Origin of the sequence: Halomonas sp. GFAJ-1, assembly GCF_000236625.2 — a bacterium.
In the GTDB taxonomy this organism is placed as follows: Bacteria; Pseudomonadota; Gammaproteobacteria; order Pseudomonadales; family Halomonadaceae; genus Vreelandella.
Genome location: NZ_AHBC01000040.1, coordinates 57,672 through 115,342 on the forward strand (window position 1 = coordinate 57,672; position 57,671 = coordinate 115,342).

Consider the following 57,671-nt stretch of genomic DNA (forward strand, 5'->3'; position numbering starts at 1 on the left):
CGGAGTGCGCGCGTTATGAGCGCGAGCACTCCATTGGAGCACCTTCAGGAGGAATGGGAAGTGCCTGGCATCAGCATGAAATTCGCGCATTTCGAATTCCTGCAGGTGGTCGCGTGGAGGGAATGACCCTTGCCCAGGCTGAGGCGGCAGCCGGCGAGCGGCTATTTATTGAAGGGGTGCGCCAACATAATCAGGTTGTCGAGCCTACCCCCGACCTGGTGTTGAAAGCAGGCGATGTAGTGGCTGTTTCCGGTCGTCGGCAAGCGCTGGTAGCGCTATCAAATATGACCGAAGAAGTTGAAGATCGGGCGCTTATTGATATCCCTGTGGAGGCTGTGGATGTTTTGGTAACCGCTAAATCCGTTGATGGTTGTCAATTGATTGAACTTGCCAAGGAGCCTTTTGCCCGCGGTGTCTACTTAAACAGCGTTCGCCGTGGCTCGGCTGGTGTAGAGGTGCCGATACTGGCGCAAACCAAGCTCCATCGGGGTGATATCGTGCGCATCACGGGTACCGCTACCCATACTGCGAGAGTGGTTGAAGCGCTTGGCTATGCAGATAGGCCAGCCACAATCACTAACATGGTATTAGTGGGGCTTGGGATCTGTGTCGGGGGGCTAATAGGCTCGCTGATTCTACCTCTCCACGGGGTGCCGATTACGCTTGGAACTTCTGGCGGTGCGTTGATAGCGGGTATTATTTTGGGCTGGTATCGCACGGTGAACCCAAGAGTGGGCAATGTGCCAGAGTCAACACTCTGGTTTATGAACTCGGTGGGCCTTAACGTCTTTATTGCGGTGGTGGGCATTAGTGCTGGTCCTACTTTTATTGCAGGCCTTCAGCAGGCGGGGTTCGGTATTTTCTTTGCAGGCCTATTTGCAACGGGTATGCCCATGGTACTTGCGCCTCTAATTGGTAAGTATATTTTCCGCTTTGATCCTGCTATTAATCTTGGCTGCTGTGGTGGTGCTCGAACGTCCACCGCTTCTGGTGCCATGGTGTCAGAGGTGGCCAAAAGCAACGTACCTATGCTTGGTTACACCGTACCTTACGCAGTTTCCAACACGCTGCTAACGCTATGGGGGCTCGCTATTGTCTTGCTTCTCAATATTGGGTCAGGGGGATGAGTAGTGCTGACGCTTAATAGGTTGTTAACTGCTGCGATGATTGTAAGGCACGTTTTTAAGCAACTGACCCTAGGGAGCGTGGCGCTTGTGCTGCTCACTGGCTGCACCATGCAGGCCCATGCGCCATCGATGCCACTGTATGGTTCCTTCTTTCCTGTATGGCTGCTGGCTTCTTTGCTCGGCATTATGGGTGCCGTACTTATCAGAGTGGCCTTTATACGTGTCGGATTAAATGAACATCTTCCGGCCCCGGTGCTGGTGTACTTATGTTTAGCGATCCTATTTAGCGTGATTATTTGGGCGCTATGGACTGGAGAGCTGGCACTATGAGCGAAACAAAACATAAGCCTGCATTGAACCGCATTCCAATTAAGGCGATGTTCGTCCGCATAGTAGGTTTTGCAATAATAGCTGCAGCCGCCATGGCTGTTATATGGGTTATTACGCTCCGAGAAAGCTCGCTCAGTACCGACCACGCTTCCATTAGAGCGACGACCGTGCCCATTGCTAGCCACGTTCCGGGGCGTGTTGTGGATGTCTTCGTCGAGAATAATACGTTTGTCGAGGCGGGAGACTTACTCTTTCGTATCGACCCTGAGTTTTACGAGCTAAGAGTCGAGCAAGCGCAAGCAGTTCTACGTACTGCCGAGGCAGAAGTTGCGACAGGTCGCCGCTTAATTGCCGCCCAAGACACAAATGTGGACATCGCCACTCGCCAGATTGATCGAGCCCGCAATCATGTAGAGCTCACTCGTCAGACGCTAGAGCGCCTGGAAAACCTATTGCCCCGCGGTATGGTTACGGCTCAGCAAGTCGATAACGCACGCTCTTTGTATCAAGATGCTCTGATCTCGCTGGATGAGACGTTGAGTCAGCAGGCCGCCGCTCAAACGTTGGTGGGTTCGCTAGACGCTGCAATGGCGCAGGTTGATCTGGCACGCTCAGCGCTAACGATGGCAGAGCGAGAGCTGCGCGATACCCACGTCTATGCCCCTATTTCTGGTCGTATTACCGGTGCAGATATTGGAGTAGGCACCCATGTCATGGTGGGCGTTCCCCTATTTACGCTGATTGATACTGATGAATGGAGAGTGTCTGCGCTGTTCCGTGAAACAGAGCTGCCAAATATTCATATTGGAGCGCCGGTCGATGTCTTTGTCATGTCGGCACCCAATCAGCGCTTGAGCGGGCGGGTTGAAAGTCTAGGATATGGCGTCAGAACCACGGATGAGATCAATATCATTGGTTTGCCGATTGTGGATAGCTCGGTTGACTGGGTACGTGTGGCGCAGCGCTTTCCAGTGACCATTCGTCTTGATGATCCACCGGAGGAACTGATGCGCATTGGTGCTTCGGCCTCGGTGATCATCCGTTCGGTGCAGTTGCATGAGTAGCGCGCCCCAGCGATCCCCTCGAGGGGTTGGCGGCACGCTGCTTGCAGAGCTGAAGCCGTTTGATGGACGGCTAGTGATGTCTTTGCATATTGCGTTACTGTGCGGCATGACCGCCGTGCTGACCATGACGCTTCAAGTGCCGTTGGCGCTGCTCTCCTGCTATCTCATTTTTCTCATGTACCGAGATAACGCAGGGGAGAATATTGTCATCGGCGTTGGTCTGATTCTGGCCGTAACGATCATTATTGCGCTTAGCGTGGTGCTGATGATGCTGGTGGCAGGCTCACCTGCTTTGCGGCTAGCCATGATGGGGGGCGTTACCTTCGGGAGCATGTGGCTGGCACGTGCGAGTAAATTGGGAGAGCCCGCGGGTCTACTTGGGTTTATTCTCGTCTTCATCCTGTCTGCTTACGACTATATCGGCATGCCAGGGCTGGTGGTGCGCGCATTAACCTGGGTATGGATGGTGGTGTTTGTGCCTATGGTGCTGCTTGCCGCCTTGGGAGTGTGTGCTGGTCGCAGTCCATATCGCTTGGTGCAGAAACGGCTGCGTGAACGGTTGGAAGTATCGGCGCACCTATTGTCAGGCGGAGATCCCGTCGATGCTGAACCGCTGCTGCAAGAAGGTAACACTGCGGGGGAGAAGCACCTTGGGATGGCACGCCTTTTGGGCCAAGTATCGCGGGAATCGCATGAGCGGATGGCGCAACAACTGTCGGCTAGCTTCCAGCTGCTTGCGGTCGCACAGTCAGCGGCAGTGGCAGGAAAGCGTTCACCGGAATGGAGTTCGCTTTTGTCTCAGTTGTCACAGGGTGAGGCTAAAACGCCTTTACCCACAGAGGAAGATCCAGTGGCGCAGGCTATACGTGCTTATGCCGAGCCTCTGGCTACTCAGCCGAACTCGGCACCACACGCTGCAAAAAGCGCATTTTTCCATCAGGATGCGTTTTCTAACCCCACCTATATCAGGTTCGCTCTTAAGGTGTTGTTGGCTGTTTTTTTGACCTACACCTTGTATACCAGTATCGGTCTTTTTGAAATTCACACTGCTATGGTGACCTGCTTTGTGGTGGCGCTTAGCTCCTCCGGTGACACCCTTCAAAAAAGCACCCTGCGCATTATTGGCTGTCTTGTTGGCGTCGCCATGGGCGTTTTTTCTGTGTATTTCGTCGTGCCTCACCTGAGTGATCCAGGGCACCTCTTTTTGTTGATCACGATAGGCAGCTTTATAGCCGGCTGGGTAGCAACGGGATCATATAGAGTGCAGTACGCTGGTTTCCAAATGGCGTTGGCGTTTTTTATCTGTGTGCTGCCCGGTTCACCGCTAAGCTTTGGCCCAAACTATGACCTGGCGGATGCCGGCTACCGTATCCTCGGCATTCTTGTGGGTATCGCCATCATGGGGCTAGTATTTTCATTGATCTGGCCGGAAAAAGCGGGGGATTCTCGAGCGTTGGAGACCGATAAGGCGCTCGCGAGTATGGCCAGAGTTCTGAGGGGTGAGGACGCGCTAGAAACCGTTTATGGCCATCTTGATACCGCTCAGCATGCGAGTGAAGTGATGAAGTTTGAGTGGCCTCGCTTTGAAAGCGCAGCAGACGCCGCAGGTACCCAGCGGCTTGCGGTAGCCTTACAGTTGGCACAGCTGCTACCTCTTATGAGCGCCTCTGCCGCCGCGCCGCTGGCTGCTGCCTTGGAAGCATCTGCGAATCACGAACGCTTTGAAACACTCAACGCTGTGGGAAGCGGTGATGTCGCGCTCGACCGTGCGTTTGCGCTGATCCATCTATTGTCTGAAGAGGGGGAAAAAGCATGAGGAGAGCGCTTCAGCGATTAATGCTCGTCGCAGCGTGTGGGGCAATAACGGGCTGTGTGCAGCAAGGAGGATACTCAAATACATTGGCGTCTATCGACGAGATGCCAATGCATCTCGGTGATAATAGTGCTGCTTTGCCCGCGACCTTACAAACTACCGAAAGCTCCTTGGCTCCTTTTCAGTTTTCTACCCAGTCGTCTCTCGATGTTGATATTGATTCTGAACATCGCTACACCCTCCCAGAGCTGATTGATATTGCACAGCGTAATAGCCCCGCCACCCGCGCTGCATGGCTGCGTGCCCGTGAGGCTGAGCTGGCGATAGACGTGGTGGATTCTACACGGCTCCCTCAGTTATCAGCCAATGTGCTGGCAGGGTATGAAAGGGTTTCTCGTCCTGAGCCGGGCATTCCTGAGCTTGGGATCGGCTCAGGTCGTCTTACTGCGACAGGGTATCAGCTGTTTCCTAACCTAGCCGTAGAGTGGCTGCTGTTTGATTTTGGTGCTCGTGATGCGGCTCGCGAAGTGGCAGAGCAGACTGCTATCGCCAGCAATGTTATTTTTGATGGGGCACACCAAAAGGTAATATTTGATGTTAGCGAGGCCTACTTTCAATTAATGGCAGCTAAGTCTGAGGTGGAAATTGACCAGGAACGCCTAGAAGATGCGCAAACGTTGCGCGAAGTAGCACAAGGTCGGCTTCAAGAGGGAGTGGCTATTAGGGCTGAGGTGGCGCAGGCTCAGCAAATAGAGGCTCGGGCTCAGTTCGATCTTACGTTGGCGAACAATCGGGTAGAGCGTGCTCATGCCGCTCTCATCCATGCCATGGGGCTTCCACCGATGACAGCACTGGAAGTTGCTGATCTGTCGGGGAGAACGTTACCACGCGAGGTGCCCAGGCCGCTTGATGAACTCATAGAGACCTCTTTGGCCCAGCGCCCTGATATTCAGGCGGCTCTGGCACGCGTGCGCGCATCGCAATCAGGCATTGATCTTATAGCCGCAGGCTCTCGCCCCAAAGTAGCCGCCGTCGCTAACATTGGGCAGTTACATGGGCACGTGGAGTTGAGTGACAGCCGCTTTGGCAGCATAGGCTCGATGAATCGTCCATTGGATGAAATTCTGGCGGGCGTAGTGTTTACCATGCCGCTTTTTGATGGAGGGCGGCGTCAAGCCCAGCAGGCACAGGCGAGAATCCAGGCCGAGGCTGCCGAAGAAGATCTGCGAGAAATTCGCAGCGCCGCCGCTTACCAGATAGTTGAAGCGTATAACCTACTACATAGCAGCTTAGCGGCTTACACAGCATCTGGCCCATTGGTAGAAGCCGGACGCGAAACTTATGATACATCGCTTGGCCTTTACGAAAATGGCCTAGCAACGCTGGCAGAAGTTAGCTTAGCTAAGATTGCTTTGAACGATGCGCGTCTGATTCAGACACGTGCTTTTTCCGATACGTTTGCAGCGTCAACAGCGCTCGCCTTTGCCACAGGTCGTCTCAACCACCGCACTGCACCCGCCACCTTTTAATCCTGAATTGAAAGCTCCCTGTGTCTATCTAAACACAGGGAGCTTAAACAGACGTTTAGCCACCAAATTTTTCGTTTTCACCTAAATTTGGGGTTTCATCTTTTTTAATATTTGCTTTAGCGATCTCATAAAGCTGGAATGCTTTGCTCTCTTTTGCCTTCCAGTGCTCGCCCATTTGCACCTTGATTTCCATAAGAGCGACATCGGGGTCATCTTTACCTTCAGGGAACCAGGCAGCGATGAAAGGGTTCCAGTATTTTTCAATCAGCTCGCGGTTATCGGTCAGGCTCGCTTTGCCTGAAAGCGAAACATACACACCCTCTTCTTGGTCAGAAAAGCTGAGGCATACATCGTGATCACTCTTCGCTTCAAACACTTTTTCAGCGCTTCGGCGTGTAAAGAACCATAGCGTACCGTCATATTCATCCTGGACTAGGTGCATCGGGCGTGCGCGGGGCACCTCATTATCCAACGTCACTAACATGCCTACCTTGATATCTTTGATCATTTTCCAGATCTTCTGCTTATGTTCCGGGCTGGACATAGCGCCACACTCCTTATGAATTTGAAAATGAGTAATTGCCAAATAGGGGTGCTACTACACACCACTTGGCTAGAATTTATACCAAAGCTATTTTTTATGATTGCTTTTTGTACAAACCCTGACAACAGCGTAGCTATCATTGTCGATATCAGCAAATCGATTTGAGTTTGCCCTTAGCTCGTTGGCGCGCTGTTAGGTTTTTCAGAAGAATGTTGTGTTTAAAAGCTGCTTTTTTTACCAAACGCGGCATGTGCTCTCGTGGGTAATTCTTAAGATGAGTTAATGTGATTGGTGGGTTGTTAACAATAAAACTAATCAAGGATTCGATCATGAAATATCCACGTACCTTATTAGCTGTGGCCATCACGGCTGCTGTTACTAGCACAAGCTATGCGGCTCCGCTGCTAAGCGATCAGGCTCTGCTTGTTGATAGCCCCGAGCACATTAGTGCCAATGCCTGGGTAGAGGTCTCTCAATCTGCTTTCGAAAGTAACGTTCGTGATGTTCAGGAGTTATTGGGGGAAGAGGCTGAACTCTGCGCCATCATGAAAGCCGATGCTTATGGCCATGGCATTGCTAATTTAATGCCTTCCGTTATTGCGTTAGGTATTCCTTGCATTGGTGTCGCGAGCAATGAAGAGGCTCGTGTGGTTAGGGCCAGTGGTTTCGAAGGGCGTTTAATGCGGGTACGCAGTGCAACACCTGCTGAGATACGTGGCGCATTTGATTACGATATGGAAGAGCTATTCGGCGACATAGCTGCTGCACGTCAGGCTTCTGAGGATGCGGCTGAAGCGGGTGTTACGCTGCGCTACCATTTAGGCTTGAATGCTGGGGGCATGGGGCGTAACGGCATGGCACTTGAAAGCGAATCAGGACGCCAGGAAGCCTTAGAGCTTCAAGAGTTAGCATCGTTGGAGCTGGTGGGCATCATGACTCACTTTGCCTTTGAAGATGAGGACTTTGTTCGCCAGGGGCTAGAGGTTTTTCATGAGCAGAGTGATTGGCTAATCGAGACGGCCAACCTAGATCGTGATGGCTTAATTCTTCATGCAGCTAACTCGTTTGCCACTATGGAAGTGCCTGAAGCACGCCTTGATATGGTGCGTCCTGGCGGTCTGCTATATGGTGATTTGCCCCATTATGAACAGTTCAAGCCTGTGATGTCTTTCCGAACGCGTGTTGCATCGGTGAACGATTATGCTCAGGGCAGCGGAGTGGGGTATGACCATGTAAGGGTGTTAGAGCGTGACAGCCTGCTGGCGAACTTGCCCGTTGGCTACTCTGATGGTTATCGGCGTGTGTTCACGGATGCCGCATTCGTGCTGATCAACGGTGAGCGAGTGCCAGTATTTGGGAAAGTATCAATGAACACGACCATGGTGGACGTTACTGATATAGAAGGTGTGGCACCGGGTGATGAAGTGGTGCTCTACGGTCTCCAGGGCGAAGAGCGTATTACCATTGAAGAGCTTGAGGAGCTCAACGACGCACTATTAGCTGATCTTTATACGGTGTGGGGGAACTCCAACCCAAAAGTACTGAGACCGAGTGACCGCGATAACGAGTGATTCTGTGAATTAGGCTTCGTGCTATGAAACCACCCCGCTTAAATGAGCGGGGTGGTTGTGTTTTGGGGAAAGGTCTGGGGGAGTGTTAGAGCATCATGGCGGCTACCCACCCAAAGGCAATCAGCGGGATGTTGTAGTGCAGGAACGTTGGCACAACGCTGTCCCAGATATGGTCGTGCTGGCCATCAGCATTGAGACCGGCGGTAGGGCCAAGCGTCGAGTCGGAGGCTGGCGAGCCGGCATCGCCCAAGGCGGCTGCAGTACCTACCAGCGCCACCGTGGCGAGTTGTGAAAAGCCAAAGTTAAGCGCGAGTGGTACGTAAAGCGAGGCGATGATGGGTATCGTTGAGAACGAAGAGCCGATGCCCATCGTAATAAAGAGACCGACGAGCAGCATAATCAATGCTGCCAAGCCTTTGTTATCACCAATTATTTCCGTGGAACTACTCACCAACGCTTCAACTTCACCACTGGCCTGCATCACGCTGGCGAAGCCAGCCGCGGTAATCATAATGAACCCGACCAGGGCCATCATGCGCATGCCTTCGGTAAAGATGCCGTCCTGCTCGTGCCAACGGAAGACGCCACTCAGTGATAGCAGGGCAAAACCAAAGATACCCCCCAGCACCATTGAACCGGTGTAGAGCTGAACGGCAACAGTTCCAATGAGTGCAATTGCCAGCACAGCTTTTTGCCAGCCTTTCAGATGTTGGGCCGCTTCTGCTTGCGTCTCGTCGCCTTTGGCGAGGTCACGGTCTTGATAGTGACGGCTTTTGCGGTAGCTAAATAGCACAGCCACTGCAAGGCCAAGCGCCATCCCGCCGATAGGAATCACCATCGCCATGGGTACCATACCTCGGGTGACTTCCAGCCCAAATTCGGCACCGCTTTCGTTCAGGTTGGTCAGCAGGATGTCGTTGAGAAAGATGGCACCAAATCCCACTGGTAGAAGCATGTAGGGGGCAGTAATACCAAAGGTGATCACGCAGGCGACGAGTCGGCGGTCAAGCTCAAGGTGGTTCATCAGCTTGAGTAGTGGCGGAACCAGTACCGGGATGAAGGCAATGTGCACCGGAATCAGGTTCTGAGAGCTGACTGCTGCGGCTAGCAAGGCGGCTAGTAAGGTGTAGGTCACCATACGTCGACTGCCGCCTGAATTATCTACCTGAAAGCGCGCAATGGCGCGGCTTGCCATCACCTCGGTGATACCCGAACGTGAGAGTGCGACGGCGAAGGCACCCAGTACGGCGTAGGCCAGGGCCACGGTGGCACCGTTACCGAGGCCATCGTTAAAGGAATCAAGGATGGCATTGACGGGCATGCCCGCATAAAGCCCGCCGACCAATGTTGCGACGATTAAAGCAAAGACAACGGAAACGCGAGCCAAGCTGAGGCTGACCATCACTAAAATGGCCAAAACGATAGCATTCATGGAAGCTACTCTTGTCGTTGGAATTGAATGCGGTGAAGCCCCGCAGTCGTTCGCTGCGGGGCTGGAAAAGCCGCTTAGTGCTGGCTTGGCAGGGTGCCAGGCCGAAGCAGGTGGCTTAGTGTTCTGGCGGCTAAAAGGTCGCTGGCTGCTTCAATGTCTGGGGCAAAGAAGCGATCCTGGTCGTAATGGGTAACATGCTTACGCAGCAACTGTTTGGCTTGCTCCAGTGGCTCGGTGGTGTTTAAACCGTGGCGCATATCGAGTCCTTGGCAGGCACTGAGCCATTCGATCGCGAGAATGCCACGCACGTTGTCGGCCATTTCCCACAACCGCTTGCCAGCCGCCGGGGCCATAGAAACGTGGTCTTCCTGATTGGCCGAGGTAGGCAGGCTATCCACGCTATGCGGATGCGCTAGCGCTTTGTTTTCACTGGCAAGGGCGGCCGCCGTCACCTGGGCGATCATAAACCCGGAGTTGACGCCGCCTTTTTCGACCAGGAAGGGCGGCAGTTGGGACATGTGCTTGTCCATCATCAAGGAGATGCGTCGTTCCGCCAGCGAACCGATTTCAGCGATGGCAAGCGCCAGGTTATCGGCAGCCATGGCGACCGGCTCAGCATGGAAGTTACCACCGGAGATAATGTCGTCGGTATCTTCAAACACCAATGGGTTGTCGGATACCGCGTTGACTTCAACCGCCAGTACGTCAGCCACATGGCGAATTTGAGTCAGTGCTGCCCCCATTACCTGCGGCTGACAACGCAGGGAGTAAGGGTCCTGCACTCTATCGCAGTTGGCATGGGAGTCGCCGATGTCGCTGGTTTCGCCGAGCAGATGCCGATAAGCCGCCGCTGCGTCGATTTGGCCGCGTTGGCCACGCACTTCATGAATGCGCGCATCGAACGGCGAGCGCGAGCCTAACGTGGCTTCAACCGTCAGAGAGCCGCAGACCGTGGCGGCGGCATATAAGTCTTCGGCATCGAACAGGCCGCGTAGCGCGTAAGCGGTGGATACCTGGGTGCCGTTGAGCAGTGCCAGGCCCTCTTTGGGAGCCAGCGCAATGGGGCTAAGACCGGCGACTTTGAGCGCTTCCTCAGCGGAGAGCCATTCGCCTTTGTGGCGTGCTTTGCCTTCACCAATCAGTACTACACTCATATGTGCTAGCGGCGCTAAGTCACCAGAGGCGCCCACCGAACCCTTAAGCGGAATATGCGGGTATACCTCGGCGTTGATCAAGGCGATCAGCGCATCGAGGACTTCCCGGCGAATGCCAGAAAAGCCCCGCGCCAGACTGTTAACCTTAAGCACCATGATGAGCCGTACAAGGCTATCATCCATCGCAGCGCCAACGCCGGTGGCGTGGGAGAGCACTAGCGAGCGCTGCAGTGCTTCCAGGTCTTCATCGGCGATACGTGTTTGAGCAAGCAGCCCAAACCCAGTGTTAATGCCGTAGACCGTGCGGTTCTCGTCGACCACACGGTTGACGCAATCCACGCTTTTTTGAATGGCTTCGTCAGCACTGCTTGGCAGGCTAACCTTGACCGGTGATTGAAAGACCTGGCGCGCCTGCGCCAGTGTCATTTTGCCGGGCTGAATATCAAGGTGGGGCATGATTCGTACTCCTTGTCGTTGTTAAATTTCTAGCGGTTCAGCATCGGCAAATCGAGGCCGTTTTCACGGGCAGATTCTTTAGCGATTTCGTAGCCTGCATCGGCGTGGCGCATAACGCCGGTACCTGGATCGTTACGCAGCACGCGGCCAAGGCGTGCGTGGGCATCATCGGTGCCGTCGGCGACAATAACCACACCCGAGTGCTGGGAGTAGCCCATGCCGACACCGCCACCGTGGTGTAGCGATACCCAAGTGGCACCCCCGGCGGTGTTAAGTAGGGCATTCAACAGCGGCCAGTCGGAGACGGCGTCAGAGCCATCCATCATCGACTCGGTCTCGCGGTTGGGGCTCGCCACGGAACCGGAATCCAGGTGGTCGCGACCGATAACCACCGGTGCTTTAAGCTCGCCGTTTTTGACCATCTCGTTAAAGGCTTGGCCAAGACGAGCGCGATCTTTCAGGCCGACCCAGCAGATACGTGCCGGAAGGCCTTGGAAGCTGATGCGTTCGCGCGCCATATCTAGCCAGTTGTGCAGGTGTGGGTCGTCGGGGATCAGCTCTTTGACCTTCTGGTCGGTTTTGTAAATATCTTCCGGGTCGCCGGAAAGCGCTGCCCAGCGGAACGGGCCAATTCCCTGGCAGAATAAAGGACGGATATAGGCCGGTACAAAGCCTGGGAAGTCGAAAGCATTCTCAACCCCTTCTTCTTGAGCCATCTGACGAATATTGTTGCCATAATCGAAAGTCGGCACGCCCATTTTCTGGAAGTCGAGCATGGCTTGAACATGTACTGCCATCGACTGCTTGGCGGCTTTAACGGTGGCTTGGGGTTGTGATTTACCACGGGCGACGTACTCTTCCCAGGTCCAGCCTGCTGGCAGGTAGCCATGCAGCGGGTCATGGGCGCTGGTTTGGTCCGTTACCATATCGGGTTTTACGCCACGCTTGACCAGCTCGGGCAGCACATCTGCCGCGTTGGCACACAGGCCAATCGAGATCGCTTTGCCTTCTGCGGTGTAGCGCTCTATGCGCGCCAGTGCATCGTCCAGGTCATCGGCTTGCTCATCCAGGTAGCGTGTGCGCAGGCGGAAATCGATGCTGGTTTGCTGGCACTCGATATTGAGCGAGCAGGCACCGGCGAGGGTGGCGGCGAGAGGTTGAGCGCCGCCCATGCCGCCAAGGCCCGCAGTGAGAATCCAGCGGCCTGTCAGGTTACCATCAAAGTGCTGGCGGCCCGCCTCAACAAAGGTTTCGTAGGTGCCTTGAACAATGCCCTGGGAGCCGATGTAGATCCAAGACCCGGCGGTCATCTGGCCGTACATCATCAGGCCTTTTTTATCCAACTCGTTAAAGTGCTCCCAGTTGGCCCAGGCAGGTACCAGGTTAGAGTTGGCAATCAGCACCCGCGGGGCGTCTTTGTGGGTTTCAAATACGCCTACCGGCTTACCAGACTGAACCAGCAGGGTTTGATGATCTTCCAGGCGTTGCAACGTCTCAACAATTTTGTCGTAGCACTCCCAGTCACGCGCTGCGCGGCCAATACCGCCATATACCACCAGATCCTCTGGGCGCTCGGCCACGTCAGGGTGAAGGTTGTTCATCAGCATGCGCATGGGGGCTTCGGTCAGCCAGCTTTTACAGCTAAGCGTGCTACCGGTGGGGGCGCCAATCTTGCGAGATGCGTCGTGACGTTTGTCGTTAGGTAACATGGCGAAATTCCTCTGGTTAGTCGATTTGTTGTTGATTGCTGTAAGCAGGGCTCGCTAGGTGTCGAGCGCCAACTGAAAAACAAGCCGGGCCGCCGCGCGGGCAGTACGGCTATCGGTGTCGTGAGCTGGGTTTAGCTCGGCTAGGTCGGCTAGGCGTAGCTTGCCGCTGTCGCGGATGGCCTCGATCAGCGGTTCAATCACTGAGAGTGAGACACCTCTGGCGGCAGGAGCACTTACGCCAGGTGCTTCGGATGCAGGTAGAACATCCAGATCGATCGTTAAATAGAGGTGGTCACAGCGCACCATTAAGCGCTCCAGGTCGCGTCGAATGCTCTCCAGTTGGGCGGGCTGAAAGTCTCTATCTTCGCGAACCATCACTCCGAGTTCCGCTGCGCGGCTAAACAGAGCGCGGGTATTGGCAGCGCGGCTTACGCCTAAGCAGGCGTAGCGAAATGGCCAGCCGCGTTGGGCGCATTCATCAGCAATTTGCGCAAAGGGGGTGCCCGAAGAGCGGACGTGGGAGGGGTCCCGAAGATCGAAGTGGGCATCAAAATTGATAATGCCTATGCGCGGTGCTTTCTCACCCTTATCTGTGAGGTGTTGGGCAAGCCCCAACCAGCTGCCATAGGCCACCTCATGACCACCACCCGCGACAATGGGAAAATGATCCGCGTTGAGTAACGCACTTAAATGATCGGCAAGGTGCTGTTGTGCCGTTTCTAGTGCGTCGCCTTCGCAGCGTATATTCCCGGCATCATAAGCTGGCCCAGTACGGTGCCAGGCAAGTGGTGCCAGCGCTTTACGCAAAGCTGTCGGGCCTTTAGCTGCGCCGGTACGTCCTTGGTTGCGGGCAACCCCTGCATCACTTTCAAAACCCACCAGTGCGCAGCCCGGAATTGCCGTTTGGCTGAGTGGCTGGATCTTTTGATGCCAACGCTCGCTGTTGGCTTCAGGGTCTGTTCGGCCTTGCCAGAGTGACATGTCGATCATTGTTGCCGTTGTCTTATTAGCCGCCATGGGTCACTACTCCCTGAAGCAAACGTTGGCGCAAACGCCCCGGCTGCACTGCATAGGCGAGCTCGGCGGGGGCTTCAACATTCCAAACACACAGGTCAGCTGCTGCACCCTCGTAGATTCGCCCTTGTTCCTTCAGCCCCAGCGCGCTAGCGCCATGGGCGGTCATTCCTGCAAGCGCTTCTTGAGGCGTCATACGGAACAGTGTGCAGGCCAGGTTGAGCATTAGTGTGGGCATAAACAGCGGGGAGCTGCCGGGGTTGGCATCGGTTGCCACTGCCATGGGCACACCTGCATTGCGTAGCGCGGCGATAGGTGGTTGTTGCGTTTCACGCAGGGTGTGGAAAGCGCCGGGCAGAATGACGGCTACGCTGCCTGCCTCACGCATGGCGGCGATGCCGGCGTCATCCAGGTATTCGATATGATCAGCGGATAACGCCCCGTGGCGAGCGGCCATGGCCGTGCCACCTAGGTTGGAGAGCTGTTCAGCATGGGCCTTAATGGGGAGGCCGTGGTGCTGTGCCGCTTCGAAGACGCGTTCACACTGTGCTACGGAAAAAGCGATTTTTTCGCAGAAAACATCGACAGCATCAGCCAGACCTTCAGCCACTGCTGCGGGAATCATTTCTTGGCAGACCAGATCGATATAGCCGTCGCTATCGTTTTTGAATTCAGGGGGGAGGGCATGAGCACCCAATAGTGTGGTGACCACCCGTACAGGCAATATCTCGCCAAGCCGCCGTGCGACGCGCAGCATTTTTAGCTCGTCTTTGACGGTTAGCCCATAGCCAGACTTAATCTCCACGGTAGTGACGCCGTCGGCGATCAGGGCTTCAAGGCGCGGTTTAGCGAGCATAAGCAGGGTATCTTCGCTAGCCTCGCGGGTGGCGCGAACGGTGCTGAGAATACCGCCGCCGCGTTTAGCGATCTCTTCATAGCTTGCCCCTTCCAACCGCGCTTCGAACTCCTCTGCTCGGGAGCCCCCAAAGACAAGGTGCGTGTGGCAATCCACAAGCCCTGGGGTCATGACACCGCCGTGGCCCATCTCAATGCAGCTACTGGCGAGTTGCTCATTGAACTCAGCCATGGGCGACAAGGAGATTATGTGCGCTCCCTCGGTGATAACGGCCATGCGGCCGGGCAGTGTCCACACGCCATCGAAGACGCTGATGTCGCGCCAGAGACGACGATTCGTTGCATTCGCCATAGGGAGCTCCTCTCAAGAAATCTTATTTCAAATGCATAATGTATATACAATTAAGGTCAATTGAAGTGAATTCGTCAAGGTGCCTAAAAATAAGAAAATGGAGAGCGGTCAAGCGAAAGATCAGGAGTTTTTGTTCTTTCCAATAAAATCAATTGTTTAATTTATTTATGTGGTTTGGGACTAAATTTTAGCACATAAAGAATTAGACTAATGTCTAGTCTTTATAGGAGGCGGGGGTTCGGTCGTTTCCTTAATGTATATACATTTGTGCGTCGCGCAAGTCGTCAATACCTGCACCGGGGGTTTTATGAGGCTTGGCGATGTACCGAGGAGCGCAGCTTGTACCGGTTGCCTGGGTGCAGTAAGCGGGCATAGCTGATGAGCTGCTCACCGGACCACGTTCGCCGGATCATGCTCAGGCAGGGGGTTGAGGTATCGATAGCGAGCCATTCGGCGGTTTGCTGATCAACGAGCACGGCTTCAACGATGTGCTCTACGTCAGTGATTGGGCAGGCCGCTACCAATATTTCGTTGGGTGTATGTACCGAAAAATCACTCTTTAAATAATTGGGTACCCAGCGGGGGTTAACATAGCGGTTTTCAAGCTGAATGGGCGTGTCGTTTTCCAAGTGCACCAACAGTGTTTGAAACACGCGACTGCCAAGACGCACGCCCAGGCGCAAAGCGATTTCGTCATCAGCTTTAATGGCTTCGCAGAGCAACACGATGCTGCTGTAATGATGCCCTCGGGAGCGTACTTCATCGGCAATGTTGTACACCTCAACCAGAGATGACTCTGCTTTGCGATCTGTTACAAAAGTGCCCAGCCCAGGTTGGCGGGTTAGGTAGCCTTTTTGGACGAGATCACGAATCGCTTTATTGGCCGTCATTCGGCTTACCCCAAAATCTCGGGCAAGCTGCTCTTCGGGTGGGATCTGGTGGTGCGCAGGCCAGGCACCGCCCTGGATTTTCTCTAGCAGGTGCTGCTGTATTTGCAGATAAAGTGGGGGAGCGCTGGTCATGAAGTGCCTTTCAAATGAATCTATTGTCTAACCATATCCAGTGTACCTTGTGCGATAGCTAAGGGCATCAACTCGACACTTACTGGGGCGTTATCTCAGCGAGGAGATAGTAAGACTGGCGTCTAACAACCGCTTGTTATCCTTGCTAGTCTTGAATGAATGTCTCAACAACAACGAGCGAATACGATGCACGTTCATGAGTATCAACAGTACGATGCCACCGGCCTCGCTGAGCTGATTCGTGGTGGTGAGGTTAGCTCAAAAGAGGTGTTCGAAGCGGCGATGAGTGCGATTACAGCGCTAAATCCTACGCTGCATGGGGTGGTGAGAGCGCGTTTTGAGCGAGCCAGCCAGGAGCTGTTGAACGTTACTGAGAAGTCCCCTTTTGCTGGCGTTCCCACGTTAAGCAAAGACCTATTGATGGCGCTTGAAGGGGAGCCGCTCGCTTTTGGCAGCGCCGCCCTAGCCAACTGGCGCCCTAAAGAGGATTCGCTACTGATTAAGCGCGTGCGAGAGGCCGGTTTGGTGGTGATGGGGCAGACCGCAACCCCAGAGCTTGGGCTAATGGGCATCACCGAACCAAAGGCGTTTCCACATCCACAAAACCCGTGGCGGGAGGGGTACTCCCCCGGCGGTTCAAGCGGTGGTGCCGCCGCGGCGGTAGCCAGTGGCATGGTGCCCATTGCGCTAGCGGGGGATGGCGGTGGCTCTATTCGCATTCCCGCCAGTTACTGTGGCCTGTTTGGTTTTAAACCTTCCCGTGGCCGGGTGCCACTCGCGCCTGCCCACGGTGAGGTGTGGCAAGGGGCGGTGGTTGAGCATGCGCTGACGCGTAGCGTGCGGGATAGCGCGGCGCTGTTAGAGCATATTAATGGCATGGCGCCCTCTGGGCCGTACCCCACTCCCCGTGAGACGGGCTATGTGGCTGCGTTATCGTCTTCCAGCAAGCCGCTGCGTATCGCTGTGTCGCTAGGCGGTTTTTTGAGTCGCGGCCTTGGCACCCAGGTAAGTGCGGAGGTGACAGCCGCCGTTGAGAAAGCTGCCCATGCGTTGGCCGCCATGGGGCATGAGGTAGAGTGGTGCGACCCGCCGGTTGAGGGTGATGCCCTGGCGGACAGCTATTTAACGCTCTATTTAGGCCACCTAGCCGCAGACCTGCATTGGGTGAGCCAGCAAACGGGAGTGCCGGTGCATCGGCTAGCCATTGAGCCTTCCACCCGAGCTGTCGGTAGGCTGGGAGCCAAGCTTTCTGCAAGAGATTATGAGCTTGCCAAGCGTTACTGGCATTTGGCTGCTGAGCAGATGAGTCACTTTCACCAGCGCTTTGATGCGTTGGTTATGCCGGTGGCTGCAGATACCGCCCCTAAAATGGGTGAGCTATATCCGACTGCCGCCCGCGAGCGGTTAATGGCGCTGTTAGCCATACCCGGGGTGCCTTCATTGGCACTAAAAGCGGGCATGTTAAAACGCTTAGCGGTGGATGCGCTTCGCCGGACCCCGTTTACACAACTGGCTAACCTTACCGGCCAGCCGGCGATGTCTGTGCCTTTTCATGTGGCAGCTAATGGCTTGCCCGTTGGTGTGCAAGTGGTGGGGCGCCTTGGGGAGGATAAACAGCTGTTTCAGCTAGCGGCCGCCATGGAGCAACATGACGATTGGCAATGCCGTATTAGCCCGCAAGCGTTTGGCGTTTAAGCAGGGTAAACTACGCGGCTTTGAAACAACGCTTGGCGCTCTGCATGAACCCCACAGATACACCTATAAGCTACGAGTTAACGTCGGCGGGAGATCGCTACTTCGATGGCTTAGTCGATAAGTTCTCGCGCTCACTTTATCAAGCACCCCGGGGCGAGCTGCGCTTGGCTATGCTGGATTACTTACTGCCCGATATGCTGACGCTAAACGCGCAGCCTGTGCTTGATGTAGGCGGCGGCTTGGGGCAGCTTTCAGCGTGGTTTGCCGAGCGTGGGCACGCGGTGACCATGGCAGAGCCTTCCCTGGATATGCTAGCTCATGCAAGCGTTTGGCATGCTGAGCGTATTGCCGCAGGCGCCATGCTGCCCGAACAGCTTGATTACCTGTCGGCGCCGCTTCAAGCATTGCCCCAGCAAGCCCCAGGGCCATGGCCGCTGATTACTTGCCACGCAGTGCTTGAGTGGTTGGGAGAGCCTCGGCAGGCCATGCAAACCCTCGCTAGCCTCTTAGCCCCTGGCGGGCAGTTAAGCCTAATGGTGTTTAACCGCGATGCGCTGCGTTTTTCTAACGTGGTGAAGGGCAACCTGCAAAAAGCATTCAGTGACCAGTTGGAAGGTAAGGGCAAGCGGCAGCGCTTAACACCGATTTCCCCGGTTACCCATGATGAAATATGCCAGTGGGGATCGGAGAACGGCTTAATCATGGATAGCGTTGCAGGGGTACGTATCTTTCAAGACTACCTACGCCAGCCCCCTGGCAAAGAGAGTGAGCAGGCATCGCTGCTGGCGCTAGAAAAGCAGTATTGTCGCCAAGACCCTCACTGGCGGCTAGGCCGCTATCTACTTTATACCTTCACCAAACCCGAGGCTGACCAATGAGTGCTCAACTGCCCGCTTGCCAACTCCTTGAACGTTATTATGGGCAGGCAGCCCAGCTTTGGCCGATTGCCCCCCCGGAAGACCCTTGGCTGATCGATCGCTCCAAAGCGATGGTGAGCGATAATGTGGCGCTGCGTGGACAGTGGGAAGGCCGCGATAAAGCCGCCGTTAGCCCGTTCGATGTGCCTTTTATTCAGCAGGCTGGGCAGGTGGTACTATTTTGGCCAAAAGCCCACCAGTTGGGGATCTGGTGGCTTGAGTGGCTGTGCCGCATGCTGCCTGAAAATACACCGATTGACGTGGTGGGTGAACACCAGGGCGGTATCAAGCGCGTGCCAAAAATACTGAGCGGGCTGGGGATGCGCTGCGACAAGCTGGATAACGCTCGGCGTTGCTCTTTGTTTGCTACCCGGACCGTGGCTATTGAAAATCCTGACAGCGCATGGCAACGCTTTGAAGCATTGTCGCTGACGCTGATGAGCCATCCTGGTGTGTTTGGTCATGGCAAAGTGGATGAAGGAACCCAGCTACTGCTGCACGCTGTAGAAACAGCCCTAGAGCCCCTGCCCCCAAAAGCATTAAAGGTGCTGGATATGGGCTGTGGCGATGGCATTTTGAGTGCGTGGCTAGCGGCCCGTGGCCATGAAGTTACCGCCGTGGATGTAAGCGCTTTTGCAGTAGAAGCCTGCCGCCGAACGCTAGCGGCTAACCACCTTAGCGGCCAGGTATTGGAAAGTGATGTTTACTCGGCGCTTGAAGGGCAGCGTTTTGACCTGATTGTGAGTAATCCACCGTTTCACCAAGAGCGCGAGATTAGTTATGGATCCAGTGCGCGGTTGATAGAAGAGGCGCCTAATCATTTAACCGGTAAAGGGCAGCTGGTGTTAGTGGCCAATGCGTTTTTACCTTATCCCGGCCTGCTTGAGCGCACGTTTGGCAGCTTCGAAACGCTGGCGGATAATCGACGCTTTCGGGTTTACCGTGCCAAGCCGGAAGACAGTAGCAAAACCAGCGTTCAGGCGTCCAAAAAACGGCGCTGAACGCAGATTAAGCTTTGCCAGTGTAGCGAATGGCGGTAATGGTGTAGAGCGTTTCGCCGTTGGGCGTAAGCACCGTTACGTCGTCGCCTACCTCTTTGCCTAGCAGCGCTTTGGCCATGGGGGCATCGATACTGATCCAGCGTTTTTTAGTATCGATTTCATCGTGGCCAACAATCCGAATGGAGAGTGCTTCGCCTTCCTCATCTTCCAAATCTACAAAGGCACCAAAAAACACCTTATCGGTGTTGGCCGGTAACCTATCAACGACCTGCAGCTCATCCAAACGATTGGTTAAGTAGCTAATCCGCGCAATAACGCGATTTAACTCTTTTTTGTTGTAGGTGTAATCCGCGTTCTCGCTACGGTCGCCCTGGGCGGCGGCCTCGCCTACCTTGGCCGATATTTCTGGCCGCTTCACCCGGGACAGGTGATCTAAAATGCTGCGCAGGCGGGCAGCGCCTTCGGCGGTAATTAAATTGCTTTTGGGCGCTTGGCGCGGATCTTTAGCTGGGTCGCGCCAGCGCGTCATATTGCGGCCTTTCATCGGTTTTCTTCGCCTTGAACAAAATGACTAGCTTACGCTAAGGGCGCTCACTATCACATAGCCGATGATCTACTGGCGAATCATTCAAACGTTCGTTACATTGTGAGGGGAAGCTATTCCAGTCATCCATGTATAAAAATAATCTAGGAGCTTTTAATGCGTACACACCCTTTTTCTCGCTTACTGATCGCTGCTGCCCTAGGCAGTACCCTGGCCTTAGCGCCGTTAACTGCGTCGGCCTATGACGGTGAACTGTTCTCACTGAAAAATCGTTGGGAAAACACCGTGACTGATATGCCGGCGAATCAGCGCGAAGGCACACTAAGAGCGCTGGCAAGCGAAGCCGAAAACCTTGCGAGCCAGCACCCAAATGAAGCTGAAGTGCTGATTTGGCAGGGTATTGTGCTGGCTTCCTATGCCCGTGAGCGTGGCGGTCTAGGCGCGTTAGGCACCGCTGGCGATGCCCGTGATGTGTTAGAGCGAGCAATTGAGATCGACCCGCAGGGTGGCAATGGCTCGGCGTATGTAACCCTTGGTGCCCTGTATGATCGCGCGCCGGGTCGCCCGCTAGGGTTCGGCAATAGCAATACTGCTGAGCGCATGTTTCAGCGAGCGTTAGAGATCCGCCCTGACGGTATTGACGTTAACTACTACTATGCGGCGTTCTTAAAAGAAGAGGGCAACACACAAGCCGCCCGCGAGCATGCTGAACGCGCTGTCAACGGTACCGCGCGTGATAGCCGCCAAGCATCTGATGAAGCACTGCGCCAAGATGCAGAGGCACTGCTGCAAATGCTATAGTTTTAGAGGTTTTTTTAAGTCAGCTTTTCAAGATGGTTTTTCTAGCCAGTTTTTCTAGCCAGTTATAGCGGCATTGGCATTCCCGGTGGTGAGCATTGATAATAGATCGATTGTTATCATCGGGAGTGCTTCATGGTGAATAGTTCGAACCCCTCGGCACCGCCTCAACTTGGCCGTAGCGACGTTGAGCTTCTTAAGCGCGATACTCTCTATCAAGGTTTCTTCCGCCTGGAAGCACTGGAACTGCGCCATCGTCTGTTTGAAGGGGGCTGGAGCGGCACCATGCGCCGTGAAGTGCATAATCGCCATGATGCGGTAGGCGTTCTGCTGTATGACCCCGTTAAAGATGCTCTGGTGCTGATTGAGCAGTTTCGTGCAGGGGCCATTGATGACCCGCTTTCTCCTTGGAAATTAGAACTGGTGGCCGGGCTTGCGGATAAGGATGAACCGCTTGAAGAGGTCGCCCGCCGAGAAGCGCTGGAAGAAGCGGGATGCCACGTTGGCCAGATCACTAAGCTGCACACCTACTACCCAAGCCCCGGCGCCTGTAACGAGCGGGTGACGCTCTTTTGCGGGCTGATCGATAGCCAAGGGCTGGGCGGTATTCATGGATTGGATGAAGAGCACGAAGATATTCGTGTTCATGTCGTTAATTATCCCACTGTATGGGAACTCCTGGAGCAGGGAAGGCTCGACAACGCCATGTGTTTGATTGCGCTTTACTGGTTAGCAGGGCAGCGCGCGTCGCTGCGCGCGGCCTCTCATCGCGCTGTATTGCCAAACACAGATGCCAAGCGAACCTGATTAAGGAGTGAGCATGGCCAGAGCTGCCTATGTCACCGATTTAAAATCTCTGCAGGGTGAGTGTAGCGCTAATTACCTGCGCTTGATTCGTCTGGTAGGGGATATGGAGTGTGGCCAGCAGCGCGATATTGCGCTGCATGGCGACGACCAGCACTTTGGCGATCTACATCTGACCATTGTGCAGCAGGCCCCCTATACCACCATGATAGAAGTTTCCCAGAGCGGCCCTCTGGATGCGGTGATTGAAGGGCCGCGGATGCGCGTCCACCTCTACCATGACGTGCGTATGGCCGAGGTGACGGACTTTCAGCGCGAGCGTCACTTCAGCGGCCGCTACCGTTACCCCAATGCCAAAATGCACCAACCCGATGAAAAGCTGCAGCTCAACCGTTTTTTGGGCGAGTGGTTAGCCCACGGTTTGGCCCATGGCCACGCCTATGATGTGCCGGAGACACCTTAAATGCGGTTGGTGCAAATTACCGATGCTCACTTACATGCCGATAAAGAAGCACGCTCTAGAGCCGGTGTGCCTTGGCGACAATTTCAGCAGGTGCTTGAGCGCGTCATCGCCGAGCGGCCCGACATCGTCGTGTTCACCGGTGATGTCAGCCAGGATGAAACCTCTGCCTCTTACTCGCTGGCCTGTCAGGCACTGGCTACGCTGCCTTGCCCATGGTTCTGGATTCCTGGCAATCACGATCAGCCTGAGCTGATGCTGGCGGAACATCCGCTGCTTGAAGAAGTGGATCTAGAGCAGTGGCGCCTACTGCTGCTAAACACTCGGGTTGAGGGGCAGCCATACGGTAGGCTAGGCAGCGAGCAGCTCTCCACCCTTGCCGCACAGCTTGAATTCGACGACAGGCCGACGCTAATTGCGATGCATCATCCGCCAGTAGCCGTGGGGGCAGCGTGGATGGACGCCATTGGTTTGCAAGACCGTGATGCCTTTTGGCAAGTGTTAAGTGCCTACCCCCAGGTAAAGATAGTGCTATTTGGTCATGCCCATCAGGCCTATGCACAGAAGCATAGCGTGGCGGGAGCGGACATCGGCGTGTATGGCTGCCCAGCCATGGCGGATCAGTTTATGCCCAGTGCTGAAAGCTTCGCGATTGATGAAGCCTCTCGGCCTGGCTATCGCGTTATCGATTTACAAGGCAGCGAATGGCAGACTTGGGTAGAGCGCGTAAGTTATTAGCCGCTTCCCAGCGTTGACTGCCGTAGATACGGAACAAGAAATGAAAACCTTCATTTTCATAGTGGGCTTATTACTGATAATTACTGGCTGTGCTTCCAGCTATCCTCTAGGGATGAGCGAAGAGGAGTGGCAAGCACTTTCACCTGAGCGGCAGTTGCAAATACGTGAGCAGCAAGCAGCATTAGATATGCGCAAGGCTGAAGAGCGCCGCGCCGCCGCAGCAGCTCGACAGGCAATCGCAGAGGCAGAGGCGCTAGCCTTAAGAAGTGCGCTACAAAATGCTGCTTATGGTCAGCGTATCCAGTGCGTTTTTGAGGGACACGCATATTTTGGCCGTGACTGGCAACCCATTGAGCCAGTGGCTTTTGATGCAGTAGTGGGACACACCATTGATGTTCCTCTGGTGTCAGTAAGCACTTACCGCAACCGGCAGGGGTATGCGCGCTTTGATGGTCAGCGCGCTCAACTATGTCGCCGAGACCCCGCCTTATACGGTTCTAATAACCGCTGCGCTACGCTAGCCGGGACTCAGCGTCAGTTAGGGCGCGGTGTTGCCAGAGATATTTTCGCTGACGACTTTGTCCGTGGGCGCATGTCATGTGACCTTCCTCCTAGAGGAACGTGGTAAAGCAGATTCTCTGGTGCAGACAGTTTTATTTTTTTGGTTATAAAAAGATAGTTATTAATTCTTTTGGGTTATTATTGGCCCAGCGTTACCCTACTCATCATTAGCCACCCCTGGGTAATACCCAGTGTGACGGCAAACAGTGTTTGCACATGCAAGCTTCGTTTTGTGAGGGAGTAGGTAATGAACCAGTTTTCTGCGCCGTCGACGGTTCGGCAAGAGGTGCCCGGCGTACCTGATGCCGCGCGTTTGACCCACTTAAAGCAGCTAGAAGCTGAATCGATCCACATTATCCGGGAAGTGGCCGCCGAGTTTAGCAACCCGGTCATGATGTACTCTATCGGTAAAGACTCCTCGGTCATGCTCCATCTGGCTCGCAAAGCGTTCTACCCCGGCACGCCGCCGTTTCCGCTGATGCATGTCGACACCACCTGGAAATTTCGGGAAATGATCGAGTTTCGCAACCGCATGGCAGAAGAAGCGGGGATGGAACTGATTGTGCATACCAACGAAGAGGGGCGGGCGGCCAATATCAACCCCTTCGATCATGGTAGCGCCAAGTACACCGACATTATGAAGACCCAGGCGCTGAAACAAGCCCTGGATAAGTACGGCTTTGATGCGGCCTTCGGCGGCGCCCGCCGTGATGAAGAGGCGTCTCGCGCCAAAGAGCGCGTTTACTCTTTCCGCGATAAATACCACCGCTGGGACCCGAAAAATCAGCGCCCTGAGCTCTGGAATGTGTACAACGCCAAGGTCAATAAAGGTGAGTCTATCCGCGTGTTCCCGCTCTCTAACTGGACCGAGTTGGACATCTGGCAGTACATCTACCTTGAGTCGATTCCTATCGTGCCACTCTACTACGCCGCCAAGCGCCCGGTGGTGGAGCGTGACGGTATGCAAGTAATGGTCGATGATGACCGCCTACCCCTCGAGCCAGATGAAGTGCCGGAAGAGAAGTTTGTTCGGTTTAGGACATTAGGTTGCTACCCGCTGACCGGTGCAGTGGAGTCTGAAGCAGCTACCTTGCCGGAAATTATTCAAGAGATGCTGTTGACCAAAACCAGCGAGCGCAGCGGCCGGGCCATTGATCGTGATCAGGTAGGCTCGATGGAGAAGAAAAAACGTGAGGGGTACTTTTAATGGCTCACCAGTCCAATTTAATCGCGGATAATATCGAGCAGTACCTGCACGAGCATGAAAACAAAGATTTGCTGCGTTTTATCACCTGCGGCAGCGTTGATGATGGCAAGTCCACGTTGATTGGTCGATTGCTCCACGACTCGAAAATGATCTTTGAAGATCAGCTGGCGGCAATCACTCAAGCGTCCAAAACCAGCGGCACCACCGGCGATACGGTGGACTTGGCGCTATTGGTAGATGGCCTGCAGTCTGAGCGTGAGCAGGGCATTACCATTGATGTCGCCTACCGTTTTTTCTCGACGGATAAGCGTAAGTTCATTATTGCCGATACCCCAGGGCACGAGCAGTACACCCGTAATATGGCCACAGGTGCTTCTACTGCGAGCCTGGCGATTATTCTGATTGATGCCCGTTATGGCGTGCAGACCCAAACCCGACGCCATAGCTTTATTGCTGACTTGCTGGGTATCCAGCATTTGGTGATTGCGGTCAATAAGATGGATTTGGTGGGCTTTTCTGAGGCGCGCTTTAATGAAATCGTTGCCGAGTACCGCGAATTTGCCACTAACCTGAGTGCGCCGGACATCCGCTTTGTGCCGATGTCGGCCCTTAACGGCGACAACGTGGTAAATCAAAGCGAACAAACGCCCTGGTATTTTGATGCGAGTACTGATGAACGCTACGAAGGTAAAACGCTCATCGAAATGCTGGAAAGCGTGGAAATTAGCCGCGACCAAAACCTCACGGATCTAAGGCTGCCAGTGCAGTACGTTAACCGCCCGAACCTAGATTTTCGCGGTTATTGCGGCACCTTGGCGGCGGGCGTCGTGCGCCCTGGGCAGTTAGTGAAGGTGCTGCCATCGGGTAAAACATCGCGCGTCGCCCGTGTGGTGACCTTTGATGGTGACCTAGAGGCTGCCTACCCAGGGCAGGCGATCACCGTCACCTTAGAGGATGAAATTGACATTTCCCGTGGGGATTGGATTGTCAGCGCAGACGCTGAGCTGCCGCTTTCCAATGCGTTCAACGCCGACATTGTCTGGATGCATGAAGAGACGCTCACCCCCGGCAAGCTTTATGACTTTAAGCTTGCCACCCGTGATCTTTCGGGTCAGGTAAGCGCGATTGAGTACCAGATCGATGTCAATACGCTGGAAAAGCACACCACCGATGCGCTGGGCTTAAACGCCATTGCCCGCTGCGAGGTCGAGCTGACCGCCGCAATTCCAGTTGATAACTACCGCACCAGCCCCGGTACGGGCAGCTTTATAATCATTGATCGGCTAAGTAACGTGACCGTCGGTGCAGGCATGATTCGTAGTGCGGCCAATGCCCGTGAGCAAGCTAACGCTACCGATTGGGTCGCTTTTGAGCGGGATTTGAATGCCCTGGTGCGCAAGCACTTTCCCCATTGGGAAGCGAAGGATATCCGCGACCTACTTCGTTAGCGCGTTGCCGTAAAGCAATAGACAGCAGCAACAAAAAGCCGCCTTGATCACTGCGATCAAGGCGGCTTTTGCGTACTGGCAGGGGTTACTCCGCGTTAGGGAGGAACAGCTGCTGTCCGCCAACGGTAAAGTCTGCGATGGCCTGTTGTCCTTCGACAGATACCAGCCATTGGTGCCACTGAGCCGCTAAATCATGTTTTAAGTGGGGGTATTGCTCTTCAGATAGCATTAGGCTGCCATACTGATTAAACAGCGCACTGTCCCCTTCAAACAGCAACGCTAAGTCCTGTGGATTCTGAAAGGCCGCCCAGGTCGCACGATCAGTGAACGTGTAGGCGTTCATGCCGGCTGCGGTGTTCAGCGTCGGCCCCATGCCGCTACCCAGCTCACGGTACCATTTACCCTGTGGAGTAACGCCTGCGTCTTCCCATAGCCGCTGCTCGGCACGGTTTGTGCCGCTGTCATCACCCCGAGAGGCAAAGGGTGAGTTGCTTGCTGCAATCCGTGCTAATGCATCGGCTACGCGCTCGCTTTCTGTAATCTCCGCTGGATCGTCGTTTGGCCCTACAATCACAAAGTCGTTATACATGACGTCCAGGCGCTCGCTGGCATAACCAGCGGCGATAAACTGCGCTTCCCCAGCCGAGTCATGTACCAGCAGGCTGTCGGCATCGCCTCGCCGGGCAATTTCAAACGCTTGGCCAGTGCCTACCGCGACTACGCGCACTTCAATGCCGGTCTGTTCGGTAAACACCGGAATAATCGCGCTAAACAGGCCTGAATTTTCGGTGGAGGTGGTAGAAGCGAGGGTGATGAAGTCATCTGCGGCAAGTAGTGATGCGCTCCACGAGAGCCCTAACAAGCTAGCGATAACCGCTGTGGGTGTTTGCATGGGGTGGCTCCTTGCTTAAGCGTGAATGATGATATGGGCAGGCGTCACCAAACAAGCTCGCCACGAATAAACGCACCTGCCTGGGGTGAGGCGGGCGCATTAAAAAACTGCTGGGCAGGCGTATGCTCCAGCGCGTGCCCGTTATGCATAAACAGCACGTCATCGGCTAAACGACGCGCTTGGTGCAGGTCGTGGGTCGTCATGATGATGCGGGTACCGTTCTGATGGAATTCATTAACTGCGTCTTCAACCGCTTTGATGGCAGCGGGGTCGAGTGCGGAGGTGGGTTCATCTAAAAACAGTACCGCTGGATTAAGCAGCCAAGCGCGGGCCAAGGTTAGCCGCTGCTGTTCGCCGCCGGAAAGCACCCGGGCAGGGCGCTTGGCGAGCGCTGCCAGGCCAAATTTATCCAGTGCTTGCAGGGCGAGGGTTTTGCGTTGGTGGCGCGGCACTTGGCGCACTGCCAGGGCGTAGGTCAGGTTATCCAGCGCTGAGCGGCGCAGCAGTACCGGGCGCTGAAATACCATTGCCTGTACCGGTGGCTTGACTCCCCAAGTGATGTGGCCGCTGCTAGGGCGTAAGAGGCCGTGGGCTAGGCGCATTAATAGACTTTTGCCTGCGCCGTTAGGGCCCATGATCAACGTGCGCTGACAGCCAGAAAACAATAGCGTAGTGGGGGAGAGCAGCCGGTGACCGCGGTGTTCAAAACTCGCCTGCTCAAGGCGTAGCGTCGGCACGTTGGATGTCACAGCCTGCACGCAAGGCGAGAGCGGCGCGTTCATCCTAGCCGTCTCTTAGCTGTTTCGCTGACTAAATGCGCTACGGCGTTAATCAGCGTTACCAGGGTCAGCAGCACAATACCTAATCCCAGTGCCTGCGCCAGGTTGCCTTTACTGGTCTCCAGCACAATGCTGGTGGTCATCACGCGGGTAACGCCATCAATATTGCCTCCCACTATCATCACCGCACCCACTTCTGCGCTGGCGCGGCCAAAGCCTGCCAGTATCACGGTTAACAGACCAAAGCGCGCATCCCAGAGAAGTGTCGGCATCATGCGCAGTTGGCTAAGCCCCAGTGAGCTGAGTTGTTCGGCGTACTCGCCGTGCAGCGCTTCAACCTGTTGGCGGGTCAGCGCAGCGATAATAGGGAATACCAGGATAACTTGAGCAATCACCATTGCCGTAGGCGTAAACAGTAGCCCGAACTGGCCCAGTGGCCCCGCACGGGAGAGCAGTAGGTAAACGCATAGCCCCGCCACCACAGGGGGCAGTCCCATCAACGCATTGAGCAATACAATCAGCGCATTGCGGCCAGGAAAGCGCCATAATGCCAGCGCCGCGCCTAGCGGCAGCGCCAGTAAGCTTGCGATAATCACCGCAAACAGCGATACCTTAAGCGATAAAAGTACAATCGAAAATAGCCCATGATCCATTCCCAGAATCAGCGTAAGCGCCGTATAAAAAGGGTTGTCACCTGGTGGCATAACATCCTGCATTATTGTGTCTGTTAAAGCGCATAGTGTACCTAAAACTGCTTTAATGCACGGCGGCCTGACGTACATGCACTCACGGTATTAAACGTAGGGCATGGTATTTTAAGTGCTTTTGACAATGCGCTGTACAACGTTTGAACAAATTCCTGCCGCATTCTGCGATTCGATTCTCTGAATGAATCGTCAGTCAAGGCAGGGCAAGGCGTTAGCCTTGCTTGCCTGTATGTCTGTATAAATATATAGTTATCTGATGCTTATTATTCGTTCTGACACCCTCACCCTTCAGGTTACCAGCGCCGATCAACGACAGGCGCTGGCGAATACGCTGGCGCTGTATCGGCGGTTGGTGCGCGATCTGATGACCGTGGCTTATACCCACTGGCCGACGGTGGGGGCCTCGCAGGGCAACCAAGCAGTAAAGATCATTGAGGCGCTGATTCATCCGACCGCCAAGCGCCCGCAGGTACGCTATACTTACTTTGCCAACCGCTACTACAAATTTCCTTCCTATCTTCGCCGCGTGGCCATCATGGATGCAGTGGGCCAAGTTCGCTCCTTCGTCACGCGATTTGACCAGTGGCGATGTGGTCAGCGCAAACATCCACACGCCAAGCCACCTCGCCTAACCTCCAGCACCAAAACCTTTCCAAGCCTTTACGGCAGCCAGTGCGCCAAGATTAATGCCGATGCCACCCATGCCTTCATCAAGGTGCGCTGGCAGAATGATTGGATCTGGATGAGATTTGGGCTAAAAGGCACCTGCCGGTTTCGAGGCAAAGGCAAGGCAAAATCCCCACTGCTGACCACCAACGGACGACAGTGGCAACTATCGTTGCCTGAGCAATTCGAGCCACCGAAGCCAGTGAAAGGTGCTCCTGATCGTGTGCTAGCAGTGGATGTGGGCATTAATACAGCGGCCACCTGGGCGGTCGTCGATACTCAAGGCACTGTCCATGCGCGAGGCTTTATCTCGCGCACGGATAAAGACCGGGAGTATCGACTGATGGCCCGCATTCGCCAGACCGCTAAAAAGCACACCCGCCACGGTAGTCGGTTGCCGCCAGGGTTTTGTCGCCGCGACCACCAACGGTTGAGCCATCTCGCCGATAACCAAGCCCATCAGATCAGTCGGCAACTGGTCAACCTAGCGGTTGATCATCACTGCCAGGCCATTGCAGTCGAAAACCTGAAGGGCTGGCGACCTAAGGCGGGCCAAAAGCGCACGCCGATGAAGGCGCGGTTTCACCGCTGGTTTCATCGTCAGCTTGTGGCACGCATCGGTAGCAAAGCCGTCGAAGTCGGGCTGCGTTGTGTCGCTGTGTATGCCCGTGGTACGTCCCGCCACGCCTTCGACGGCTCTGGGCAGGTAAAGCGCGATAAGAGCAACTACAGCCAGTGCACGTTTCGCTCCGGCAAGCGCTACCACGCCGATCTTAACGCGGCCTATAACATCGCCGCTCGCGGCCATGTTGTTTTTCAGGGCGGTCAGCGTAAGCCGACTGCCCGTGTGAGATCGCAGATGTCGACTCATATACCGCGAACCCCGGTCACGCTCTCCACGCTTTGGCCACAAAGCGCGTGAGAGTGATAAGAATCCGTGATTCTATTCTTGGAATGAATCGCCGGAGGGTTCAAGTGCCTTGTTACCAGTTGCTTGGCTTGTGGCGCTTGACGGTGGTAACGGATGCGCCAAACTGGTTAACAGCTGTTGACCTCTATCTCATCAGGAAAAGGAGAGCATGATGAACCACTTAATGCGCGCTAAACGTAGGGCTAGGTTCGCCAAAGGCGTTTTTCCGCTACCCGGTAAATACTCGCCGTGCCGCTGCCCCGGCTTGTACGCTTAATGGCGTGGTATCACCCATGGGTAAGCTTTGCCAAAAGGCTCACTCACGTTATTGCAAAGCCCATGAAGCGGGACAGCGGGCGCGGTGGGATGGTTGTGCATCCTTATCGTGGTTACGGTTCTCAGCGTGAAATATTTGTTATGGGCCGGGTGTTTCGTCAGGCGGCCCTGGGGCGTGCGATACCTCGCCGAGGAATGCTGCGGGACACAGCCGATGTGGCCCGGCGTATCTTTCGGCGTGGTTTACCTGATGCTCAGGTTGAGATCCATGTGGGCGGCAATCAGCTATGCATGACAACCGATCGCGACGGCTATTTTGACGCTCATTTGCCTATCAGTTCCACCCTGCCGGTGGATGTTTCCTGGCACCGAGCCGATATCTTGGTGCACGCCAAAGGGCAGGCGCCCGTTCGCACCAGCGTTGAGGTTTACGTGCCACCGCCTGAGGCTGACCTGCTTGTCATTAGCGATATCGACGATACGGTTATGTTCACTGGCGTGGCAGAAAAGCTCAAAATGCTTTACCGCTTATTTGTGCGTAAACCTCATCGTCGCACGGCATTTCCTGGGGTTGCTTCTCTCTATCAGGCGCTCTATCGCGGTAAAAGCGAAAAGGCTGAGCGGCCTATTCTGTATGTTTCCAGGGGGCCTTGGGCTATTTATGAAATGCTGGAAACCTTCTTTCAGCTTAACCGCATTCCCGTTGGCCCTATTCTCTTTCTGCGCGAGTGGGGGATATCATTGCGCAAGCCATGGCCGCGGCGAGCGGAAGCCCATAAGCGTGATCTTATCGATCGTATGTTGACGCTCTATAGCGATATGCCGTGTATCTTAATTGGTGATAGCGGCCAGCACGACCCGGAGGTCTATACCGAGGTCGTCAAAGCCTATCCAGGGCGGATTAAAGCGATCTATATTCGGCGGGTAGATAAAGACCCTAAGCGCGAAGCGGCTATTCAACGCTTGCGTGATGAATTGGCTGATACCGCGTGTGAATTGGTGCTCGCGGCAGACAGTATCTTGATTGCTGAGCATGCTTATGCCCAAGGCGATATTTCTGCCAGAGGGCTGCAGGCAGTGCAGCGGGATGTCGAAACACACCGAAACAACCCGGACTGAATGGCAAACCAGCTCTGCCATATGCAGCGCTGCGGCGAACGTGATAAAACTAAATGCCTATAAACGGGTCATTTAGTTAGACCTTTCATCAGGGGTGAATATTATGTTCGCGGCGTTTTCAGGCTCAGTGCTTCTATGTTCATCGTATTAATTGCGTTGGCGCTGGCAGTTTTTGTGCTGCCCAACCTGTGGGCGAAATGGGTGCTAAAGCGCCATACCCGTGGGCGTGACGATTACCCGGGCACCGGGGCGGAGCTAGCCGACCACTTACTACGCAGGCTAGGAGTTGAAGGCGTAAAAGTTGAGCGCACGGAGTATGGCGACCACTATGACCCCGAAGCGCGGTGTGTGCGCCTTTCCCCCGACCACTACGATGGCCGCTCGCTTACCGCCGTCACCGTGGCTGCCCATGAAGTGGGGCATGCCATCCAGCACCATGAAGGCTATACGCCCTTGCTAGCGCGCAGCCGTTTAGTGCAAGTGGCTCAGAAAGCCGAAAAGCTGGGCGCTATTTTAATGATGGCGGCCCCTTTCCTGTTTGTGCTTACCCGGCTGCCAGGCGGGTTAGCCGTGGTGATCGCCATGGCGGTGATTAGCTTTGGTACCGCCGCGCTCGTGCATCTCGTAACGCTACCCGTGGAGTTCGATGCCAGTTTTAACCGCGCACTGCCACTGCTCAAAGAGTACGTCCCCCCCTACGATATGCCCGGTGCTCGCCACGTACTCACCGCTTGCGCGTTTACCTACGTAGCTGCATCACTTGCCAGCGTGATGAACTTGGGCCGCTGGCTGGTGATTTTGAGGCGCTAGGTTATGTTGCAGCGGATAGGCCAAGCTTATTCGCTAATATCACCGCTCGCCGTGGGGCGGGATAGCCTTCAATGGTGCGCGTACGGTCGTTGGGGTCGAGAAAATCCGCCAGTGATTGATAGGTCATCCATTCGGTTGAGCGTTGCTCGTCAAGCGTTGTTACCGCTTCATCCACCACGCGCACGTTGGTAAATCCACACCGTTCTAGCCAGTGGCAAAGCGCTTTTGAAGAGGGCAGGAAATAAACGTTGGGCATTGCGGCGTAGCGCTCGCCGGGCACAAACACCGTTTGTTCATCGCCTTCCACCACCAGCGTTTCTAACACCAGTTCGCCGCCGGGGGCTAGCGCATCTTTCAGCTGCTGTAAGTGCTCAAGAGGTGAAGGGCGGTGGTAGAGTACGCCCATGGAAAATACCGTATCGAAAAAGCCCAGTTTTTCCGGTACGTCTTCTATGCCCACCGGCAGAAACTGCGTACGGCCTTCATCAGCGTTGCCGACAAAGTGGCGCACCGCCTGAAACTGCCAGTAAAAGCGCGGCGAAGGGTCAATGACCAGTACAAAAGCTGCGCCCTCACCGGCCATGCGCCAAGCGTGGTAGCCGCTGCCGCCGCCCACATCCAGTACCTTGCGGTACTTTAAGGGGGCGAGGTGCGGGGCGACGCGTTGCCATTTCCAGTCAGAGCGCCACTCGGTGTCGATATCAATACCACCAAGCCGAAAGGGGCCTTTGCGCCAGGGGGCGAGCTTGCGCAGCAGGTTAAAGCACTGGCGCTGCTGGCTATCAGTCAAGGCCACGTCGACCGTCAGCGTATCGCTGGTCAGATCGACGTGGCGCTCAGCTGGCAGGCTGGGCAGTTTAGCGACTGCTTTTTCCCAGGCCGAAAGGTCGCCGTGGCGCTGGCGGTCTAGCCCATTGGCGAGCTGCTCGGGTAGCTTGGCTAGCCACGGTGTTAACGTGGCGTCTTGCGTTGCCTGGTCTAAAAACGCTTGATAGAGCACGCGATGGTCGTCGGGCAATAGCGGCACGTCACCCCTCCTTAAAGGCGATTAGCGAGGTGAAATTCAGGTACTGGAACCAGGTCATTGAGCGGGGGAAACCCGCCTTGACTAAGCGGCCATGGAGGGCATCTAAGGTGTCAGGGATCAAGACGTTTTCCAGCGCGGTGCGCTTTTGGCTGATTTCCATATCGCTGTAGCCATTGGCTCGTTTGAAGTCGTGGTAGCGCTCCACCCGCCAGGCGTTGTCGCGCTCGTCGGCATCGATGGTTTTTTCCGACAAAATCAGCACGCCGCCGGGTTCTAATGCGTCGTAAAGCCGTGTTAACAGCGCATCACGATCAGCGGGCGGTAGAAACTGCAGCGTAAAGTTGAGAATGATCATGCCCGAAGGCGCATACTCAAGCGTGCGTATGTCGGCTTCTTCCACCTGCATGGCGTGATCAGGGCACTCTTCTTGAAACGTTTGCTTGGCCCTAGCCGCCATGGCAGGTGAAAGGTCGACCCCGGTGTAGCGAAACGCATCGGCAGGCAGCGCGCCCGCCAGCGCCAACCCCGACGCCCCCAATGAGCAGCCCAAGTCGTAGACGTGGGCGCCGTGGCGCAGGTGGCGCTGGGCAATTAAGCTCAACATGCCAAGGATTTGCCCATAGCCGGGCACCGAACGGCGGATCATATCAGGGAAGCACGCGACCACCTGTTCGTCGAAGGAGAACCTTGCCACCTTATCAAGGGGTGTTGAAAAGATAGCGTCGCGGTAAGATGCATCACTCATGGGCTAGCCAGGTTTGTTAATGAGGCTGCGTAGTTTACGCGGCCTTGGTTAACCAGAACAGACCTGCCCATCACAGATTCCTGCCACATGGAATGACGCCACAGGAGAGGGCACATGGCATCAGCAACACGCGCAACCCCAGATACGCTACCCGCATGGCAAACGCTTACGCAGCATGCTCAGTCGCTGCAACGCGTTCATTTGAGAAATCTATTTGGCGACGATGCCAGCCGCTGGACTAACTTTACGCGTCAAGTGGCGGGGCTCACCCTGGACCTTTCCAAGCAGCGCTGGGACGACGACACCCTAGAACACCTGTTAGCACTTGCCCATGAAGCAGGCGTGCCAGGGGCGATTGATGCCCTGTTGAGCGGTAAGCGGGTAAATGTAAGCGAAAATCGTCCAGCGCTGCACACCGCTCTTCGGCTACCTGCCGATGCCGTGCTTAATGTGGAAGGCCACAACGTGGTCAGCGACGTGCATGAGAGTCTTGCCCAGATGGAGCGCCTAGTGCAGCGGCTGCACGCGGGGCAGTGGCGGGGGGCGACCGGCAAACCGATCCGGCATGTGGTGAACCTGGGGGTGGGCGGCTCGGACTTAGGGCCGCTGATGGTCACCCACGCCCTGGCGGACTATCGACCGAAGGATATTCACCCGGTAGAGGTACATTTTGCCTCCACTATGGATGGCTCCCAACTGGCGGATTATTTAAGCCGCTTTAATCCGGAAACGACTATTTTTGTGCTCTCGTCAAAGTCGTTCACCACCATCGATACGCTTTCTAATGCCAACACAGCCCGCGACTGGCTGCTAGGGCGGCTTTCCAAGCATAGCGATGTGTTGGATGGCGGCCAGCAACCCCGTACCCATGCCAATCCCGTCAGCGCGGAGCTGGTCATTCGCCAGCACTTCATAGGGGTTTCCGCTAGCCCCGATAAAATGAGCGAGTGGGGAATTGCGTCAGATCATCAGCTGATGTTCTGGGAATGGGTAGGAGGGCGCTACTCGCTATGGGGCACCATTGGCTTGCCTATTGCGCTGGTAGTTGGCATGGAGAACTTCCGCGAACTGCTGGCGGGTGCCCATGCGATGGATACTCATTTCCGCAATGCGCCGATGGAAGACAATCTGCCGGTGCTGTTGGGCTTGGCAGGTATTTGGAATGTCAATTTTCTAGATATTCGCGCCCATTCGATTCTGCCTTACGATGGACGGTTGGAGTACTTTGCTGCCTATCTTGAACAGCTGGAGATGGAATCCAACGGCAAGTCAGTCACCAGTCAGGGTAAGGCGGTGAACTACTCAACCTGCCCGGTACTATGGGGGCAGCTTGGCCCCAACGCGCAGCACGCGTTTTATCAGTTGCTTCATCAAGGCACTCAGCCGGTGGTGTGTGATTTTATTGCCCCGTTGAAACGCTACGATGAGGTAGAAGACCCGGATACCCGCCGCCACTTGAAAGCCCAGCACCGGTTGGCGCTGGCGAACTGCTTCGCCCAGTCCCGGGTACTCATGCTAGGAGATGACGCCTTGGAAGATGATGGCCCCCGCCCAGAGCACAAGCGCTACCGAGGCAATCAGCCCTCTTCTACCGTGCTGTTGGATAAACTAACGCCAGCGACCCTGGGTGCGCTGATTGCCCTGTACGAGCACAAAGTATTTGTGCAGGCGGTGATATGGGACATCAATCCATTTGATCAATGGGGCGTAGAACTCGGCAAGCAAATTGCCACTGATACCCAGGCAATCATCGATGGTGAGGGTGATATATCCCGCATGGATGCCTCTAGCCGTGGGCTAATCGAGGCGTTTTGGGCAGCGGAGCAGGAGTCAGCGAGCAAGTAATGGCGCTCCGCAACCTCTGACGAGGGGGATGCCCTCTATCACATTGCTTGCGATAAGCATGGCTAGATATACAGCTTTTTGCTTTTCCGCTATCCTGTGCCCATTTGTCAGCCGCGCTTGTCACTAGCTGTGCGGCTGGCACGTCTACTTTTCTCAGGAACCGTTATTTTTCAGGAACTGACGCTACATGACCCAGTTTGATGCCTCCCAGTACGGCGCGAGCTCTATTGAAGTCCTGTCCGGGCTCGAACCGGTGCGTAAGCGTCCCGGTATGTACACCGATACATCGCGGCCCAACCACCTCGCTCAAGAGGTGATCGACAACAGTGTCGATGAGGCGCTCGCCGGTCACGCCACGGCGATTAGCGTGGTGCTGCATAGCGATGGCGCTATTGAGGTTCAGGACAATGGTCGCGGCATGCCCATCGACCTGCACCCCGAGCACGGCGTGTCGGGCGTTGAGCTGATCTTCACCAAGCTGCACTCGGGCGGCAAGTTCTCCTCCACCAGCTACCGCTTTTCAGGGGGCTTGCACGGGGTAGGGGTGTCGGTGGTTAATGCTCTGTCGCGCAGGCTAGACGTTGAAGTTACGCGTAACGGCACGCGTCACGCCATGGCGTTTGAGTTTGGTGAAAAAGTCGAAGAGCTGCATGAAATTGGTAAAGCTGCCAAGAAGGCGACCGGTACGTTGGTGCGTTTCTGGCCCGATGAAAGCTACTTCGATAACCCGAAGCTTGCACTCTCCAAGCTAAAACACCTGTTGCGCGCCAAAGCCGTGCTGTGCCCTGGGCTGTCCGTCACGCTGGTAGAACCCGACGGAACCAAAACCGAGTGGGCCTATGCAGATGGCCTGCGCGACTACCTAGCCGAAGCCACCGACGGCTACGAGGTATTGCCCAAAGAGCCCTTCATTGGTCACTTTATTGATGATGAGCACGGCGTGGATTGGGCAATTCAGTGGCTACCCGAAGGCGGTGAGGCGCTGCTGGAGAGCTACGTTAACCTGATCCCGACTCCCCAAGGCGGCACCCATGTCAATGGGTTTCGCTCTGGCCTGTTAGACGCGCTGCGGGAGTTTTGTGAATACCGTAGCCTGTTGCCTCGGGGCATTAAACTTACCGCCGAAGACCTGTGGGAGCGTGCCTCTTTCGTGCTCTCGGTGAAAATGCTCGACCCCCAGTTTGCTGGGCAGACCAAAGAGCGCCTCTCATCTCGTACCATTGCAGGCTTTGTTTCTGGCGTAGTGAAAGACGCCTTCTCACTATGGCTTAATCATCATGTTGAGCAGGCTGAACAGCTGGCTGAAATGGTGATCAGCGCCGCACAGCAGCGTCAGAAAAAGTCCAAAAAGGTCGCCCGTAAAAAGGTTACTTCTGGCCCTGCGCTGCCTGGCAAACTCGCCGACTGCTCCGGCCAAGACCCCGCCCAAAGCGAGCTTTTTTTAGTTGAGGGTGACTCCGCTGGCGGTAGCGCTAAGCAGGCGCGTAATCGCGAAACCCAAGCGATTCTCCCACTGCGCGGCAAAATTCTGAATACCTGGGAAGTGGAGACCCACGATATTTACGGCTCTCAGGAGGTGCACGATATCGCCGTGGCGATCGGTGCCGACCCAGGCAGTGCGGATCTGGAGAAGTTGCGCTATCACAAAGTGTGCATTCTCGCGGATGCCGACTCCGACGGTCTGCACATTGCAACGCTGTTATGCGCGCTCTTTGTTCGCCACTTCCCGAGTCTAGTTGATGCAGGCCACGTTTATGTAGCGATGCCACCGCTTTACCGCATCGATTTAGGTAAAGAAGTTCACTACGCCCTGGATGAGAGCGAAAAAGCCGCCATTCTCAAACAGCTGGCCAACAAGCGTGGAACGCCCAATGTTCAGCGCTTTAAAGGCTTGGGTGAAATGAGCCCGCTGCAGTTACGTGAAACCACCATGGCCGTGGAAACCCGCCGTTTAGTTCAGCTCACCCTAGAAGAGGGCGACGGCACCATGGAAATGATGGATATGCTGCTGGCCAAAAAGCGCGCCAGCGACCGCAAAAAATGGCTGGAAGATTACGGCAACCTCGCAGACATTGAGGTATAGCTCTGTCTTTGTGGTTTTGTAAAGCAACGTTAAGGCTTTGGGGTATTAAGCCGATAATAGAATAAGAGAAACTGTCACAAATACGCCTAATTACAATATCACTCTAAAAGGGGAACGACATTGTTTAAAACTATCTCTAGGCAGCTAACGTTGGCTGCATTTGCACTTATGCTATTAATGGCGGCAAGTATCTACGCCGTAATGGCATGGCGAGGGCAGCCTCTGGTGATTGAGTCCAGCCAGTCGCTGGTAGATCGAACGGGGGGCTCAATTGTTAACGCCCTGAATGCACAGCTTGCCAGGGTTGAAGGCAATACATCGAGCCTTGCCGCGTTGGCTGAATCACTTCCTCGCGAAGAAGACCTTTATCTGCAAGCCTTCCCTAGGGTGGTGGATGACAATGGTAATGCTGCCATTGCCGGAGGTGGTATTTGGCCCGAACCAAATGCCTTTGAAGCGGGAACTGAGCGTTACAGTTTCTTTTGGGCGCGAGATGCCGAAGGTGGCCTTGAGTTTTTGGATGACTACAACGCCCCCGGTGCTGCTCCTTATCAGGATGAAGAGTGGTACAGCAGTGCTCGTGGTGCTGAGCCAGGGCAGTGTGTTTGGTCAACGGCTTACCGTGACCCTGCGACTGGGGTAGCCATGGTGACCTGTAGCGTTCCTTACTATCTTGATAACGCTTTTGCTGGCGTGGCCACGATTGATATGCAGCTTGACGGCGTCGCTGATTTTTTAACCGAGAACGGCGGCGCTACCGGCGGCTATGCGTTTGTGCTGGATAGTGCTGGCAATGTGATTCACTTCCCCGGGGCCAACCTGGCCACGGCGGATATGCAAGGGTTAGCTAACCTGGTGGGTGAGATGCCTTGGTTGCAACCGGTCATTGATGGCATCAATGTAGGGCGTGAAGAAATTGAAGTGAAGACCGCGGGTGTATTGGATGAGCCTGCTTCGGTGCGCTTATTTAACATGCAAGATACCGGTTGGACGCTTGGGTTAATGACACCCCAAGATGAGATCACAGCGCTTGCCCAAACGCTGACGCGGGATTTGTTAGTTGTGATTCTTCCGCTATTAGCACTGTTGCTGACATTTGGCTGGTTGGGCGGACGAATTCTGTTAAGGCAAATTCGCAGTACTACCTTGCAAATTGATCAGCTGGGACAGAGCGGCTCTAGCCGTGAGCTGACCATTTATCGGGATGATGAAATCGGTGAGTTGCGCAGCGCAGTCAACCGCTATTCAGATAAATTGCAGCACTTGTTTGGCGAAGTGCGCGGCGTCGCGGATGCCATCGCCAGCGAATCAACTGAAATAGCCTCGGGCAATACCGAGCTCTCCAGTCGGACTGAGCAGCAGGCAGCTTCACTGCAGGAGACATCCTCTACCATGGAAGAAATGGCTGCGACGGTGAAGCGGAATGCCGATAATGCCCAGGAAGCGGATCAGCGCGTAAAAGAGTCAGCGGAAAAAGTGAAGCAGGGCGGCGAGCAGGTCTCGCGGCTAGCGCAATCCATGGTGGCCATTAACGAAAGCTCTGGAGAAGTCTCCACCATTGTGAATGTAATTGAAAATATCGCTTTCCAAACCAATATATTAGCGTTGAATGCTTCTGTAGAGGCAGCGCGCGCAGGCGAGCATGGGCGTGGGTTTGCCGTGGTGGCAAGCGAAGTGCGCGAGCTGGCTTCTAGAAGTGCCGCGTCCGCAAGAAATATTAACGGATTAATTATGAAAACCTCTGAGCAGATTGAGACAGGTAGTAGCTATGCTCGTGAAGCCGAGGCGGCGATGAAAGAGATCATCCTTTCCATTGAAGAAGTCACTGCACGCATTAGTGAAATCAGCCAAGCCTCTAATGAGCAGACTAATGGTATTGACGAAATCAATCGTGCGGTAACTCAAATGGATACGGTTACCCAGCAGAATGCTGGCTTGGTGAGCCAAGCGGCAGGTGCTGCTAATGAGCTGTCGCTTCAAGCCCAGCGCTTAAAAGGGCTGCTCGACGAGTTCCACGGTAGCTCTCAAGAAGCAACACCAATGGCTACGTTGTCTAACGAGTCAAACGAAAGGTATCAACTAACCTAGCGTGCCATGTCAAGTGGCTACGTGCCCGCTTATCAGCCGCCCCGCAAGGGGCGGTTTTGTTGTCAAGGTAGGATATGATCGACATGGATATTCAAGTAGCGGAGGGTGATGTCGAACGACTCTCCCTGCGCGACTACACCGAAAAAGCGTACCTCGACTACTCGATGTACGTCATTTTAGATCGGGCCCTGCCCAACATTGGCGATGGCATGAAGCCTGTGCAGCGGCGAATTATTTATGCCATGCGCGAGCTAGCGCTGCACGCCAATGCCAAGTACAAAAAATCGGCGCGTACTGTCGGTGACGTGCTGGGTAAATTTCACCCCCACGGCGACAGCGCTTGTTACGAAGCCATGGTGCTGATGGCGCAGTCGTTTAGCTACCGCTATCCACTTGTAGATGGCCAGGGTAACTGGGGTAGCCCGGATGATCCCAAGTCGTTTGCCGCCATGCGCTACACCGAGGCCAAACTTTCCAAGTTTGCTGAAGTACTCCTCAGCGAACTTGGTCAGGGCACCGTGGAGTGGACGCCTAACTTCGACGGCACCATGCAAGAGCCTGTTGTGTTGCCGGCCCGATTACCCCATGTGTTATTGAATGGTGGCACCGGCATCGCGGTGGGTATGGCGACGGATATACCGCCCCATAACGTGACGGAAGTTGTCGAAGCGACCTGCCATCTGCTGCGCAACCCCAACGCCACGACTGCTGATTTAATGGCGTTCGTCCCTGCGCCGGATTTCCCAACGGATGCAGAAATCATCACCCCGCCTGCGGACTTAAGAAAGCTCTACGAATCCGGGCGAGGCTCCGTCAAGCTGCGTGCGCGCTATATTCGTGAAGACGCCAACATTGTTATCACGGCGGTGCCGTATCAAGTGAGCGGTGCCAAGGTGTTAGAGCAAATCGCCGCGCAAATGCAGGCTAAAAAGCTGCCCATGGTGGCTGATCTGCGCGATGAGTCGACCCACGAAGAGCCCACTCGCTTAGTGATTGAACCGCGCTCTAGTCGCGTTGATGTTGAATCGCTAATGGCGCACCTGTTTGCCACCACGGATTTAGAAAAGAACGTGCGGGTGAACATGAACGTCATCGGCCTGGATGGCCGCCCACGGGTCATGCCGCTGCCTGAGATGCTGGGTGAGTGGTTACAGTTTCGCCGCAGCACAGTGCGTCGCCGGTTAGAGCACCGCCTGGGCAAGGTCGAAGATCGGCTGCATATTCTGGAAGGTCTGCTGATCGCTTATCTAGACCTTGACGAAGTGATCCGTATTATTCGCGAGGAGGACGACCCGAAAGCCTCGCTGATGGCTGCTTTTAGTCTCTCCGAGCGTCAGGCTGAAGCCATTTTAGAGCTGCGCCTGCGTCACCTTGCCAAGCTCGAAGAGATGAAAATTCGCGGCGAGCAGGATGAGTTAGAGAAAGAGCGAAAGTATCTACAGGGCCTACTGGGCAGCGAAGCCAAACTCACTACGTTAATCGAGAAAGAGATTCGTGCGGCGGGCAAAGAGCACGGCGACGACCGTCGTTCACCGCTAGTGGAGCGTGCTGAGTCCAAGGCACTCTCTGAAGTTGAACTCATGGGTGCCGACCCGATTACCGTTGTGCTCTCGGACAAAGGCTGGATTCGCGCAGCGAAAGGCCACGATATCGACCCCGAGGGGCTCTCCTACAAAGCAGGGGATAGCTTCCACCTGGCGGCCCGTGGCAAAACTAACCAGCCACTGGTGCTGCTGGATGACACCGGGCGTGCTTATACGCTGTCGGCGCATAACCTGCCCAGCGCAAGGGGCCAGGGCGAGCCGGTGACAGGCCGTGCCAATGTGGCGGCTGGGGCGAAAATGGCCGGGCTGATGTTCGCACCGCCCGAGCAGCGCTTTGTGCTTGCCACCGATGGTGGCTATGGGTTTGTGGCACGGCTTGATACGCTCACGGGTAAAAATAAAGCCGGTAAAGCGGTGCTCAGCCTCCCCAAGGGGTGCGGCGTAATGGCACCAATAGAAGTGCCTGCTGGCAACGAGCTGTGGGTTGCCTCCGTTTCTAACGAAGGTAGGTTGCTGCTGTTCCCACTGGATCAATTGCCCGAGATGTCTAAAGGCAAGGGTAATAAAATGCTCGATATTCCTGGCCCCCGAGCCGCGCGGCGCGAGGAGTTTGTACGCGATATTGCCGTTGTGGCGGATGATAAAGAGCTGATTATCCATGCGGGTAAGCGCAAGCTGACGCTAAAAGCCGACGATCTCGCGTATTATCGCGGTGAGCGGGGTAGGCGAGGCAGCAAGCTGCCGCGGGGTTTCCAAAAAGTAGACCGTTTAGAAGCAGGGGAGTAATAGATGACACGCGGTGATGTTCTTTTAACCGTATTAGCGCCGCGGATCACCGCGGACGCCCAGCGGCAAGTGGCTGAGTTAGTCGAGCAGTTTGGTTTGCAGGCAGGGGCTCCCAAGCAACTGGCAGATGCATCGCTGCCGGGAGAAGCGCATGACTGCGTGGAACAGCACCTCTCCGGCGACCGGATAGACACGGAAGCATTGCGCAAAGCCGCCTTATCATTGGGTGAGTCGCTGGGGGTGGATATTGTCATCCAAGAGGATCACCGTGATCTGGCTAAACCACGGCTAGTCTGCTTTGACATGGACTCTACCCTGATTAAGGCCGAAGTCATTGATGAGCTAGCGCGCCGCCACGGCGTGGGCGATGAAGTGGCTGCGGTGACCGAGCGTGCCATGCGTGGCGAGCTGGATTTTCAAGCCAGCTTCCGCGAGCGTATGAGCAAGCTCGAAGGGCTGGACGAGTCCGTACTAGCCGGGATCGCTGCTGAGCTGCCGCTGATGGAAGGCGTCGAGCGTTTAATGAAAAACCTCAAGCACTTTGGCTACCGCACGGCGATTCTATCTGGGGGCTTTACTTACTTTGCCCGCCACCTCCAAGAGAGGCTGGGCTTTGATGAGATTCATGCCAACGAATTGTTGATCGTAAACGGCAAGGTAACCGGCGAAGTGCAGGAGCCGATTGTCGACGCCGAGCGAAAAGCCCTGCTACTAGAGCAGATCGCTCAGCGGGAAGGCTTTTCACTTGCGCAAACCATTGCCGTGGGCGATGGCGCCAATGACCTGAAAATGCTAGCCAAAGCAGGCATGGGAATTGCCTTTCGTGCCAAGCCCGTTGTGCGTGCCCAGGCGCGTCAGGCAATTTCTACCCTAGGCATTGATGGGGTGCTTTATCTCATGGGCTACCGCGCCAGCGATCTAATCAGCTAAGCGAATACCCGCAAAGTCTTTGCGTAGTGCTTCTAGCCTCGCCGCTTCGGATTCCGTTAGGGGCGGCGAGTTCCAGAGGGAGTTGCCTTCACTATCCCTTACTCCTTCAAGCGTAATCGTTAACATTGCGTCCCGAGGAATTTGAGGGTCGCCCCAGGGGCCAAATCGGTTTGGGGCGAGACTCCATTGGCCGGTTTCGCCCGGCGCTAACCCGCCAGAAATAACGTATAAAAACGTCTCGTCGACCCACGGTGTATCGTGCTCAGGGCTTGATAGCTCGCCTCGCAGCATCAGCTGGGATAGTGTCTGCTCAGTCGCGTTCGCCACTGCTAGTTCAATCACAGGCTCCGGGGCGCCGTAGGGACTAGTGCTGAGGTAGTAGTCGGCCTGATCAATGCTCACTTGGGTAAGTTGCTGGCGGTCTTGTTCGGCGTTGGCTTCTTTTTCTTCCAGGCGGTTAAGCGTTCGTAGTGCTTGATCGCGCTCTCTTGCCCGTCGCTCACGCAGCATTTTGTCGGCGCGCTCAATAATTTCATCGCCCGTTAAGCCGTGCATGTAAGCATTCGCGGACTCGGCAATTTCAGCGGCGTTCATGCGGTGGGGGTTGAGGATATTGACCCCGCTAAACGACGACATTGCAATGATGGTCAGCGCTTGGTCGAACTCGTTGCGTTTATAGGCAGGCAGCGATTCGCGCACTTTATCGACAGAGACAACCGCAGCGGGCATTGAACTTGTGTCTATTTTGGGGTCTGAACAACCCGCTATCACCAGCATCGTTAGTGATAGGGCAGGTAGCCTAAGTAGGCTCCACATATATCCACCTCAAACCAGGCTGTTAAATCGGGAGGAGCTTACCGGAAAGTGATATCGACCACTAGCGGCTACGCCGAAATCAAAACCTACCAACACCTGTGGAACGGCCAATAGTTTGGTATAAAGTGTGCCGATTACACCCCTAGAGAACCCCTGCTCCATGAGTGAATCCTTTACTACTTGGCAAGCCCGTTTTGAGAAGCTGCGCAGCAATAAGCTGTTTGAAACAGTAGTCATTGCCATCATCGTCGTGTCGGCCTTGATGATAGGGGCGCGCACCTATGAAGAAGCAAGTCAGTTTGAACAGTGGCTTATGTACTTAGATGTCGCGGTCACGGTGTTCTTTTTGGTTGAGCTACTGATCCGTATGGCGGCAGAAAAAAACTTAATCAGCTTCTTTAAAAAGGGCTGGAATATTTTTGATTTCTTGATTGTGACCGCCAGCCTCATACCCATGGATGATTCGGAGATGGTGCTGCTGGCACGCCTGTTAAGAATCTTCCGGGTGCTCCGCTTGGTGTCGATGATTCCAGAGCTTCGCCTATTGCTGGTGTCATTGGTTAAGTCGATTCCGCGCATGGGCTATGTTGCGCTGCTGATGTTTATTATCTTTTATATCTACGCCGCCATTGGCAGTTTTATCTTCCATGACGTGGATGAGCAGCTGTGGGGAAATATTGCCCTCGCTATGCTGACGCTGTTCCAGGTAGCTACCTTTGAGAGCTGGGCAACCGCGGTGCTTTACCCCACCATGGAATACTACCCCTACGCCTGGATCTATTTCCTGACGTTCATTTTTCTCAATGCGTTTATTTTCCTGAATATGATGATTGGTATTGTGCTGGACGTTATGCAAAAAGAGAGCGCACTGATTGACTTCGAAAGCGGCGAGGGGGAGGCTGCAGAAATGCAAGGATTGCGTGCCGATGTAAAAGAGTTGCGCAGCCAGCTGGATCGTATGGAAGCCGCGCTTACCCAGCGTGCCGATACACCCAAAACCGACTGACGTTAGGAGCCCTGCCATGATGCTGCCTGAGCCTTCAAAAAAATATCGCCCCTTCGTGGCCGTAGAGCTGCCTGACCGCCAGTGGCCTAACCAGCGTATTGAGACAGCGCCTATCTGGTGCAGTGTTGACTTGCGTGACGGCAACCAATCGCTGATTGACCCTATGGATCAAGAGCGTAAGGAGCGCCTATTTGATAGGTTGCTCAAGGTCGGTTTTAAACAGATTGAGGTGGGTTTTCCTTCGGCATCGCAAACGGACTTTGATTTTGTGCGCTCGCTGATAGAGCAGGATAAGATTCCTGACGATGTGACGATCCAGGTGCTTACCCAAGCGCGCCCACACCTGATTGAGCGCACTTTTGAAGCTTTAGAGGGCGCCAAAAATGCGATTGTTCACGTCTATAATGCGACTGATCCGATGTTTCGCCGGATAGTCTTTAACGTTGATAAAAAGGAGTGTGTGCAAATAGCAGTGGATGCTACGGCACAAATTCGTGACTTGATGGCGTCTCATCCTGAGACGAACTGGACGTTTCAATACTCACCCGAGCTGTTTACCACCACTGAGATGGATTTTGCGGTAGAGATCGTCGAAGCGGTGATGGACACCTATGCGCCGAGCGTTGATAACCGGATGATTGTTAACCTACCAGCGACGGTCGAGGTGGCCACGCCGAATAATTACGCCGACCAAATTGAATGGTTTTGCCGCCATGTGAAAAATCGTGACACACTGATTGTGAGCGTTCACCCCCATAATGATCGTGGTACAGGTGTGGCGGCAGCAGAGTTAACGCTAATGGCGGGCGCTGACCGTGTGGAAGGGACGCTGTTTGGTAACGGCGAGCGTACCGGTAACGTGGATATCGTCACCTTGGCCATGAACATGTACACCCAGGGCGTTCACCCCCAGCTCGATTTCTCCAATATTACCCCGATCATGCGTGAGGTGGAGTACTGCAACCAACTGCCGGTGCATCCGCGTCATCCGTATGTGGGCGATTTGGTATTTACCGCTTTTTCAGGCTCACACCAGGACGCGATCAAAAAAGGCATGGCGGATCGCCGGGCGAATCCTGATGCCATTTGGGACGTGCCTTACCTGCCTATCGACCCGCTTGATGTGGGCCGTAGCTACGAGGCGGTGATTCGCGTTAATAGTCAATCAGGCAAAGGCGGCGTTTCTTATCTGCTGGAGCAAGAGCACGGAATAGAGTTGCCACGCCGTCTCTCTATCGAGTTCAGTCAGGTCGTGCAGGAAGTAGCGGAGCGTACGGGCAAAGAGATCACCTCTCAGATGATCTATCAAGCCTTTGCCGACGAGTATTTAGAGCAGCGCACGCCCTTTGGACTAGTGAGCCATCGTCTCTCTTCTGAACCTGATAGCCCCAAGGTGATGTTAGAGGCTGTCGTCGAGAAAGAGGGTGAACGACAGCGGTTAACTGGGCAGGGTAATGGCCCGCTCGCGGCCTTTATAAAAGCACTGATGGCCAATGGGCAGGATGTAGAGATTATCGACTACCACGAGCACTCCCGCGGCCAAGGTGCTGACGCTGAAGCCATTGCCTATGTAGAAGTCCGTATCGACGGCAAAGCGGTGTTCGGTGTGGGCACAGATGAGAGCATCACCAGCGCTTCCATGAAAGGCGTCCTTAGCGCTATTAACCGTCACCACTCGACCCAACCGGTGGCAGCGAACGTGACGGCAGAAACGCTGGGTTGATCAAAGCGATTGCCAATTAAGTGGGGTGGCTAATAATGCGGCCATGGCAGCTCATCGTGTTAACCGCGATTTTGATCGCAGGGCTGCTATCGGCTGTCGCTTCTCATGAGCTTTTTGATTCTCGTCTGGTGCGCTTGGAAGTGCAGCGCGCACTTCCAGCGCTAGCGCCCACCCTTGAACAAGAGTCGCCAGAGATCAATGCGCTGTTTCTCAGTTATACCGCCGACCAGGCGCTGTGGATGAGTGCTTCGCTGGCGCTTATGCGCCACGGCGATATAGCGCGAAGTGCCCTAATCGACTACGGGCTTTCTCCTCAGTTTCAGGATGTACTCGTGCGCTATGGCGCGGATGCAGTACTGCCCATCAGCTACTTCCGTGATCACGATATCGCCACCCTGCGCGCCCAGCACTGGGTCGGCGAGCGCTATCAGCAGGTGCGCCGCTGGTGGAGCGATGCAGAAGAAGAGGAGGGCGCTGAGTTCACGCCTTACCGCCGCGGCCAGATGGGGATTGCGCTGTTGGATGCCAATGGCCATGCGCTGCTAAATCAGTTTGTGGTAGGTGACGAGGGTAACGTGGAGTGGCTGCAAGGCGAACGGGTGGTGTCGGGCGTGGGAGATTTCTTTACCAGTGGACTACGCGACCTGGAGAGCCAGTGGCGGCGCGGTGAGACAATAGGCGCAAGTGACCTTGGCTGGGCCGGCGTTGACATATTAGTCATGGCCAGCACGATCAAAGTGTTAAAGGCGGGTCGAACTGCCCACGCCGCACGGGTAGGAAGTGTTGAAGCCCAGGGGGCACGTGCAGGGCTGCGGCAAGGCATTGTCGCCTCTGGAGGGCGGTTCGCCACGCTGCCGCGCATGGCCAAGGTGGCAGCGGTGGCGACCACGGCCTATATAGTCGTTCGCCACCCAAGCTTGGTGAGCGCACTAGGGGCTAATCTATCAAAATGGCTAGGCTGGCCGGTATGGCTGGGCCAGTTTCTCATCTGGCTGATCGTCTTATTGCCGGTACTGATCATTACGCGCTTTTTCTATCGCTGGCTGCTCACGCCGTTACTGTGGCTGTTATTGCCACTCATGCGGTTATGTTTTAAGGCGGCTAGCCGCTCCTCGTTGGCCAAGCGCACTCAAAGCCAGGCAGCGGAGCGAGGTTGAGTAGGAGCACAGTTGAAAAAGTCTTATCTTGACTAGACAAAGCTTAGCTAACCAAGCCGCACCCTTGGGAGGGAATATGGAAGCTATCAATATACATGAAGCTAAAACACGCGCATGCGAGCTATAGCCAATATTCATAGCGGTGTTTTGCTGGCCTTGCCAGGTATCTCTCTCACCAGCCGGGGCATTAAGAAGCCGGGTAAGTGGTCGAGCAGCTGCTTTACCAATGCTTGTGCGTCTTCGTCGGGAACATCAAAGTGGGCTGCGCCTTGCACGGGATCAAACACATGCAAATAGTAGGGCAGTACCCCAGCTTCAAACAGCCGCTCGGAGAGAGTTGCCAGGGTTGGCACGTTGTCGTTAACGCCTTTGAGCAGCACGCTTTGGTTAAGCAGTGTCACGCCTGCGTGTTTTAGGCGGGCGCAAGCATCGACCACAGGTTGGTCAATTTCATTGGCGTGGTTAATATGCAGTACTACCACTTTTTGTAAGCGAGTCGCCGCGAGCCAGCTAAGCAGGGCATCATCCACACGGTCGGGTATAACCACCGGTAAGCGTGTATGGATGCGCAGCCGTTTTAGGTGTGGGATGCTTTCGAGTTGTGCCACTAGCCACGCCAGTTGACGATCGCTGGCGGCCAGCGGATCGCCGCCAGAGAGAATCGCCTCGTGAATGGAGGCGTCGTTGCGGATATAGTCGAGGGCCTCCTGCCACTGGGCGCGTGAAGGCGCGTTGTCGCTATAAGGAAAGTGACGCCTGAAGCAGTAGCGGCAGTTGATAGCACAGTTAGGGCTTGCAATAAGCAGCACACGGCCAGCGTATTTGTGAATAAGCCCTTTGGCTGGTCGGTGTTCGGCCTCTTCCAGCGGATCTAATACGTAGCCCTTTGGTGTTAGGGTTTCATCGCTAACAGGCAGCACTTGGAGCAGTAGTGGGTCTGCCGGATTATTTGGCTCGATACGTGCCAGGTATGCTTCAGGGACGCAGATATCAAACAGCGCGTGCCCAGCAGAAGCGCCGGGCAACCACTGGCTGTTCAAACCAAGGCGTTTGCAAAGCGCATTTGGGTCGCGGATCGCTTGGGAAAGCTGCTGCTGCCATGAAAGAGATACCTGGGCAGGCGTCTGCTTAGCGGCAATAATGATGTTCTCCTGCAAAAAAGCCCTCCTTCGGGTTATCATGCGCGCACTTATTTAACGACGCCATTTGCAACGCTGCTGGCACATAAGCAAGCTGACGGCGGCATAGTGTGGCTTCGCGCACCACCTGTTGAAACAAATAACTGAAATGGATAATTGAGAGACATTTATGGCGAACTATTCTACCAACGAATTCAAGGCCGGTCTGAAAGTAATGCTCGACGGCGATCCTTGCTCAATCGTCGAAAACGAACTGGTCAAGCCGGGCAAGGGCCAGGCGTTTAACCGCGTTAAGCTGCGTAACCTGATGACAGGCCGTGTGGGTGAGAAGACGTTCAAATCTGGTGATTCGCTGGAAGGCGCTGACGTCATGGATTTGGAGATGGAGTATCTCTACAACGATGGAGATATGTGGCACTTCATGAAGACTGATGGCTCGTTTGAGCAGTATGCAGTAGAGAAAAAAGCGCTAGGCGATACCATCAAGTGGCTGAAAGAGCAGGTGCCCTACACGATTACGCTGTGGAATGACAAAGCGATTTCCGTTACGCCGCCTAACTTCATTGAACTAGAAGTCGTTGAGACTGATCCTGGTTTGAAAGGTGATACAGCACAAGGCGGTTCTAAGCCTGCGACGCTTTCATCCGGTGCTGTGGTTCGTGTCCCTCTGTTTATCAACCAGGGTGAAGTATTAAAGATTGATACGCGTTCTGGTGACTACGTGTCTCGAGCATAAACACCGCTTTAAGGCACGGCGGTCAGTTAGCCGGGAAGCATCTGTTTTATAAAGCCACGCGATGAGTCATGCGTGGCTTTATTACGCTTGAGGATACTTAAATGAGAGCTAACTGGCAGCCAACAGCGACGATTGAAACACTGCACGAGCGTGCTCGCTTAATAGCTATTGTGCGGGCTTTTTTTGCCCAGAGAGGCGTGCTGGAAGTGGAGACGCCGGTCTTAGGGCAGGGGGGCAGCACAGATGTGCACCTAGCGTCGCTTTCTACGTTAGCGCGCACCGATAAGGGCCAGCGCAAGCTGTGGCTGCAAACCTCTCCAGAGTTTCATATGAAGCGACTTTTGGCGGCAGGAAGTGGGCCAATCTTTCAGCTCGCCAAGAGCTTCCGTAATGGGGAGGTGGGGGCGCGGCATAATATCGAATTTACCATGCTGGAGTGGTACCGCCCTGCATTTACGCTGGCGCAGCTGATTGATGAGACCACCACGCTGGTTGCCAATGTGCTACCAAGCTTTACAGGTCCGGTGGTGCGTTATCGCTATCGGGAGCTGTTTCATACGTACTTAGCAGTGGATCCATTTACTACCTCGCTAGAGACCTTGCGTACCTTGGCTGCAGAGCGTGGTCATATGTCTGCTCAAACGCTAGTAAAAGAGGGGCGTGATACCTGCCTGGATCTGTTGATGAGCATGGTGATTGAGCCGCAGCTAGGTCAACAGGAGCTAAGTGTTGTGCTTGATTACCCGGCTAGCCAAGCGGCGCTGGCACGCCGACATCAGGATGCCGACGGCGAGTGGGTCGCCTCCCGTTTTGAGCTTTACCTAAACGGTGTTGAGCTGGCAAATGGCTATGATGAGCTGATTGATGCTGAAGAGCAGCGCCAGCGATTTGACGAAGATAACGCGGAACGGCGTAAATTGGGCCTGCCAGAAGTAGATGTGGATGAGCGACTGCTGGCCGCACTTGAGCGTGGTATGCCAGAAAGCGCGGGTGTGGCGCTGGGGATTGACCGTTTGATTCAGCTGGCAATGGGCAAAGCACGCCTGGAAGACGTGCTCGCATTTTCAACGCCTAACTGTTAGCCATTAAGGTGAACCCAGGCGTTGCCCCATTTCTACTTTGGTGCCGAGCGGGTTGTTGTCAAAGTTGATGGGTTTGGCAAAGCACATAACCACGGTAGAGCCGAGCTTGAAGCGGCCCATTTCAGCACCTCTTTCCAGCACAATAGGCTGCCCAAACTGCATGCGCTGGGGGTGACCAGAAAGTGGTGTTACTTGGCCCGACCAAACGGTTTCAATCGCGGCGACAATCATCGCGCCAACCAGCACCATGGCCATGGGGCCATTTTCGGTATCAAAAATACATACCAAACGTTCGTTACGGGCAAACAAGCCTGGCACGTAGTTGGCCGTTGCTTGATTCACTGAAAAAAGCCTCCCCGGCACGTAGATCATCTCCCTCAACGTCCCGGTAACCGGCATATGCACCCGGTGGTAGTCGCTAGGTGAGAGATAAACGGTGGCGAAGCTCCCGCCCATAAACTCCTCCGCCAGCGCGCTGTCGCCGCCTAGCAGGGTTTGTGCAGAGAAGGTGTGCCCTTTAGCCTGAACCAGCTGGCCTGCGGTTAAGTGGCCGTACTGGGAAAGCGTGCCATCGGCTGGGCTTAGCAGGCCTTCGCCCAGTGGGCGGGCATCTGCCTTTAAGGCGCGGGTAAAAAAGTCGTTAAAGGTAGCGTAGGCTGTCGGGTCTGGCTCCAGCGCTTGGCTCATGTCCACTTTAAAGCGTTTGATAAACGCCTTAATCAGGGGGTCTTTTACCCAGGGATTATCGCACTGGGCGAACCTGCCGGTCAGGCGCGAAAGCGCGTGGTGGGGCAATGGGTATTGGAGTAGCGAAAAGGCTTTTTGGGAAAATGTCACAGTATTATCTTCACTTCTCAATCGGTGTATCGTCGCGGTTGCCCCATTCACCCCAGGAACCCGCGTAGCCACGAATGTTGAAGCCTAGCGCCTTACCCACCAGCCACGTAAAGCTACTGCGGTGGTGGCTCTGGCAGTGGGTAGCAACTTCCATATCGGGTGTCAGCCCCATGGCTTGTAGCTCGGTGATTAGCTCGGCGTAATCGCGAATACGCAGCGCGCGGTTGTGGTCCATGGCGTTAACCCAGTCCATATTTACCGCGCCCGGGATATGACCAAGGTGCTTGTTATTACCTTTCTCGCCGTCGTACTCCGCTTTGGAGCGAGCATCCCACACCGCGAACTGTTTATCATCCAGCTTCTGTTTGATTTCATCACAGGTGATCAGCGCGTGCGGATTAAGTATCTCGGCGTGGTAGCTGCTTGGCGTGGGAGCGGCTGACTCAGTGCTTTCTTTTAAACCGGAGTCTCGCCAAGCGTGAATGCCGCCATTTAAATAGGAGTAGCGGGTGTGGCCAATCAGCTCTAGCGTCCACAGCAAACGTGCCGCCCAGCCACCGCCTTCATCATCGTAAGCGACCACGTGGGTATCACGGGTGAGCCCCAGCGCGCTAAATAACTGCGAAAGAAACTCAGTGCTGGGCACATCGTTGGGTACTGGCCCTTCGCCGCGCATCAGATAGCGAAAATCTAGGTAAATAGCGCCGGGCACGTGGCCCTGGCGATAGCTATCGCCGTTCGCTGGTACGTCGATGATCAATAGTTGTTCGTCGCCCAGATGCTCATGCAGTTGCTCTGGCTCAACAATTAACGGCAGTACATTGGTTTCCGATGAGTGACTGACGGTGCTCATGTACGGCTCCCTGTCCTTGAACGTAAGGCATTAAAATTTAAGGCGATAGCGCTAAGCGTTAGCGTTAAGCGTTCAGACTATCGAGAATACGTCGGTAGCTAGCAAAGCGTTCTGGATGAATCTTGCCTGCCTCAACGGCTTCAAGTAAAGCGCAACCCGGCTCATTTCGGTGGCGGCAATCACGGAAGCGGCAGTGGCCAATATACGGATGAAATTCAATAAACCCGTCGGTGACCTCCTGCTCGTTAAGATGAATCAATCCAAATTCACGAATCCCAGGGGAGTCGATTAGCTCACCGTCGCTCACCTCATCACTGCGCATGGCATAGAGCCTGGCCGTGGTGGTGGTGTGCGTGCCTTTACGCGAGTCTTCCGACAGCGCGCCGATGCGCAGGGTTTCATCGGGAAGCAGGAGGTCGATAAGCGATGACTTGCCAACACCGCTTTGCCCAACAAATACCGACGTGCGCCCTTCCAGCTGCTGGCGCAGCGCTTCAAGGCCGGCATCGTTGGCAATAGTGGTTCGCACTACCGGGTAGCCTAGGTTGCGATAGCGCTCCAACAGCTTACCTAGCTCACCGCCATCTTCAGGCAGCAGGTCGGTTTTGTTAAGCACTAACACTGGCGCAATACCCGTCGCCTCGGCGGCGACCAAGTAGCGATCAATTAGATTGGGATGGGGGGCTGGCTCAACGGCAAATACAATCAGCAGCTGGTCGATATTAGCCGCCACGGGTTTAAGCTGGCCGCGGGGGTCAGGGCGTTTAAGCACACTGTCGCGCTCTTCTCGTGCTACCACCACGCCGGAGCCATCCTGGCCTGCCCGCCAAATCACTCGGTCACCGGTCACTAAACCATCTAAATTGGCGCGCAGATGACAGCGAATGGGCATGCCGTCGGCATCGCGCACTTCTAGCGTGCGGCCAAAGTGTGCCATTACCCGGCCCGGCTGTTCGGCACCGTATTCGCCAGCGGCAAGTTTCTCTGCGTCCTTTACATCGCGCTTTTCTGCACGCTGGGCACGTTCCGCCTGGACTTTATCGACGCGCCACTGCTGCTGGCGACTTAATTTACGTTTGCTCATGACCACCCGATGCTCGGTACAATAGGGGCATTGTACCCACCTGGGCACTCGACTGTCCTGTATAGGGTGCTGGTGACGACAATATAAGCGACACTTTTACTCAAATCGCCTTATCGAGTGGCGATACCGGCCAAGGAATGAACGTAATGAGCAAGCAACTTGCTGACAGTGTCACACCCCGTGATGACTTATTGGTGTGGATTGATTTGGAAATGACCGGCCTGGACCCTAACAAAGAGCGCATCATCGAGGTGGCGACGCTCATTACCGACGCGGATTTAAACGTGGTGGCGGAAGGGCCGGTGATTGCGGTGAAACAGCCTGATAGCCTGCTGGCACAAATGGATGACTGGAACCAGAAAACTCACGGCGAGTCTGGCTTAGTCGCCCGTGTCAAAGCAAGTCAGGTGGAAACAGCCGAAGCCGAGCAGCAAACCCTAGCGTTTTTGCAGCAATACGCGGTGGCGGGGTCGTCGCCCATGTGTGGTAACAGTATTCACCAGGACCGTCGTTTTCTAGAACGCGAAATGCCTGCGCTGCTCGATTTCTTTCACTACCGCAACCTGGATGTTTCGACGCTAAAAGAGTTAGCAAAACGCTGGAGTCCTGGTGCTTTGGTAGGCTTTAAAAAGCAAAACGTGCATTTAGCCATGGATGATATTAAAGAGTCGATTGCTGAACTGGCCCACTACCGGAGTACATTTTTACGCGTTGACTCTGGAAATGATGAAGAAGAGTAAGGCGGTTAATAAGCGTCACTGGTAATGCGCGCATTGCGCTTGAGGTGCTGCTCTTCAAGAGCCCAGGTGACGTGCTCACGCACGAGTTCGCTTGGATAGGCCCTACGCGCCCATAGGGCGGCTTCCACGGCCTCGCTCCAGGGCGCGTTGCCCAGGCCAACGGCGATATTGCGTAGCCAGCGCTCATATCCAATGCGCCGTATGGGGCTGCCCGCCGTTTTGTCTAAAAACTCCTCTTCGCCCCAGGCGAAGAGGCTGCAAAGATCGGCACGATCCAGGTCATGGCGCGGCGCAAAGTCAGCCTCCTGGGTAATGCGGGTAAAGCGAGTAAAAGGGCAAACCAGCTGGCAGTCGTCGCAGCCGTAAACGCGGTTACCCATGGCGCGGCGAAATTCAAGTGGGATCGCGCCGTGTAGCTCGATAGTGAGGTAGGAAATACACTTGCGCGAGTCGACCACTTTATCGTCAACGATGGCGCCCGTTGGGCAAGCCGTGCGGCAAGCACTGCAGCTCCCGCAGTGCTCCTGTTCAAACGGTGCGTCTACCGGTAGCGGCAGATCGGTGTAGAGCTCACCTAAAAAAAATAGCGAGCCCGCTTTCGGGTTGAGCAGCATGGCATTTTTGCCAAACCAGCCCAGTCCGGCCTTTTGTGCTAATGCACGCTCCATGACTGGCGCTGAGTCCACAAACGCCCGGTAGCCGAAGTCGCCGACTTCCTGCTCGATTTTTTTTGCCAATTGGGCTAAGCGTTTACGCATTAATTTGTGATAATCGCGGCCAAGGGCGTAGCGGGAGACATAGGCTCGCTGAGGTTGGCCAAGCACCTTGGCGCTTTCAACCTCGGCAGGCAGGTAATCCATACGTACGCTGACCACGCGGCGGGTGCCTGGCTCTAACTCTTCTGGGCGCGTGCGTTTCGTGCCATGCTTTTGCATAAAGCCCATTTCGCCGTGATAGCCCTGCTCAAGCCAGCTATTAAGGTGGGCCTCGTGGGCGGCAAGCTGGGTATCGGTAATGCCTACCTGCTGAAAGCCGAGTTCTCGTCCCCAGGTTTTGATTAGGTTGGCAAGACGCAGCAGCTCATTACTAGATAATGTAAAGGTGGTGGAGCTTGGCATGGTAAGTCAACGTTGGCGCTTTAAGCGCGCTATGCTACCGCATTAGTTGCCATCGCAAAATGTCGACGAAACATCTACGCCGTAACACTGTGATATTGCCGTTTATCGGCTAGCCCCATTACCAGATTCAAGGAGAGATCGTGCCCACGTTAAGTACTTCTTCGCTTCGCCCCCTTTATAAAGCGGCTCAAGTGCGTGAGCTCGATCGCCGGACGATTGCAGGGGGGATTGAAAGCTTTGCCCTGATGCAGCGGGCTGCCTCTAGTGCATGGCACAGTTTTCGTTCTCGCTGGCCCCAGGCGCGCAGCGTAACGGTACTGTGTGGCAGTGGTAATAATGGTGGTGATGGCCACGTGCTAGCGGCCCTGGCGATGCAGGCGGGGTTAAAGGTGCAGCGCATCACTCTTAAGCCTCTGCACGAATTAAAAGAGGATGCCGCCCGGGCGGCAGAGCTCGCGACTGCTGCAGGCGTGGGCTGCGAGGAGTGGCAGGCGGCTACCGCGCTGGTAGGCGAAGTCATTGTTGATGCGCTTCTTGGTACTGGGCTCGCAGGAGATGTGGAAGGTGACACGCGCCGCGCTATCGTGGCGATCAATGCTGCCCATCAACCGGTGCTGGCGTTAGATATTCCATCGGGTATCGCTGCCGATAGCGGGGCCGTGCTGGGGCTGGCGGTTGAGGCTTCCTGCACGGTTACGTTTATTGGCGATAAAATCGGCTTACACACTGGCGATGCGCCTGCCTATACCGGCGAGATTGACTTCCGCCCGTTAGGGGTGAAAGCCCAGGTGTTTTTTGACATTCCGCCGACTGCTTGGCGGTTAGACGACTCGCTGCTGCAGGAAACGTTTACGCCGCGTTCTCGAACCAGCCATAAGGGTAGCTTGGGGCATGTGCTGGTGATGGGGGGCGCTCCGGGATTTGGAGGAGCGGCCTTGCTTGCTGCCCATGCGGCGGCGCGTTTAGGCGCTGGTAAGATCAGTTTAGCAACCTCTCCTGACCATATAACGGCGAGCTTAGTGCGTTGCCCGGAAGTAATGGCTCATGCTGTCCGCGGCGCCGCGGAGGCCAGTGAACTGCCTGCACAGGCCGATGTTGTGGTGGTAGGCCCAGGGTTAGGGCAGGGGGCGTGGGGTCAGGCAGTGCTACAATGCGCTCTCCAGTCACAGGCACCGCTTGTTGTTGATGCCGACGCACTTAATCTGCTGGCTAGTCATTGGCCGGATCTGCGCCGCGATGACTGGATCTTAACCCCTCACCCTGGCGAAGCCGCGCGGCTGCTGGGTTGCACGGTGGCAGACGTTCAGTCAGACCGGCCCGCTGCAGCGCAGGCACTTCAACGCGCACGGGGTGGCGTTGTTATATTAAAAGGCGCGGGTAGCTTAGTGGCTGGGCCAACGGGCCTAGTCGTTTGTCCTTACGGCAATCCCGGCATGGCCAGCGGTGGCATGGGCGATGTGCTGAGTGGCATGCTAGGCACATTGGTGGCCCAGTGCAGTAGTCGTGAGCAAGCTGCGTGGTTGGGAGTAATGACCCATGCATTGGCAGGAGACGAAGCTGCAAAAGCAGAGGGGGAGCGTGGCCTACTAGCGAGTGATCTGGCATCCTATGCACGAGCGTTAATCAACCCGTGAAGGCGTCCAACATGCAAGTGCAATTGAGAGATGAAGTGACCCACGTTGCCTTCGGAGAGGCGTTGGGGCTGGCGCTAAAAGGCCACGGGCGTGTTTATTTAGAGGGCGACTTAGGCGCTGGAAAAACCACATTAACACGGGGGGTGTTGAGGGCTTACGGCTATCAAGGAGCGGTGAAAAGCCCAACTTACACCCTGGTTGAGCCTTATGAGCTAGTCGAGCAGCGTATTTATCACCTGGATTTATACCGCCTCTCTGACCCTGAAGAGCTTGAGTTTATTGGTGGTCGAGATGTACTGGCCGACGACGCGCTCTGTCTTATCGAGTGGCCAAGCCGCGGTGAAGGTTGGTTGCCTGCGGCAGATTTACGCATTGAGCTTAGCGTCGCAGGCCA

The 57,671-nt window shown here is 55.1% G+C and carries 51 protein-coding genes (2 of these 51 cut by a window edge); 32 read left to right on the forward strand and 19 right to left on the reverse strand.

Annotated features, from left to right (window positions below; genetic code table 11):
* The 5 genes from aspT to MOY_RS11470 all read left to right on the forward strand — a co-directional run.
* Nucleotides 1-1,127, forward strand: the 3' portion of a protein-coding gene (gene aspT / locus MOY_RS11450) for an aspartate-alanine antiporter (protein WP_009099854.1). The gene continues 586 nt to the left of window position 1, outside the view; only the last 1,127 of its 1,713 coding nucleotides appear in the window; its start codon lies beyond the left edge, outside the window; it ends in the stop codon at nt 1,125-1,127.
* A 3-nt stretch (nt 1,128-1,130) separates the two neighbouring features.
* Complete coding sequence (locus MOY_RS11455) at nt 1,131-1,457, forward strand: YtcA family lipoprotein (protein WP_009099856.1); 327 nt, start codon at nt 1,131-1,133, stop codon at nt 1,455-1,457.
* Nucleotides 1,458-1,549: 92 nt separating this feature from the next.
* Entirely contained in the window at nt 1,550-2,521 is a 972-nt protein-coding gene (locus tag MOY_RS11460) for an HlyD family efflux transporter periplasmic adaptor subunit (RefSeq protein ID WP_235803697.1), read from the forward strand.
* Nucleotides 2,514-4,337, forward strand: a complete 1,824-nt coding sequence (locus MOY_RS11465; RefSeq protein ID WP_009099860.1) for an FUSC family protein — start codon at nt 2,514-2,516, stop codon at nt 4,335-4,337. The genes MOY_RS11460 and MOY_RS11465 overlap by 8 nt, the downstream gene beginning before the upstream one ends.
* Nucleotides 4,338-4,444: 107 nt before the next feature.
* Nucleotides 4,445-5,863 (forward strand): TolC family protein, encoded by a 1,419-nt coding sequence (locus MOY_RS11470; RefSeq protein ID WP_009099861.1) that lies wholly within the window; start codon nt 4,445-4,447, stop codon nt 5,861-5,863.
* A 55-nt stretch (nt 5,864-5,918) separates the two neighbouring features.
* Here the strand turns inward: MOY_RS11470 and MOY_RS11475 are convergent, their stop codons facing one another.
* Nucleotides 5,919-6,407 (reverse strand): pyridoxamine 5'-phosphate oxidase family protein, encoded by a 489-nt coding sequence (locus MOY_RS11475; RefSeq protein ID WP_009099863.1) that lies wholly within the window; start codon nt 6,405-6,407, stop codon nt 5,919-5,921.
* Nucleotides 6,408-6,736: 329 nt separating this feature from the next.
* Between MOY_RS11475 and alr the strand changes: the two genes are divergently transcribed.
* Entirely contained in the window at nt 6,737-7,978 is a 1,242-nt protein-coding gene (gene alr / locus MOY_RS11480; protein WP_009099864.1) for an alanine racemase, read from the forward strand.
* 85 nt (nt 7,979-8,063) lie between these two features.
* Here alr and MOY_RS11485 read toward each other — a convergent pair whose 3' ends face one another.
* The 6 genes from MOY_RS11485 to hutC all read right to left on the reverse strand — a co-directional run bounded on the left by MOY_RS11485 (nt 8,064) and on the right by hutC (nt 15,972).
* The gene (locus MOY_RS11485) at nt 8,064-9,410 is read right to left on the reverse strand and encodes a Na+/H+ antiporter family protein (protein ID WP_009099867.1); all 1,347 of its coding nucleotides are present in this window, start codon (nt 9,408-9,410) and stop codon (nt 8,064-8,066) included.
* A 74-nt stretch (nt 9,411-9,484) separates the two neighbouring features.
* A complete protein-coding gene (gene hutH, locus MOY_RS11490; protein WP_009099869.1) occupies nt 9,485-11,020 on the reverse strand; it encodes a histidine ammonia-lyase in 1,536 nt (511 codons plus the stop codon).
* A 29-nt stretch (nt 11,021-11,049) separates the two neighbouring features.
* Nucleotides 11,050-12,729 carry a urocanate hydratase gene (hutU, locus tag MOY_RS11495; protein ID WP_009099871.1) on the reverse strand — a complete coding sequence of 560 codons (1,680 nt, stop codon included), beginning with the start codon at nt 12,727-12,729 and terminating at the stop codon, nt 11,050-11,052.
* A 54-nt stretch (nt 12,730-12,783) separates the two neighbouring features.
* Entirely contained in the window at nt 12,784-13,746 is a 963-nt protein-coding gene (gene hutG / locus MOY_RS11500; protein ID WP_009099873.1) for a formimidoylglutamase, read from the reverse strand.
* Nucleotides 13,736-14,950, reverse strand: a complete 1,215-nt coding sequence (gene hutI, locus MOY_RS11505; RefSeq protein ID WP_009099874.1) for an imidazolonepropionase — start codon at nt 14,948-14,950, stop codon at nt 13,736-13,738. Before hutI ends, hutG begins: the two co-directional genes overlap by 11 nt.
* A 305-nt stretch (nt 14,951-15,255) precedes the next feature.
* Nucleotides 15,256-15,972 (reverse strand): histidine utilization repressor, encoded by a 717-nt coding sequence (gene hutC / locus MOY_RS11510; RefSeq protein ID WP_009099875.1) that lies wholly within the window; start codon nt 15,970-15,972, stop codon nt 15,256-15,258.
* A 186-nt stretch (nt 15,973-16,158) separates the two neighbouring features.
* Between hutC and MOY_RS11515 the strand changes: the two genes are divergently transcribed.
* The 3 genes from MOY_RS11515 to MOY_RS11525 are packed head-to-tail and all read left to right on the forward strand — an operon-like array spanning nt 16,159 to nt 19,585.
* Nucleotides 16,159-17,667: an amidase gene (locus MOY_RS11515; RefSeq protein ID WP_009099876.1), complete on the forward strand. Its 1,509-nt coding sequence runs from the start codon at nt 16,159-16,161 to the stop codon at nt 17,665-17,667.
* A gap of 44 nt (nt 17,668-17,711) precedes the next feature.
* Nucleotides 17,712-18,545, forward strand: coding sequence for a methyltransferase domain-containing protein (locus MOY_RS11520; protein ID WP_009099877.1), 834 nt, complete (start codon nt 17,712-17,714; stop codon nt 18,543-18,545).
* On the forward strand, nt 18,542-19,585 hold the full coding sequence (locus MOY_RS11525; protein ID WP_009099878.1) for a methyltransferase: 1,044 nt from the start codon (nt 18,542-18,544) through the stop codon (nt 19,583-19,585). The genes MOY_RS11520 and MOY_RS11525 overlap by 4 nt, the downstream gene beginning before the upstream one ends.
* 7 nt (nt 19,586-19,592) lie before the next feature.
* Here the strand turns inward: MOY_RS11525 and greB are convergent, their stop codons facing one another.
* Nucleotides 19,593-20,129: a transcription elongation factor GreB gene (greB, locus tag MOY_RS11530; protein WP_009099880.1), complete on the reverse strand. Its 537-nt coding sequence runs from the start codon at nt 20,127-20,129 to the stop codon at nt 19,593-19,595.
* Between the two features lie 156 nt (nt 20,130-20,285).
* On the opposite strand from greB, the gene MOY_RS11535 reads away from it, so the two are divergent.
* The 7 genes from MOY_RS11535 (at nt 20,286) to cysN (ending at nt 26,145) form a co-directional block, all read left to right on the forward strand.
* Nucleotides 20,286-20,930, forward strand: a complete 645-nt coding sequence (locus MOY_RS11535; RefSeq protein ID WP_009099882.1) for a hypothetical protein — start codon at nt 20,286-20,288, stop codon at nt 20,928-20,930.
* A 132-nt stretch (nt 20,931-21,062) separates the two neighbouring features.
* Nucleotides 21,063-21,734 carry an NUDIX domain-containing protein gene (locus MOY_RS11540; RefSeq protein WP_009099883.1) on the forward strand — a complete coding sequence of 224 codons (672 nt, stop codon included), beginning with the start codon at nt 21,063-21,065 and terminating at the stop codon, nt 21,732-21,734.
* Nucleotides 21,735-21,747: 13 nt separating this feature from the next.
* Entirely contained in the window at nt 21,748-22,194 is a 447-nt protein-coding gene (locus MOY_RS11545; RefSeq protein ID WP_009099884.1) for a DUF1249 domain-containing protein, read from the forward strand.
* Complete coding sequence (locus tag MOY_RS11550) at nt 22,195-22,929, forward strand: phosphodiesterase (protein WP_009099885.1); 735 nt, start codon at nt 22,195-22,197, stop codon at nt 22,927-22,929. It abuts the gene before it with no gap.
* Nucleotides 22,930-22,969: 40 nt separating this feature from the next.
* Nucleotides 22,970-23,557 carry a hypothetical protein gene (locus MOY_RS16725; RefSeq protein WP_009099886.1) on the forward strand — a complete coding sequence of 196 codons (588 nt, stop codon included), beginning with the start codon at nt 22,970-22,972 and terminating at the stop codon, nt 23,555-23,557.
* A 180-nt stretch (nt 23,558-23,737) separates the two neighbouring features.
* Nucleotides 23,738-24,697 carry a sulfate adenylyltransferase subunit CysD gene (gene cysD, locus MOY_RS11560; RefSeq protein WP_009099887.1) on the forward strand — a complete coding sequence of 320 codons (960 nt, stop codon included), beginning with the start codon at nt 23,738-23,740 and terminating at the stop codon, nt 24,695-24,697.
* Nucleotides 24,697-26,145, forward strand: a complete 1,449-nt coding sequence (cysN, locus tag MOY_RS11565) for a sulfate adenylyltransferase subunit CysN (protein ID WP_009099889.1) — start codon at nt 24,697-24,699, stop codon at nt 26,143-26,145. Before cysD ends, cysN begins: the two co-directional genes overlap by 1 nt.
* A gap of 85 nt (nt 26,146-26,230) precedes the next feature.
* Here cysN and MOY_RS11570 read toward each other — a convergent pair whose 3' ends face one another.
* Genes MOY_RS11570 through MOY_RS11580 form a run of 3 tightly spaced genes read right to left on the reverse strand, consistent with a single transcriptional unit; the run spans nt 26,231 to nt 28,520 of the window.
* The gene (locus MOY_RS11570) at nt 26,231-27,037 is read right to left on the reverse strand and encodes a substrate-binding domain-containing protein (protein ID WP_009099890.1); all 807 of its coding nucleotides are present in this window, start codon (nt 27,035-27,037) and stop codon (nt 26,231-26,233) included.
* A gap of 44 nt (nt 27,038-27,081) precedes the next feature.
* Nucleotides 27,082-27,819: an ATP-binding cassette domain-containing protein gene (locus tag MOY_RS11575; protein ID WP_009099891.1), complete on the reverse strand. Its 738-nt coding sequence runs from the start codon at nt 27,817-27,819 to the stop codon at nt 27,082-27,084.
* Nucleotides 27,816-28,520: an ABC transporter permease gene (locus tag MOY_RS11580; protein ID WP_035540634.1), complete on the reverse strand. Its 705-nt coding sequence runs from the start codon at nt 28,518-28,520 to the stop codon at nt 27,816-27,818. Before MOY_RS11580 ends, MOY_RS11575 begins: the two co-directional genes overlap by 4 nt.
* 259 nt (nt 28,521-28,779) lie before the next feature.
* Between MOY_RS11580 and MOY_RS11585 the strand changes: the two genes are divergently transcribed.
* The 3 genes from MOY_RS11585 (at nt 28,780) to MOY_RS11595 (ending at nt 32,304) form a co-directional block, all read left to right on the forward strand.
* On the forward strand, nt 28,780-30,111 hold the full coding sequence (locus MOY_RS11585) for an IS200/IS605 family accessory protein TnpB-related protein (RefSeq protein ID WP_009099893.1): 1,332 nt from the start codon (nt 28,780-28,782) through the stop codon (nt 30,109-30,111).
* Nucleotides 30,112-30,438: 327 nt separating this feature from the next.
* Nucleotides 30,439-31,494 (forward strand): App1 family protein, encoded by a 1,056-nt coding sequence (locus MOY_RS11590; protein WP_235803698.1) that lies wholly within the window; start codon nt 30,439-30,441, stop codon nt 31,492-31,494.
* A gap of 135 nt (nt 31,495-31,629) precedes the next feature.
* The gene (locus MOY_RS11595; protein WP_009099896.1) at nt 31,630-32,304 is read left to right on the forward strand and encodes a zinc metallopeptidase; all 675 of its coding nucleotides are present in this window, start codon (nt 31,630-31,632) and stop codon (nt 32,302-32,304) included.
* Nucleotide 32,305: 1 nt separating this feature from the next.
* On the opposite strand, the gene cmoB is transcribed toward MOY_RS11595, so the two are convergent.
* Nucleotides 32,306-33,331: a tRNA 5-methoxyuridine(34)/uridine 5-oxyacetic acid(34) synthase CmoB gene (cmoB, locus tag MOY_RS11600; protein WP_009099897.1), complete on the reverse strand. Its 1,026-nt coding sequence runs from the start codon at nt 33,329-33,331 to the stop codon at nt 32,306-32,308.
* 1 nt (nt 33,332) lies between these two features.
* Nucleotides 33,333-34,076 (reverse strand): carboxy-S-adenosyl-L-methionine synthase CmoA, encoded by a 744-nt coding sequence (gene cmoA, locus MOY_RS11605; RefSeq protein WP_035540635.1) that lies wholly within the window; start codon nt 34,074-34,076, stop codon nt 33,333-33,335.
* A 114-nt stretch (nt 34,077-34,190) separates the two neighbouring features.
* Between cmoA and pgi the strand changes: the two genes are divergently transcribed.
* The 5 genes from pgi (at nt 34,191) to serB (ending at nt 43,352) form a co-directional block, all read left to right on the forward strand.
* Nucleotides 34,191-35,921 (forward strand): glucose-6-phosphate isomerase, encoded by a 1,731-nt coding sequence (pgi, locus tag MOY_RS11610; RefSeq protein ID WP_009099900.1) that lies wholly within the window; start codon nt 34,191-34,193, stop codon nt 35,919-35,921.
* 187 nt (nt 35,922-36,108) lie between these two features.
* Nucleotides 36,109-38,004 carry a DNA topoisomerase IV subunit B gene (parE, locus tag MOY_RS11615; RefSeq protein ID WP_009099902.1) on the forward strand — a complete coding sequence of 632 codons (1,896 nt, stop codon included), beginning with the start codon at nt 36,109-36,111 and terminating at the stop codon, nt 38,002-38,004.
* Between the two features lie 168 nt (nt 38,005-38,172).
* The gene (locus MOY_RS11620; protein WP_050949572.1) at nt 38,173-40,092 is read left to right on the forward strand and encodes a methyl-accepting chemotaxis protein; all 1,920 of its coding nucleotides are present in this window, start codon (nt 38,173-38,175) and stop codon (nt 40,090-40,092) included.
* Nucleotides 40,093-40,166: 74 nt separating this feature from the next.
* The gene (gene parC, locus MOY_RS11625; protein WP_235803700.1) at nt 40,167-42,422 is read left to right on the forward strand and encodes a DNA topoisomerase IV subunit A; all 2,256 of its coding nucleotides are present in this window, start codon (nt 40,167-40,169) and stop codon (nt 42,420-42,422) included.
* A 3-nt stretch (nt 42,423-42,425) separates the two neighbouring features.
* On the forward strand, nt 42,426-43,352 hold the full coding sequence (gene serB / locus MOY_RS11630) for a phosphoserine phosphatase SerB (RefSeq protein ID WP_009099908.1): 927 nt from the start codon (nt 42,426-42,428) through the stop codon (nt 43,350-43,352).
* Here serB and MOY_RS11635 read toward each other — a convergent pair.
* Nucleotides 43,341-44,168 (reverse strand): DUF6694 family lipoprotein, encoded by an 828-nt coding sequence (locus MOY_RS11635; protein WP_235803701.1) that lies wholly within the window; start codon nt 44,166-44,168, stop codon nt 43,341-43,343. The genes serB and MOY_RS11635 overlap by 12 nt on opposite strands.
* 160 nt (nt 44,169-44,328) lie before the next feature.
* On the opposite strand from MOY_RS11635, the gene MOY_RS11640 reads away from it, so the two are divergent.
* The 3 genes from MOY_RS11640 to MOY_RS11650 are packed head-to-tail and all read left to right on the forward strand — an operon-like array spanning nt 44,329 to nt 48,054.
* A complete protein-coding gene (locus MOY_RS11640; protein ID WP_009099913.1) occupies nt 44,329-45,174 on the forward strand; it encodes an ion transporter in 846 nt (281 codons plus the stop codon).
* Between the two features lie 16 nt (nt 45,175-45,190).
* Nucleotides 45,191-46,897 carry a 2-isopropylmalate synthase gene (gene leuA / locus MOY_RS11645; RefSeq protein ID WP_009099916.1) on the forward strand — a complete coding sequence of 569 codons (1,707 nt, stop codon included), beginning with the start codon at nt 45,191-45,193 and terminating at the stop codon, nt 46,895-46,897.
* Nucleotides 46,898-46,932: 35 nt separating this feature from the next.
* Nucleotides 46,933-48,054: a hypothetical protein gene (locus MOY_RS11650; protein WP_009099918.1), complete on the forward strand. Its 1,122-nt coding sequence runs from the start codon at nt 46,933-46,935 to the stop codon at nt 48,052-48,054.
* Between the two features lie 134 nt (nt 48,055-48,188).
* On the opposite strand, the gene epmB is transcribed toward MOY_RS11650, so the two are convergent.
* Complete coding sequence (epmB, locus tag MOY_RS11655) at nt 48,189-49,211, reverse strand: EF-P beta-lysylation protein EpmB (protein WP_009099920.1); 1,023 nt, start codon at nt 49,209-49,211, stop codon at nt 48,189-48,191.
* Between the two features lie 151 nt (nt 49,212-49,362).
* Here epmB and efp point away from each other — a divergent pair, with 151 nt between their 5' ends.
* A complete protein-coding gene (efp, locus tag MOY_RS11660) occupies nt 49,363-49,929 on the forward strand; it encodes an elongation factor P (RefSeq protein ID WP_009099922.1) in 567 nt (188 codons plus the stop codon).
* 101 nt (nt 49,930-50,030) lie between these two features.
* Nucleotides 50,031-51,011: an EF-P lysine aminoacylase EpmA gene (epmA, locus tag MOY_RS11665; protein ID WP_009099923.1), complete on the forward strand. Its 981-nt coding sequence runs from the start codon at nt 50,031-50,033 to the stop codon at nt 51,009-51,011.
* Between the two features lie 3 nt (nt 51,012-51,014).
* On the opposite strand, the gene asd is transcribed toward epmA, so the two are convergent.
* From asd to rsgA, 3 genes are all read right to left on the reverse strand, one after another.
* Nucleotides 51,015-51,848, reverse strand: coding sequence for an archaetidylserine decarboxylase (gene asd / locus MOY_RS11670; protein ID WP_009099925.1), 834 nt, complete (start codon nt 51,846-51,848; stop codon nt 51,015-51,017).
* Between the two features lie 10 nt (nt 51,849-51,858).
* Nucleotides 51,859-52,701, reverse strand: coding sequence for a sulfurtransferase (locus tag MOY_RS11675; RefSeq protein ID WP_009099926.1), 843 nt, complete (start codon nt 52,699-52,701; stop codon nt 51,859-51,861).
* 64 nt (nt 52,702-52,765) lie between these two features.
* Complete coding sequence (gene rsgA, locus MOY_RS11680) at nt 52,766-53,785, reverse strand: small ribosomal subunit biogenesis GTPase RsgA (RefSeq protein ID WP_009099929.1); 1,020 nt, start codon at nt 53,783-53,785, stop codon at nt 52,766-52,768.
* 146 nt (nt 53,786-53,931) lie between these two features.
* Here rsgA and orn point away from each other — a divergent pair, with 146 nt between their 5' ends.
* Nucleotides 53,932-54,525 (forward strand): oligoribonuclease, encoded by a 594-nt coding sequence (orn, locus tag MOY_RS11685; RefSeq protein ID WP_009099931.1) that lies wholly within the window; start codon nt 53,932-53,934, stop codon nt 54,523-54,525.
* Nucleotides 54,526-54,530: 5 nt separating this feature from the next.
* Here the strand turns inward: orn and queG are convergent, their stop codons facing one another.
* Nucleotides 54,531-55,643, reverse strand: a complete 1,113-nt coding sequence (gene queG / locus MOY_RS11690; protein ID WP_009099935.1) for a tRNA epoxyqueuosine(34) reductase QueG — start codon at nt 55,641-55,643, stop codon at nt 54,531-54,533.
* Nucleotides 55,644-55,783: 140 nt separating this feature from the next.
* On the opposite strand from queG, the gene MOY_RS11695 reads away from it, so the two are divergent.
* Both MOY_RS11695 and tsaE read left to right on the forward strand, forming a co-directional pair.
* Nucleotides 55,784-57,277, forward strand: a complete 1,494-nt coding sequence (locus tag MOY_RS11695; RefSeq protein ID WP_009099937.1) for an NAD(P)H-hydrate dehydratase — start codon at nt 55,784-55,786, stop codon at nt 57,275-57,277.
* An 11-nt stretch (nt 57,278-57,288) separates the two neighbouring features.
* Nucleotides 57,289-57,671, forward strand: partial view of a tRNA (adenosine(37)-N6)-threonylcarbamoyltransferase complex ATPase subunit type 1 TsaE gene (gene tsaE / locus MOY_RS11700; RefSeq protein WP_009099940.1) — the 5' portion only. The gene runs 115 nt beyond the window's last position; only the first 383 of its 498 coding nucleotides appear in the window; the start codon lies at nt 57,289-57,291; its stop codon lies beyond the right edge, outside the window.

Coding starts and splice junctions, on each gene's coding strand:
- MOY_RS11460 (WP_235803697.1), top strand. CDS start 1,550: ATGGCTGTTATATGGGTTATTACGCTCCGAGAAAGCTCGCTCAGTACC.
- MOY_RS11465 (WP_009099860.1), top strand. CDS start 2,514: ATGAGTAGCGCGCCCCAGCGATCCCCTCGAGGGGTTGGCGGCACGCTG.
- MOY_RS11470 (WP_009099861.1), top strand. CDS start 4,445: ATGCATCTCGGTGATAATAGTGCTGCTTTGCCCGCGACCTTACAAACT.
- MOY_RS11475 (WP_009099863.1), bottom strand. CDS start 6,407: ATGTCCAGCCCGGAACATAAGCAGAAGATCTGGAAAATGATCAAAGAT.
- alr (WP_009099864.1), top strand. CDS start 6,737: ATGAAATATCCACGTACCTTATTAGCTGTGGCCATCACGGCTGCTGTT.
- MOY_RS11485 (WP_009099867.1), bottom strand. CDS start 9,410: ATGAATGCTATCGTTTTGGCCATTTTAGTGATGGTCAGCCTCAGCTTG.
- hutH (WP_009099869.1), bottom strand. CDS start 11,020: ATGCCCCACCTTGATATTCAGCCCGGCAAAATGACACTGGCGCAGGCG.
- hutU (WP_009099871.1), bottom strand. CDS start 12,729: ATGTTACCTAACGACAAACGTCACGACGCATCTCGCAAGATTGGCGCC.
- hutG (WP_009099873.1), bottom strand. CDS start 13,746: ATGGCGGCTAATAAGACAACGGCAACAATGATCGACATGTCACTCTGG.
- hutI (WP_009099874.1), bottom strand. CDS start 14,950: ATGGCGAATGCAACGAATCGTCGTCTCTGGCGCGACATCAGCGTCTTC.
- hutC (WP_009099875.1), bottom strand. CDS start 15,972: ATGACCAGCGCTCCCCCACTTTATCTGCAAATACAGCAGCACCTGCTA.
- MOY_RS11515 (WP_009099876.1), top strand. CDS start 16,159: ATGCACGTTCATGAGTATCAACAGTACGATGCCACCGGCCTCGCTGAG.
- MOY_RS11520 (WP_009099877.1), top strand. CDS start 17,712: ATGAACCCCACAGATACACCTATAAGCTACGAGTTAACGTCGGCGGGA.
- MOY_RS11525 (WP_009099878.1), top strand. CDS start 18,542: ATGAGTGCTCAACTGCCCGCTTGCCAACTCCTTGAACGTTATTATGGG.
- greB (WP_009099880.1), bottom strand. CDS start 20,129: ATGAAAGGCCGCAATATGACGCGCTGGCGCGACCCAGCTAAAGATCCG.
- MOY_RS11535 (WP_009099882.1), top strand. CDS start 20,286: ATGCGTACACACCCTTTTTCTCGCTTACTGATCGCTGCTGCCCTAGGC.
- MOY_RS11540 (WP_009099883.1), top strand. CDS start 21,063: ATGGTGAATAGTTCGAACCCCTCGGCACCGCCTCAACTTGGCCGTAGC.
- MOY_RS11545 (WP_009099884.1), top strand. CDS start 21,748: ATGGCCAGAGCTGCCTATGTCACCGATTTAAAATCTCTGCAGGGTGAG.
- MOY_RS11550 (WP_009099885.1), top strand. CDS start 22,195: ATGCGGTTGGTGCAAATTACCGATGCTCACTTACATGCCGATAAAGAA.
- MOY_RS16725 (WP_009099886.1), top strand. CDS start 22,970: ATGAAAACCTTCATTTTCATAGTGGGCTTATTACTGATAATTACTGGC.
- cysD (WP_009099887.1), top strand. CDS start 23,738: ATGAACCAGTTTTCTGCGCCGTCGACGGTTCGGCAAGAGGTGCCCGGC.
- cysN (WP_009099889.1), top strand. CDS start 24,697: ATGGCTCACCAGTCCAATTTAATCGCGGATAATATCGAGCAGTACCTG.
- MOY_RS11570 (WP_009099890.1), bottom strand. CDS start 27,037: ATGCAAACACCCACAGCGGTTATCGCTAGCTTGTTAGGGCTCTCGTGG.
- MOY_RS11575 (WP_009099891.1), bottom strand. CDS start 27,819: ATGAACGCGCCGCTCTCGCCTTGCGTGCAGGCTGTGACATCCAACGTG.
- MOY_RS11580 (WP_035540634.1), bottom strand. CDS start 28,520: ATGCCACCAGGTGACAACCCTTTTTATACGGCGCTTACGCTGATTCTG.
- MOY_RS11585 (WP_009099893.1), top strand. CDS start 28,780: ATGCTTATTATTCGTTCTGACACCCTCACCCTTCAGGTTACCAGCGCC.
- MOY_RS11590 (WP_235803698.1), top strand. CDS start 30,439: ATGAAGCGGGACAGCGGGCGCGGTGGGATGGTTGTGCATCCTTATCGT.
- MOY_RS11595 (WP_009099896.1), top strand. CDS start 31,630: ATGTTCATCGTATTAATTGCGTTGGCGCTGGCAGTTTTTGTGCTGCCC.
- cmoA (WP_035540635.1), bottom strand. CDS start 34,076: ATGAGTGATGCATCTTACCGCGACGCTATCTTTTCAACACCCCTTGAT.
- pgi (WP_009099900.1), top strand. CDS start 34,191: ATGGCATCAGCAACACGCGCAACCCCAGATACGCTACCCGCATGGCAA.
- parE (WP_009099902.1), top strand. CDS start 36,109: ATGACCCAGTTTGATGCCTCCCAGTACGGCGCGAGCTCTATTGAAGTC.
- MOY_RS11620 (WP_050949572.1), top strand. CDS start 38,173: ATGCTATTAATGGCGGCAAGTATCTACGCCGTAATGGCATGGCGAGGG.
- parC (WP_235803700.1), top strand. CDS start 40,167: ATGATCGACATGGATATTCAAGTAGCGGAGGGTGATGTCGAACGACTC.
- serB (WP_009099908.1), top strand. CDS start 42,426: ATGACACGCGGTGATGTTCTTTTAACCGTATTAGCGCCGCGGATCACC.
- MOY_RS11635 (WP_235803701.1), bottom strand. CDS start 44,168: ATGTGGAGCCTACTTAGGCTACCTGCCCTATCACTAACGATGCTGGTG.
- MOY_RS11640 (WP_009099913.1), top strand. CDS start 44,329: ATGAGTGAATCCTTTACTACTTGGCAAGCCCGTTTTGAGAAGCTGCGC.
- leuA (WP_009099916.1), top strand. CDS start 45,191: ATGATGCTGCCTGAGCCTTCAAAAAAATATCGCCCCTTCGTGGCCGTA.
- MOY_RS11650 (WP_009099918.1), top strand. CDS start 46,933: ATGCGGCCATGGCAGCTCATCGTGTTAACCGCGATTTTGATCGCAGGG.
- efp (WP_009099922.1), top strand. CDS start 49,363: ATGGCGAACTATTCTACCAACGAATTCAAGGCCGGTCTGAAAGTAATG.
- epmA (WP_009099923.1), top strand. CDS start 50,031: ATGAGAGCTAACTGGCAGCCAACAGCGACGATTGAAACACTGCACGAG.
- MOY_RS11675 (WP_009099926.1), bottom strand. CDS start 52,701: ATGAGCACCGTCAGTCACTCATCGGAAACCAATGTACTGCCGTTAATT.
- rsgA (WP_009099929.1), bottom strand. CDS start 53,785: ATGAGCAAACGTAAATTAAGTCGCCAGCAGCAGTGGCGCGTCGATAAA.
- orn (WP_009099931.1), top strand. CDS start 53,932: ATGAGCAAGCAACTTGCTGACAGTGTCACACCCCGTGATGACTTATTG.
- queG (WP_009099935.1), bottom strand. CDS start 55,643: ATGCCAAGCTCCACCACCTTTACATTATCTAGTAATGAGCTGCTGCGT.